Consider the following 57,671-nt stretch of genomic DNA (forward strand, 5'->3'; position numbering starts at 1 on the left):
GAGATCACCAGTCTGTTCTGAATATTCATTTTACGAATGAAACGGTTTAAGCCAATTCCCATATTCTCCCCCCTTGTGTAGACTAATAGGTAGATACCGCGGACCGCGAAGTCGGGCAACTTCGAAATCGCTGCGCAGCAATATCATCGCCTACCAAATTTGTAAACGCTTACAAATTACTGTGCAATCCGGCTTGTGCCGGACTACTTCACCTGATTTTACTTTGGTTGCTGCTGCTCCACATGAAATTTAAGTCATAGCAGCCTCAAGGTCATATACGCCTCCAACGAAAGTCTCAAAGACGACAACCCCATCCTTCTGCAAAATATCCAGTGTTGTTCCATTTGCCGTTACCGTTACAGGAATGCTGCTACGCACTTTGCATAGAGCAGTGCCTTTATCAGAAACTACACGAGCGGATTTCAGAACTCCTTCCGCCCACTCCATGTCGACTGTAAAGCCGCCTCTGGCGCGAAGACCAGCCACTTTCCCTGAGCGCCATGCTTCAGGTAGCGCAGGTAAAAGATGGATCTCCCCTGCATGGCTCTGAAGAAGTATTTCAGCAATCGCAGCCGCACCGCCAAAATTGCCATCAATCTGGAAAGGGGGATGATTGTCAAATAAGTTTGGCAGCGTCGAGTGGGTGAGAAGCGCATTCAGATTGTTCATCGCTTCCTCGCCTTTCCTGAGCCTAGCCCAGAAATTAATGATCCACGCTCGACTCCATCCGGTATGGCCTCCGCCATTCGCCAAACGACGCTCCAGCGTGCACAGTGCAGCTGCCGCTAGTTCGGGCGTTCCGTCAGGCGTGATCTGGCTCCCCGGATGCAAGGCAAATAAATGCGAGATGTGGCGATGACCGGGCTCCGCCTCTTCGTAATCTTCATACCATTCCTGAAGTTGGCCGTACCTTCCAATTTTCGGCTGAGGAAGCTTCATCAGTACTCGTTGTAGCTCAGGTCCTAGTGTCTCACTTTTCTGGGTGCCGAGTATCAGCTCTGTCTCTAGCACTGCTGTGAAAAGCTCACGAATGATCTGTGTGTCCATCGATGGTCCTGCACATAATACACCGGATTCCCCATTTGGAAGGATATATGTATTCTCTGGCGACACAGATGGGCAGGTAACCAGCTCACCGCCTGGCGTTTCCACGACGTAATCAATCAAAAATAACGCAGCTTCCCGCATGGTGTGGTATGCCCTACCGAGAAATTCCACATCCATTGTAAATTGATAATGCTCCCATAAATGCAGCGAGAGCCATGCGGCGCCCATCGGCCAGTAAGTAGAGGGCAGCCATGTATCCTGCGGAGCAGTATCCGCCCAAATGTCGGTATTATGGTGAGCAGTAAATCCCCTGCAGCCGTACATGACGGACGCCGTATGGCGGCCAGGCTCGCGCATCCGTTCCAGCAGCTCAAAGAGAGGTTCGTGGCATTCAGAAAGCGCGCACGATTCCGCCGGCCAATAATTCATCTGCGCATTGATGTTGATCGTATATTTACTGTCCCAGGGCGGAAGGAAGTGCTCGTTCCAGATGCCCTGCAAATTGGCGGGCAGCGAGCCAGGCCGGCTGGAGGAGATGAGCAAATATCGGCCGAACTGAAAATAGAGCGCAAAAAGGGACGGGTCGGACTCTCCACCGCTAAGCCTGTCCATGCGATCTGTTAGACTCATGCGTCCGATTTCCAAGTCTTCCGACAATGACAATGATACTCGTCCGAATAACGCCGTGTAGTCGTCTAGGTGTCTCCGATAGAGCGCTTGATAACCCAGATTGGCGACACTCTCCACTTTCTCCTTTGCTTCCGCCAAAGGATCAAGGAACCGGAATGTCGTTGCAGCCGACAGAACAAGTGTCACGCTATCTGCATTCTCCACGACCAGGTGCTCGCCAATCGCTTTCACCGTGCCGCCTTCAGCTGTTGCTCTCAGCACTGCACCGTATAGGCTGCCTCCCTCACCGCCACAATTACCGCTCATCCAGATCGTGTTGTTTCCTTCTCTTCCGGCATGGTCGGCGTAGCGCCAACGACCACGCTCCAGACGTGAAGTGAAACCGATTTCACCAGATCGGTTTGCTGTAAGCCTCAGGATGATTGCCTGATCTACGTAACTAGCAAAAATCTCGCGCTTAAATGAAACGCCGCCCTGACTGAAGGTGACGGTAACAGTGCCGCTTTCCAAATCTAGCGCACGCACGTAATGTTCTGGTTCGCCCTCTGGAAGAGAGAAGTCAAGTAAAAGATGTCCTAGAGGCATATAATGCCTCTGCGATTCCGGCAAACCGGACAATGCCATGACAGCGAGCTTCTCGGCTTCCTTCAACTTGCCTTCAAATATGAGACGGCGAATTTCCGGAAGATTTGCCTTTGCATCCGGATTATTACGGTCACGTGATCCCCCGTACCAGACGGAATCCTCGTTTAATTGCAATCGTTCCTGTTGCGTCTGTCCATACACCATCGCTCCCAGCCTGCCGTTACCGATCGGCAGTGCCTCATTCCATTTCGTTGCTGGACTCTTAAATAACAGCTTAAGATCTGTCAACTGCTTCCCCTCCTTCTCAGTTCCAACCCTCGTATCTATGAATCTACCATAAGTAACCAAAATCCGGTAGAGGCATAGTTGCCCCTACCGGTTACAGTTCCCCTTTACAAGTAGATCTCATTTGCTGGTCGTTAGCCATTGCTTCCTCTTCTGTTTAGTTGTATAAACTAAGTTCTAGCGGCCCTCTCAGCAGACGCGCCTTCCAACTGCTTGTGAAACTTTCGTGGTGTAGAACCCGTAATCTGCTTAAATTGTCGGCAAAAGTGCTCCACGTTGTTGTACCCACAGCGTAAAGAGACCTCCGCGATGGATAGCGAGCCGTGCAACAAATACTCCTTGGCTTGGCGGATGCGGCTTGTAATTACGTCATCCATACAAGAAATCCCGAAAGTCTTCTTGTAAATGGTCTGCAAATACCCAGGGCTGATTCGGATCGAGTCAGCCATTCTCGGAACCGCCCAATCCTGGCTGGGATTACTATAAATGGCGGTCCGAAGCGTCAACAAATTGTAGTATTGAGGTGTAATGACTTCTTGAAAGTAAGATTCCAGCAGCTTGTTAAACAGGGTTCTCAGTAAACAGTCAATGGATGATTCTTTATAATTTTTTTGAAAAGAGTGTTCACTGACGAGAAGTTGAAAAATTTTATGGATATATTCAGGGTCATTTAACGAAAAGGGCACTCCGAATGGAAGCGAAGTTTCCATTACGTATGATTCCTTGGATTCAAAACGAATCCAGTCGTTCTTATATTGTTCCGCACATGCCCGGTAATAAATTTTTTGATGCGGATGGTATAAAACCCCACTATGCGCTGGGTACTCTTTCAATTCTCCATTAACCCAAAACAGGGCAGGTGTATGGGTTACGACAAGCAGCCAGCAATGATGGCCCTCTGGGATATCGAACACAAAATTGCTTGCATGAGCGGCATCATACTCAACATAAAAAATGTTGGTCATCATGATCCTCCAGTATCCAAAAAATAACATTGCATCAATTATTTATTAGCATATATTACTCATTGAAAACAGTCAACGAAGCAAAGGTACAACGCTTAATCGGCGCTGTACTGGTCAATGTGTCAAGAAAGAACGCTCCTTGTATAAGTGTCATAAATGCGGTTTTTCTTCTCCCGCTCCTCTGTACTGAGCTTTTGGGCATCCGCAATTTCATAGCCTCCGAAGGTGTCATACAACCTCGATGAGGGATCAACTTCCACATAGGTACACCACGGCAGCCAGTGGTAGTGGCTTTGCAGGGTTTGCGTCGTAAAGTTGCCGCTTTCATGACCCAAGCCGGGCATGGCGTATCCGACGCTGCCATCCACGTCGCTCGACTGTCTGGTGTTCTTGTGGATGAACTCGGCGAAGTCAAGATAATGTTCATCTCCTGTAATGACATACAACCTGTAATAAGTGTATGAGCAAGCGGCCATATACACGTCGGCACCCCCTCCGATCGTGATGATGCTCTGACCGCTGATCGAATAGTGGTTGAACGGATGTTTCGGCCAGAGCGTGCGTACCGGGAATGACCAGGCATAGGTCCACGTCTCGGTATAATCCGCAGCGCCGATTGCTCCTTCCAGCCACTTATCCTCGCCGGTCAGATCATATAGGGCAAGGAATCCGAATAAGGCATAAATGCCAGCCTCTTTATCCTGAATGTCAGAGTTGTCGCAAGTACCACCCCGATACTCCATATTGCGGTAATTACAATCAAAGGACCAATTTCCGGCACGTATCGCTGCGGCCTTATATCTCTCGTCTCCGGACACAAGATAGAATTGGACCAGGAAACGAATCACGCTGGGCGTGTTGGCCTTCGTGTCCATACGGATGGAACTGTCGGTATGATAAGCCCGGTAATAGCTGCCATCTTCATTCTGAATATCCACGAGCCAATCGGCCGTTCTTTTGCAAAATTCCAGCCAAGATGGACGCAGGTCTCCTTTTCCGCGCATGTAGAGAAAGGCGTCCAGAATCGGCTCAATCCCATCGGCCAGCATCCTGATGTAGTGGGGATACGGCTCGAATCCGTTGATGTTTGGGTTATAGCACATTTGGGGCAGACCAGAATCCGTCATAGCCGTTCTCACCCAGAAATCAATTACATTTACGCCTTTTTCAAACGCTTCAGGCACGCCTTCTTTATCACCATAACGAAGCAGCTGATATCCGATCCCGGGCTGCTGCCCAACGAAGCCGAACTGGAAGGAGACACTAGAGATATCCATGTTGGGCAATTGGCAGGAAAAAGGCAAACCGTACGACTCCCCGTATTGACGTGTAAATTTAGTCAGAATATTCATACAATTATGGAAATTAAATTTGTTATCTACTTCAAATAACTTGTCGCGCAGCCGGGAATAGGTGTCCCGCCATATTTCTCTCATCATCGACTGGAAGCTGCCATAATGGCCGAATTGAATGCCGACGGCGTAATTTTGTTCAAATCCAACTTCTACGGGATGGTTAATGCGCTGAAACCTTTTCGTTTTCTGACTGTAATCCAGACCCTCATATTGATTTCTTCTAGGCATCTCGCCATCGCAGCCCGGATACACATAATCGATCGATAGGCCATCGATCTCTGTCTCTAATGCCTTACGTACACCAAAGCCGTAATACAAATAGTTCAGCGTCTTGCTCTCCGGCTTGCTCATTCCAATGGCTCCGATGGTACATTTCGGGTCCGTGTTATTCTCGGACCTTACAATGTCCGAAGACTGCATGGTTACGTCCGCAGCCCAGCGAGAGAGAGCCGCAGCTTCTCCTGAAGCGATGTGTTGCATCGCGAACAACGGCAAGGCGTAATTGGTTTCCATCCGCCAGAAATATTCGTTGTCCAGGTCTTTGCCCATTGCGTAATCAGGCGCGGATTCGTTCTGCTTATACCAGACACCAGGTGCGAAGCAGTGATAGTCATGAACGTCATCCGATTCCGCAATCGTCAAAGAGATCTTGGTAGAAAAGCCAAGGTCATCTCCCGCTTTCAACACCTTGACGTTCCTGCTTACTTTGAACCCTGTGTTGACCACTTCATATACGTCAGAGAAAAAGAATTCTGAACCTGTCGGGACACTTAACGTACCTTCAGCCACGATTTTATCACCGTAAGCGGTGATTTCGGCATATGCTTGGTCGTAAAACTCGTTGACGGCAAATGCGGTCTTTACCGTTACGAACATCGGCCGTTTGTTATCATAGAGCCGCTTGCCATTCTTCTGAACCTCAATCCCACCCTCTTTGGAGATCAGGATATAGTTGCCGAATTCCAGCTTCATGAAACTTCCTCCTTAGAATTAGAAAATGAATAAGGGATATATAAGATCATACATATCCCTCACTCATTAAAATTAGATTTTTTTACTTTTTCGCTAGTGCTTCAGCACGCATTTTAACAATCTTTTGCGCTTTTTCCGTATCTGAGGCATAGACATCATTCCAACCGAGGCCTATGACATCTTTCTTCATCGTTTCCCAAAGTTTGTCGAACTCTGCTTGATTCTTCGCAAATACCATTTTCCAAGATGTATTCTTTACATAGTCAGAAATCTGGCTGCGTTTGTTTTTAATTTCTGATGAATCGCTGCCCAGACTTGTATTGATATTGGGGACGATATCAATCATCTTATTTTTCAGATAGTAGTCTGTTGCGTTTTCTGCTTTATAGGTGTTTTGCCAATCTGTCGTTAGCGCTGTCTTATTCGCTTCAATTGTTGCAGCCCAGTAATTGCTATTATAAAACTCCCCTGTCAATGGATCTTTGGCAAAATCGCTGATGATCATTGTATTGAGCTTGCTTTGTCCGTCCTGATACCCGCCTCCTCCGTACTGATCCGGAACAGGTGTATTTTTCTGGAATGCGGTTTGGCCTACTTCGGTCAGTTTAAATTTGCCATCTGCCGTCTTTTCGTAGTTGAAGCCTTCAAATCCATTCACATAGTAGCGCAAACCTTCAGGAGAGGCCAGCCAATCCATGAATTCCATGATCCGATCGGGATCATTGGCTTTGGAACCGATAGCAAACGCTCTTCCATTGCCGTAATAGGCGTCACTTGACTGAATGATGTGCGTGTCAGCGATCGGAATAGCCACATTCCCGTCACCCTTTTTACCTCTTTCAATCGTATTGTAGAACCCTGTTTCCCATGAATACCACAAGAGAAATACCTGCTTATTGGTCAGCTTTTCCGATACTTTGTTCCAATCCTGGGTCGGCGAGTCAGGGTCAACCAACCCCATCTGATTTGCTTTAAAATAAAATTGCAGAATTTTCTTGTACATACTGTTGTCATCAATAAGGGGAACGACGTCGCCTTTTGCATTCAACTGCATGGTCGTGGTTCCTTCTGGCTGTTCATAACCGTACCAATTGCTCAACCAGCGTGCATTTTCCATCGTGCCCCTGCTGTCCCAATCCTTCCACAAGGTGATTGGAGCGATCGGTTTACCGTCGGGAGTCTTCGGATATTTCTCATGCATTTGTTTCAGTACATTCAAGAGGTCATCCAGATTGTTCAGCTTGGGAGCCCCGACGCCCTTATAATAATCCCAAGGCATGATTGGGCTTGAGTAAGGGATTTGCTCCGAGTAAGTCGTTGGTGAAGTATCGGCCTCAAAGGTCGGCAAAGCATAAATTTTGCCACTAGGATTTACTTTTTCGAATGCGGCATTGAAAGGTTTAAAATGATTGTCTACATATTTGGACAGGTTCGGCGTATTCTTGATCTTATCCGAAAGGTCCATAATCAGACCGGCTGGAATTAATTCTTCCAGCTGATTGTTGTTGACGATCAGGAGATCGCCTAAATTACCTGCTGCTGATCTTGTCTTGTATAGCTGATCGCCGGCAATCTGCGGAGCAAGAATGTTCAGAGTAATATTGAACTTATCCTTAATAAGCTTTCCATACCACCCTTTCTGCTCTCCTTGATAATTGGCTGCATTGTCAAAAACAGTGATGGTCAGCGGTTTACTGTGATCTAGTGCCTTTAATGCAGCTTGAGTACCGGAGTTCGGTGACTTACTTGGTTCCGTTGATGCAGTCTTATTGCTAGATTCATCTCCACAGCCGGTTAATGCGACCGATACCATGAAGAGGCTAGCAAACAATAACAACGCCGATTTTTTAATTGCTTTATCACGTTTACGCATACTCAACCTCCATAATTTTTCAATTTATTAATCCGGCGCAAATTATCCTTTCACTGCACCGATCATAATCCCCTTGACAAAAAACCTTTGGAAAATCGGATAAACCAACAAAATAGGCGCTACAACAATAACAGTCACCGTCATTCGAATGGAAGTCGTCGTTTGCTTCGTTGCCAGACTTGACATTGCTGTTGAGCCGGCATTCTGCAGATTTACCATGCTGGATAAGGAGCTTGCCTGATTCATATAGTTATATAGAATAAATTGTAAGCTATAAAGTTTGCTCTCCGTGACTAACAACAACGTATCCTGGAAGGAATTCCACTGATCCACTGCTGCGAATATCGCAACTGTAGCTAATATGGGTTTACAAATAGGCAGCATGATTTTGAAAAAAAGAGTCATGGTCCCGGCACCGTCGATACTTGCCGCATGCTGCAATTCCTTCGGCGTTGATTCCACGAAAGTTTTTACAAGAATAATGAAAAACGGAGCTACTATCGTCGGCAAAATGTAGGCCAAAAAATTGTTTGTCAGATGCAAAGACCTCATGGTCAAATACCAAGGAATAACGCCGGCATTAAAAAACATAGTTAAAACTGTATAGCGATACCAAAATTTCCGCTTCCACATATCCTCCTGGGTAAACATGAATCCCAGAAAGGCGGAAGCCCCTACCGTCAAAGTGGTTCCAATCACGGTCCTTGCTATAGAAATAATGGCTGCATCCCACAATCCCGGTATTTTAAACGCATCCACGTAGTTATGAAATTGGATATTTATCGGGTAGAAGATAACATCACCTTTGGCACTGATATCGTTAGCGCTTATGGTATTAATAATGATCGAGTAAAAGGGATATACACATATAAGCGCATACAGGGAAAACAACCCATATATTAAAACAGTCATCATCTTGTCTGTTGCGCTGACTTGGACTTTCATTTTTCTGGTGAGATGACTGCCGGGCGCTTTATCATTTGACGCCAACCCTGCTGCTGTATGACTCATACAATACTCTCTCCCCTTAGTCTTTTTGATAGTCCGTTCACAGAAAAGAGAAGCACAACACTGATCAAGCTTTTAAGTACACTGATCGCAACGGACACGGAGTAGCTTCCGCCACCCATTGCAAGGTTATAAACATATAAGTCTAGAACCTGTATGGAATCCTTGTTAAATGCATTTTGAAATACAAAATATTGCTCCAAGCCATTATTCAGAAAACTCGCAATTTGCAGCATCAACAAGACGAAATAGGTTGGCACCATGCTTGGCAAAACGACATGCCAGATCACCCTCATTCTTGTCGCGCCGTCTACATAGGCCGCTTCATATAGTGCATCATCTATACCCATAATTGCTGCTATATACAATATGGCTGACCAACCCAGTGTTTTCCAAGTTGTCCATATCCACATCATCATCCACACATGGTCGGAATTTTGAAGAAGTAAAATCGGGGAATCAATAAGTCCAATTTGTTTCAAAAGACCGTTGATTATACCGTCACTAGAGAACATTGAAAATGCCAGTGAATAGACCAATACCCAGCTGATAAAGTTCGGCAAGGTTGTTACCGTCTGTATGAACCTCCGGAACCGTACGGACTTGATTTCCGTCAGGAATATGGCAAAAATCATTGGAAGCCAGGAGAATAGCAGGTTCAAGCCACTCATCCCAAATGTGTTTTTGAGGATTTGAAGGGTTTGATCGATCTTTACTTGGTTTTCGACCAAGGTATGAAACCACTTCAAACCGACAAATGGCGATTGCGATAGCGGAATCGACGGTGCGTAGTCAAAGAATGCATAAACCCAACCATACAACGGGTAATAGGCAAAGATACCAAGCAAAATCATAAAAGGGAGTATAAAAAGAAATTTTCTTATTGAACTGCTTGTCAGGCTGTTTTTTTGTATTTGCACCATGTAACACTCCCTTTTCAATGGTATATTCAGCGTATTTATTGACACATTACGATATCTATAAATCTATATGGAATGCTGAAATGGCAATTTCCTCTACTGTCGTGCAACAGATCATAGCGCAACAGGTCAATTGATAGATTAAAGGATACGCCTTTGTGTTGATAGCGTTTTCATTCCATTTCGTTAAAGCAATTATAAAATATCAATTTTTTCAAAACAATGACCTATCCTCATCGATTATTGATCTATTCTCATATCGCTCGGATTAGGGCTCCTCAAACAAATAAGAAACACAAAACAAAGAAATGGCGGCTCAAGTTAATTTCAACTAGAGCCACCATTTCTTTTTTATATGTTATTAATTCAGAATTTTACGAGCCAGAATCGAGATATCAACGATGTCAATTGTGCCATCGCCACTCAAATCCAACGCTTTGTACTGATTCCAATCTGCATCTTCTTTCTTTTTACCATAAGCAGAAGCAATAATTGCAAGGTCACCAATACTTACTTTATTATCGTTATTGAAATCTCCATCGGTAGCTTTAATTATTGAATCATTAAAGCTTTGCAATGCCGCATTCAGGTTCAGGATCGCCGCTTCAATTTCAGCCTGGCTTACTCCTTGAGTCGACGCCACCACTTGAGCGGCATCAATTGCTGCCTGCAGGGTTGCTTTCGAACCTGATGGATATTGGCCAGGATATGTGCCTTCCGCTGCCGCATCATGCGCGCTTTGCGCTTCCGCAATCAGACGCAGTAAGCCCGATTTATCCAGTTTATTAATTTGGACTGTGTGAGTTGCACCAGCCCATTCTGTCTCTTGGCCCGCACCATTAGCAACCGTTAACTGATTGATGCGAATGGATGCGATCTGCGAATTATCCGTTGCAATAGCTTTAAACTTAAGCCTGATCAATCCACTCGCCATATCCGTATTTCCAATATTAGCCGCAATAATTCTTAACTTGCCATCCGATTTAACATCGCCGACCAGTTTGAAATTATTTTCTTGAAGCGAGTCCATGGATACAAACTCCAGCTTATCAGAATCATAATTAATCGTCGTATCTAGCGCGATGACTTCTTTGCCAGAACCCGCCAAGCTGAGATCAACATCAAAGGTTTTGCCGCCATCAACGGTTGTTGGTCCTGACAGCACCGCGCCTTCTTGACCGCTGATTGAGATCAGCGCGCTGCCTTTCAGACTGGAACCGATCGCTTGCGCCGTTACTTTCACAACGCCGTTCTTTTTGGCCGACAGCAATCCCGTCTCACTGATGATCGCCGCATTCGTCTCCGAACCGTCTTCTGCGGTTACCGACCATACGACGGGCACTCCCGCCAACATTTGCAGCGTGCCGTTTTTGGTTGTGATGGAGGTCGCTCCGTCCGCTCCGGTCACTGTCAGCTTCTGCTCGCCCAGAAGAGTAACCACACCCCATTGTGAACCGTTGGCATAGGACTGTCCGGTCACGTCGTTCCACATGATAATGTCCTGACGGCCGCCTGTTGCTTTCGCATCATTGATCTGTAAATCAAATCCAATGGCACGATTAGCTGCAGGAACACTTGCCTTAAACGGAATTTTAGTCTCAATGTAATAGCCGCCATCCACGACTTTGGCAAAAGACTCAAACCCCGCACTGATACTGCCTGGATTAAAGCTTTTCTCATTGAGATAGTTAACACGGTATTGTCCCATACCAGTGCCGTAAGTGGTTTGTTTACTGTTGGTCTCATCCACAAAGATTTCGACCGAGTCTTTCTCATACGCGTTGCTGCTGCTGCTGTTCAGATCAGGGTCTTTTACACGTACCAGTACATACAGGTTATTATTGTCCCATAGCACTTTACCTGAGCCGTCCGTCGTACCGTTCGCCATTGTCAGATGCTTAAGAATCGGCAGCGTGGCGGTCGTATTCCAGAGTGGATCGAGTTCGGAGCCGCCGATAACAGGCGTTCCGTATACAGCGGTACTAACTCCGCTTGGTATCAATTGAAGCTCTTTAATCGCGTTACGCAGCCCGTAATAGGCATTGTCCACTGCTGCCTGCCCGATCTCACCATTTGAGGCGGCAGTTTTGGCATCATTTAACGCGCTTGCAAAAGCATTCCATGAATTGCTTGTATAGATGCTAGAGTCCTTGTTATTGGCGGCCTCAATCAAGGCAGTCAGCAAGGTTTTGTCGACCGTTGAGACAATTGGATTCGCAGGTCCACCACGGCCCGCTTTGACATCGTTAAAATATGTTTCTACTTTCGTAATTTCGTCAGCTGTCAGCACCCTGTCGTAGATGAGAATCTGCGAGACTCCACCCAGGAAGCGGAAGGGGGTTGCAGCCGCCATCGTGTAACCTACGCCCAGATCCGAGCTGTTCCCTAAAAGCGCTTTAGCGTTGGTTCCAGTGCCGATGACATTGTTATTAACAAAAACGGCTCTATTGGTTCCGTTTAACTGCGCCCGAACGCTGGCCAAACCGTTAGTGGCTGTTGTTGTCATTTGTTGCCCGCCGCCCGATACGCTGCCATCCGTGTTACCAAAGCGGATGTTAACTCTGTTTGTTCCTACACCCAAATTAATACCGCTCCAACCGCTGTTAGCCGCCCAAGTTTGGTAAGCCTCGTTCATTCCGAAATAAACAAGACCATTTTGGTCACTGGAGTTGTTGGCTGTGGTTGTTGGTTTAACTAGCGCGTATATCGTCATCTGCGTACTGCCGTTATAATTTTTAAAACCTGCAGCTTTTAGCGGCCTTGACATCGCTGCGAAATCTACATAGTCGTATCCATCGTTCTTTAGCGTTGGGTTGCCGGTTGGTGCTCCAAGATTATCGCCACCGCTACCGGGGACGTTCGCTGGAACAAGCTTCGCCTGGACGCTTCCCATATTTGTCCATCCAGTCACGTTGCCACTGCTATCTTGTTCCACGCCCTCATCAGCCTTGAGCCATAAGTCAAGACCATTTCTAGGAATATCGACAGGCGTCATATCGCGCACCACTACACGAGCGTGCGACAGGCTGAGAACATCGCCTTCTTTCGACCGTACATAAATAATGTATGGACCGGGCAGCTTTGGCGCGGTTATTTCTATCATGTTGCCGGAGGCCATTGTTTCTTTGTCGCTTTCAATAAAATTTCCGTCGCTTGATGAGGAAATCCATATCTGATTTGTGGCGTCATCCAAATCGTACGCTAACCTGACTTTCCCGCCGGGGGCTACTGACACGTCAGCCGGGAGCAGCTTATTTGCCACCGATACTGTGGTAGTAAAATTGAGGGTTAGTGCAGGCGTTGAAGTGCTGCCTACCAAGGTCCAGCTTCCTTCGGTGCTTATTTCGTACCCATTCGCCACGGGCTTGCCGTTAAGCGTAAAGGTGTAATCATTACTCAAAGTCAGTTTTAGCGGACGTACCGCTGAAACTTCGTAGTTTTTCCCATTTTCCACATTGGTTGCTGAACCGCTCGCGTCGACGTATACCGTATACTTGGAAGTGGCCGTTTCTCTGCCGTCTCCATATTTGATATATAATTTGTATTCTCCTGCGACAGATGGAGCGTTGATTGACTTTACGTCGCCGGCAGCCTTTGTCATCGTATTGCCTTCATTAAAGACAGTTGTATTCGCTGGCGCGAGCCAAACTGTGTCTTGAGCTTTTAGCAGACCTCTGCGGTTCAGCTTTTCACCTTTACCCATGATGACGTTGGAAGCCAACTCAAACTCGGTATCGGCAATGAGGCTCCTTGGAATCATCTTCGTGTATTCGTTGGTAAGGCCTGAATTCAAAACGATTTCGTTGCCCTTAAGTGGCCAAATGCGGCTTGTGCTTTTGTAATTGTCATAAGTAGTCCTAGGGGCGCCATTCTGGTTGTTATCCCCGTCTACGTAACCTTGGACCATAATCATATCGCTTTTGCGCTTCCAGTTGTTAAACTCAATAAGACGGCTTTGCCCCACGGCATAGGAGAGCTTTGCCTGCACAACGTTGCCTATCATCTTGATGAACGTACTGCCTTCGTCGGGATGGAACCCGTTCATCCAGTTGTTGGAGTCCGTAGGTTTGTCAGTTGGATTCGGGTTAAGGAAGTTGTAGTTCATCTCCGTGAAATTCGTCCAGTTGTCAGAATTCCAGTTACTATTCTTGTTCGTGACGGGGTCGTTTGTTAACGGGTAGACGGTGTTGATGGTGTCCCATGTCCCTCCGCCCGGCAAATTACCCGGATCGCCCTGCCGGCCCAGAGAGTAAATCGCTCCGGAGTCGTTAACTACCGTGCAAATTTGCTCTATCCGGTTATAGTTTATTTTGTTATTTCTGGAGGTCGTAGATATGGCTGAAGACCTTGCGATGCTCGTTTCATTCGTACCATTGTAAGGGCCGCCTGTCTTGTTGGTACCTTGAGCAGTAAAGCCGAACCCATCATACTCATCCCAACCCCAACCGATGCTCATGGCGCCGTAAGTGGTGTCATAAATGTAGTTGTGCAGTACCTGCATATTCGTTGTGTAGAAAGAAGCCAGAGCGTTCGCGCCCGGGAATCCGTAGCAGGTCCTGTACAAAAAGTTATTTGTAATATAAATATTCTCCGGCACGGCTTCCGTACCCGCCGTAAATTTTTCCTTATCAACGCCAGCCCAATTCCTTATTGGCGTGCCAGAGACCGAAGCACTGGATTCATGCGTAATCGCCACATCATTTTCATAGATATGCTGCGGATGTCCGATTACAATGCCGGAAGCGAGCGTATCTACGATATAGTTGCCCGAGATTTCGATATCCTTGGCATCGTTTTCTACATGGATGCCATTAAATCCGGTAAGCCCGATCTCGCCGTTCAACACTTTGATGTTCCTCGCCGCGTTGATGATTACCGCTGCCGGCGGTATGTCATACCCTCTGTAGAAAGTCTCATGCCAGTTTATGCTGCTGGGGAAGTAAACTTTGTTCACGATTGAGCCCTGAACAGACGCATAACCACGTGAACTGGTTGTTACCGGACCGGATCCGTCGCTAAGTGTATATGTGCCCGTCAGTTCAGTTAGTTTGTAGTCGGTATGAGCAAACTTCAGGCCGCTAAAGGTTATGTTTTTGACACGTCCATCATCCGAGCCCGCAACAGGGTTCAACCGATCTCCTACAGGGATCCCTCTGATGTCGAGAACCGTCTCAAGCCTTGGAATGACCACGTCGGCGGTATTGATATCTTCGCCTTCAAGCGGGATGTAATAAAGCGTGCTTTCCGCCTGGTCGAAATAGAAATCTCCGCGTTTGTTGAAGAACTCGAAAGCGTTGCGGATCACTTGATTGTTACCTGGATTGTATTGCGTATTATTACTTAAAGACTGTGAAATCGCCGCATACGGCATCTGGAACCGGAGCATGACACCACCGGGCTTGTTGCTGGCTGCCGGCGCCTGTTCAATTGACGCGAAGGTGACAAAAGGCCTCGCCCATCTGGCGGTGGAACCGCCCATGCTTTCGGCTTCGATGTTTTGGGGATTCTTCGTTGCTGTTGTCAGACCTACGCTGGCATCGAATACGATACCCGCCCGGATGTTGCTGCCGTTCTGCCACGCCCAAGGGTTATTGGCAGTGGTAAAGCTGGCTGTGGGAGTGCCGGTGACGGTTCTGTTCGCCGAAACGACTTGCGAGCTCAGCGTCATGTTGGCTCTCTTATCGTTGACATAAATCGCCCGCAACTTATCGCTCCGGTTCAGGGTCGTTTTATACGCCTTCAAACCGCCAGTCTGGGTGAGGCCAACAGCTTCAGTCCACACGCCTTTTCCCAACATTTCACCCGCGCTGATTACCGGCTTCGCACCCGGCGCCGCCTCATAACGAATTGTGCTGCTTGCACTTCCGGAGTCATCCTTGTTGAATACCAAGGTCTCATCAAGCGAATAAAATCCATCCGCAATTTGAACGACGATATCCCCGCCTGTCTTAGGCAGAGTCCTTACTACGGATTTTGCCTTGGCAACCGTTTTGTACGGCTTTCCTTGCGTTCCGTCACCTGTGGTATCATTGCCATTTGTAGCAACATAGATAGTTGCACTTGGCGTACTGCTAGCCGCAGTTGCAATTGAAGCACTGTCAGCTGCGAATACCGATCCTGAAAATGGTAGCGTGAAAAATACCGTTACCAAAGTCAGAATCCAAATGAGTGATCTTTTTCTCACTTTCATAAAACCTCCTTGGATATAAGTAAACTACTATACACATTACCGCCTGGGCGGTATTAGTGCCGGCTTCTTCTCTCTGCAGATTCCGACTAAGCTGTTCTAACCCCAACGTTGGAAGCGCTATCAATTAATAACTTCATGATACCAGTCTGTACGAATATTCCCAGAGACTATTATTGGACCGTAAGGAAAATTCTCGGGTAAATTTGAAAAGATAGAGCGCTGCGTTAGCCTGCAGATACGGAGAAGGGACACCTTATCTGGCGTCCCTTCCTCTGCTTCACATTCCTCACTTCAAAATGGCACCTGCAGTCAATGCATTCTCGATCTTTTCGTTCCCTATTAAATAAACGATGATCATAGGCAAGCTGGATAACAGCATACTCGCGCCAATAAGTCCCCAATCCGCAACTCCCACATTGACAAAGAATCCAAGCAACCCCACCGTAAGCGGCCGTAATTGATCCTTGGAAGCAATAATAAAAGCAAGCGGAAATTCGTTCCAGATTCGAATGAATATAAGAACGCATTGCGTCATGAGCGCCGGCATTACGATTGGAAATATGATTTTCATATACGTTTGATAGACATTCGCTCCATCGATACATGCCGCTTCTTCCAGCTCATTAGGCAAAGACCGAAGAAAGGCATACAGCATCAGTACGCAGGAAGCGATAGCGAAGCCGGAATATGGCAAGATAAGACCCAAATAACTATTTTTGATATGCAGCCATTTAACCAGTTGGAATAAAGGGATAACGACGACTTCGATTGGGACAATTAAACCCATAGATACATATAGCAACATCGCGGAGTTGAATCTCCATTGCATACGGCTGAGGCAATAAGCAAGCATGCTGCCGGTTATCAACGTAATGACGATTGTGCCTGCGGTATAAATGACGCTGTTCTCGAAATACGTATAAAAATGATATTTGGACAGCGCTTCGCTAAAGTTCAACCAATCCCAGGAAGACGGTATCCCAAAAGGATTTCTGTAAGCTTCGCTTTTGGACTTCAACGACATTGTTACCATCCAATACAAAGGAAACAAAAACGTGCATCCCACAACTACCCAAAACACTCGACTTAATAATTTCAGAAAGCTCCCCTCCACTTAAAACTCCAGTTTTTCTCTGGCAACGAACCTTTGAATGAAAAAGGAGATCAAAAGGCATTCCAGAATAAAAATGACGGCGATCGCAGTGCCTTTGCCAAATTCGGAAGTATCAAATGCCGTGTAATACATCTGGTAGATGACCGTTCTGGACTGATCTCCCGGGCCACCTGCCGTCATGACTCGTACATGCGAATAAAATGCCATTGAGCCTAATGTAGACAGGATAAGCACGTATTTGATTACATTCTGCAGCAAAGGGATCGTAATTCGTAAGCTAACTTGAAAAAAATTAGCTCCATCAATCAATGCCGCCTCATAGTAACTCTTGGGTATGGTCTTGATTCCTGTATAAAACAGCATCGCGTTCAGTCCAATATATTGCCACAGGAATGTCAAACCGATGCTGGGCATGACCGTTTTCTTTTCCGTCAACCACGAATGTGTCCAAGAGCTCAACCCTAATGAGTTGAGAATCGCGTTAAATAAGCCCCAATTGGGTTCGTAGAACGCTAACCAAATCTGAGAAACAACAGTGACCGACAAAATCGCAGGGAACATCGCCACCGTCTTGAAGAATCGACGAAACTTCGGTGTCTGAGCATCCATAAAAAGCGAAAGCATCATGGATAGGGGGAGCCCCAGTAACAATGAAATGGCTACAATGAGATACGTATTTTTATGTGCGGTCCAAAAGGATGGAGATAATATCACTTCTTTGTAATTATTTAAACCAACAAAACCCAAATTTCTAAACCCGTCATGCTTATGCAAGCTCATCCAGATCTCCGGCAGCAAAGGGTATACGCAGAATAAGGTAAACAGCAGCAATGCCGGGAAAGCAAACACAAAGATAGACACTTTGGTGCTAAAGTACTTGTTCATCGCTCTCTCCACCATTTAATTTGTGTCTAAACCCCCTTGGATCTATCCCAAGGGGATTTAGCTATTCAATTATTTTTTATTTGGCAAACCACGTATTCTGGCTCCAGATCTTGTTCATCGCATCATTAAATTTATCCGCTGAGTACTCGCCCGTTAATAAATTCGCTCCTTGCGTAGATATTTCGGCAGACGTCTTCGCATCTAGCGAATTAAGAGCCCAGGATGGGATTTTATTAGGAATCGGATTGTACCAGTCAACGAACTTCTGCATAAGCGGGCTCCTATCCATTGCCTTGTTTCCTGTTTTCAAAGATATAGGAGCACCGGTAGATTCAAAGTATAACGCATCCGCCATGGCTAGAAATTCGGCAAGTTTGACGGCCTCTTCCGGATTCTTGGTTTTGCCGTTGACCGCATAACCGTTAACCGGAGAACCCCAGAACTGTACATTCTTTGTAGGGTTATACTTATCACTTGCGCTTGGAAATGGGAAGAAATCAACCGTTTCGTCTTTTGCGAGATTTGGCAACTCCCAAGTAAACTGCCATAACATAGCCGCCTTTTTGGATGTAAACATTTCCATCGCTGGACCGTAATCTATATTGGCTATTCCGTCTGGGAACACGCCTTCCTTGACCAGCTTTTCGATGCGAGCCGCTCCTTCCTTAACGGATGGATTGTTGAAGTCCGTTTTGTTGCTGACAAGGTCTGCCATCGCCTGCGGATCTCCGGTTTGAATCATTTGCTGCAGCATGAAGAGCTTCGGTCCCCACCCGTCCTTGCCAGGAGTTACAGCCGGTACCATGCCTTTGCTCTTGAGCGTCTTCGAGATTTGAATCAACTCATCAAACGTGGTTGGCACTTTAACCCCAGCTTTCTCGAACATATCTTTATGATAGAAGATGACAGGGGTGAAATAGGTGTCAGCTCCGGAAGACAAGCTGTAAATCCCGTTATCTACATGCTTTAACGCATCCGGCACCGCGTATTTGCCTAAGAAACCGTCTTTCGTAATATAAGGTGTCAAATCCAGAATGCTGCCTGTGCTCTTCAACGGCGTAAAGTAGCCCGCATCATTCCAGAATACGTCCGGCATATCCCCAGATGCATTTAACGTCTTCAACTTGTTGGCCATATCCTCGCCGCCGCCGCCGGGCTCAAACTCGACTTCAAGATTGGGAAGCGCTGTAGCAATATTCGGTTTAATGAATTTTTCCATAATTTTATTGCGATTTTCGTCCGTCGTAATCGTGATGACTTTCATCTTGATTTTTTTGCTGTCCGTCTTCGCCGTACTCTTGTTATCCTCCTTGCTTGTTGCCGAGGGCGACGGATTGTCGGACGGCTGGCTGGATTTTGTTGCATCCCCACTGCTGCATGCCGTTGTAACCAGAAGAGTACTTGCCATGAGGAACATAGCTGCTGCTTTTGACTTCGTTTTCATTGTTTACCTCCCCTATTTGTGAAAGCGGATATCAGATTGATTTCAGATTCTGAAAGCGGTATCAACCTTGAGTTAATTTTACGAATATTGCCAATTTTAGTACAGAGATTATTCTCGGACCAGTAGTAAAATTAACGGTAAAAAATAGACGTTATAGGCAAAGTTTTCACTTTCCCCCTAACGTCTGCATGGAAGCATATAGTCTAACTGATTTGATTCACATATTTGCTAGGTGTGATTCCCATTTGTTTTTTGAAGCATTTGCTGAAATAGTTGGCATCCGCATATCCCACTTGGTTCGCTACATTTTGGATAACCTTCTCTCCCTGATCAAAAAGTTCTTTTGCTTTAATTATCCGTATTTCGGTCAGGTAGTCATTGATCGTAAAGGTCGTTTCTTTTTTGAACACGAAGCAAAGATGATTGTAATTCATATGAACGCTCTTTGCGATATCTTCGATTCGCAGTTCTTCGTTGCCGTAATGCCTCGAAATATACGTTTTGACCTCCTCTATAACTTTTACGGCTCTATTGGTTTTGCGGCTATGCACATGATCCATGGCCTTTAGAATGAAAGCACGGATCCAGTCCTCCAACTCGTTGAAGGTTTTCATCCTCTGAACGTGTTGTATCAAATCGGGATGTGTCGTATTTCGGAAGACATCTTCCGAGCTTTGCGACGCTTCGGCCAAAAATTCCAGACATGTGGCTACGATTTCGATTCCAGCGAGAAGCAGCATTTCCATTGAAGCTTTTTGGAGGCGAGTATCATGAAAAAAACGCGAAAGCCATTCTTCCGTCTCGGAGCTGTTCCCGATTCGCATCGACATTAGCAAACCGCTTCTTTTTTCCACCGAAAACAATCCGACTTTCATCCCGGTTTCCGCAATCAAGGAATATGCGAACACCTTGTTGCCCCCCCATACAAACCGCTGCTTCAATGCGATTAACGCTTCCTTATACGATGCTGAAATCGACTCAAACGTTTCACAGCCATTCCCTAAACCAATCGTTACTGTACAGCCCAAGTCGTTCTCTACGTTCAATCGAATCCGTTCGCAAATTGATGCCAGCTTATTGAAGTTGCCGTCGGGTGATCCTATGATTAGAACCAGACGAGCCTCATGATCATGACAGTCGACACACTGAAAGGCGCTCTGCATATTATTTTGAGCGATTTCTTGTACCTTGGCTTTGCGTATCCGCATATCCTCCTCAAGATTCCTTTCATCACTTGAATCCACATCAACGACAATCGCCTTATAATGCAACCCTTCCAACTTTATTCCCAAATCGTTTAATCGATCCCGTTCGGAACCGGATCTAGAGATACCATTGCCCTGCAGCCAACCGTTCAGCACTTGCTCCTTCAGGACAGACAAGCCTTCACTTGCCTGCTTTCTTAAATCATCCAACTCAAGTTCGCCAAGACGCTCCGATCGTATCAGTTCTTTTATATCAAGTAAGGAGCTTTGGAGTTCTTCTTCGTTAATAGGTTTCAGCACGTAATTTATAACCCCTAATTGCACAGCCTGTCTGGCATACGAGAATTCGCTATGGCCTGACAACACCAGAAATTTTGATTTCCGGTCGCGCTCCTTGGCTTTGTGTATAAACTCCAATCCATCCATAATCGGCATATTCATATCCACCAACACGACATCAGGCTCTATCTCGGCCATCAGTTCCAGAGCTTCCGCCCCGTTTTTTGCTTCCCCCGCGATTTGAAAACCCAACTCACTCCACGGCAGCGAAATCTTCAAGGCTTGCCTGAAGTAATATTCATCATCGACAATAAGCACTCTATACATGGTCTTTCCCCCTATTCTATTCAATCCTTTATCTTGCGGATAATAGAAATGCCAGCCTCATGGATGCGAGCAGGAGCTAATGATGTCGAAGAGGCAATACGATTTTAATTTTAGTATAAACGCCGTATTCACTTTCAACTTGGAGTCCGTATCTTTCTCCATACAGCATTTGGATCCGATTGGATACGCTTCTAATTCCAAATCCCCCAGCTTCATCAAGAGCACTGGATCCCGCCATGATAGCCTTACTTTGATTATTGTGCATACCAGCCCCGTTATCGTAAATTTCAATTTCCACATTGTTGCCGCTTCGCTTTCCGGTAATGCGTATGATTCCTTTTTCCTTTTTGAGCTTCAATCCGTGATAGATGGCATTTTCCACAATTGGCTGCAAGGTCAACTTCGGAATCGAATACGTCAGAATTTCATTATCAATTTCCATCGTATACGACATATACTCCACATAACGCAGCTGCTGAATTTCCAAATAGCTTTCCGTTAAACGCATCTCTTCGCCAATCGATATGATATCGTTACCTTTGCTTAACGAAATCTTATAGAAATTCGCCATGTATTGGGCTGCCTGTATGGCTTGCTTCCCTAAGCCCAGCTTAATGAGCGAAATAATGGTTTCAACCGTGTTGTATAAAAAATGAGGCTTTACTTGCGATTGCAGCAATTTAAATTCGATCTCGGCCTTTGTCCTTTGTTTCTCGACGTTTTCGGCCATAAGCGCTTCAATACGATTCATTAAGTTATTGAAGCCCTCGCTTAAATATCCAATCTCATCTTTTGATTGGTAAGTACTTCTGACTTGCATCTTCCCCGTACGGATTTCTCGCATAGTCTTAGCAAGCTGGAAGATGGGTCGCGTAATTGATCCTGACAATAGAAAGGACACAATTAATGCTAATAGCAGGCATGCTGCGCCGATCCCGATCATTAATTGATTGATTTGTTTCCGATCTGAAGAAATATCATCCATAGGGATAACGCTTACAATTGTCCATTTCAACGGTTCGAAGCGCTGGGTGAATATCAACATTTCATTTCTTCCGCTGCCTTGGGTAAATGCTGTGTCTTTACCATTCTCGGGAATGGTTATGGAGACGGCTTCCTTGAAATCCCGGTATAACATAGCTTTATTCTGTGAGGAAATAATTCGGCCGGCAGAATCAACGATATAAAATTCCCCTCCCTTATTTTCCCCTTCGTAAATTGAAGCAATCGTCGCTTCTTTCACGTACAAAAAAACTCTGCCAACCATTTTACCGGTATCTTTATGAATGACCGCTTTGGAAACCGCAATTACGTTGTGCTCACCTTCATACAAGAATCCGAATTTGATCAAGCTTGTCCAAGTGGGTAAGTAGAAACGATCATCCGCTCCATAATCGTCACCGAATATACGGGAAGCATATGCGTTATCAGCAAACCCGACGTCCACCCAGTGACGATTCGAGGTGAGAATGCTTACCGCTTTAATTTTTGTGTTAGGCTCCACAATATTGCTGATCGTTTCTGAAAGGGTCTTTTTCATGGAAAGGTTATTTAATCCTTCAACCGGCTTACTTGCATTGAACTCACTATTTAATAATAAATCGTTATAAAGGACGTTCTGCAATCGATAATCGCTAGCCAAGATTTTGGAATAGTCTTCAATTGTAGCTACCAAAGTTTGAAGGTTGTTTTTGATGAGCACAAGCTCTCGGGATGAATTATTTATTTCTTTCTCGATAAGGGCTTTCTGTGAAATCGTGTTGGCAAAGTATGACTGAGTGGAAATAAATACGACAATAATTAATATATTCGCTATGAATATTTTGTTTTTAATGGAAATCCCGGCTATATACTTCGAGAAACCACTCATCACGCGATTACTTCCTTTCTTTTTAAGTGGATACATTTATTATGTAAAAATTTAGATCTGAAGTTCGTGGAGAGAGACATACATATAAGATATCTATGTGGGGGTTCTCTATTAAGAATAGCATAGGTTTAAAACGTGTCAATTTGAAATGTTTTGAGGCTATAATAACAAAACCAAAAACCGGAACCCTTTCAGGTCCCGGCCCTCATCCTATCCAACCTCACTCAACTTCCCATCCCGAAAATGCACTACCCGCTTCACCTGCTGAGCAATCGCCAGATCATGAGTAATCAAGATGATCGTCCTGCCTTGCTCATTCAATCTCTTAAATATATTTAAAATCTCTACACCCGTCTTCGAATCCAGCGCCCCCGTCGGTTCATCCGCCAAAATAATCGCCGGATCTCCCGAAAGTGTTCGCGCAATCGCAACGCGCTGCTGCTGACCGCCCGACAGCTCCGAAGGCAAATGCTTCCGGCGCTCCACCAAGTCCACCGCTTCCAATGCCTGCATGACAAGCGGCTCCCGCTCTTTCCTGCTCATGCCCCTGTAGATCAGCGGCAGCTCCACATTTTCATATACATTCAAACGTGGCAACAGATTAAAGTTCTGGAAGACGAAGCCGATCTTCCGATTCCTTATTTCAGCTAACTGCGCATCCTTGAGCCGATTAATGGCCTTCCCGTCCAGCACATAGTCCCCATCATCCGCAACATCCAAGCAGCCTAAAATGTTCATCAGCGTCGACTTCCCTGACCCCGACGGTCCCATGATCGCCACGAACTCGCCGTGATCGATATCTAACGAAACATCGTCCAACGCACGAATCGTTTCCCCGCCCATCACATAGCTCTTACTCACATGCTCAATCTGGATTAGGGTCATCCTCTTCGCTAATATGGCATTGATCTTGATTTCGTTAATGCTTACTTGTCCAAATAACAAATATTCATTTTCGACATAGTTGGGTTAATTGCAATACAGTTTACCGGATCTGTTTCAATAAATCCTCAATCTCCTCCTGAGACATTGTAGGCGCGCTAGCCATCTTTACTACAGCATTCAATAACAGCTGAGATCTGTGGGGATCGATTTCTTGGTCATAATAACCGAAAAAATCGACGGGATCTTTTTCAATAAAGGTTACAAAATCGTATACGAGTGGGTTCATATTATTTCTATCAAGAGGCATAACTTTTACTGTAGAGAGCAGCCCGCTCGCCTCAACAACCTTCTTCCTCTCTTCCATGCTAAACATCGAAGAAAGCACCTCAAAGGCCGCATCCAGATTGCTGTTTGCGGAAATGGCCCAGCCTGAGGAATAGCCTCCGTAATAGACTTGAGGATCTCCTTTGCCGTGAACCGTCGGAAAGCGGAAATAGCCGATGTCCGGATTACTGAGCATTTTTTCCGCAACCCAATCGCCTTGCAAATACATGGCCGCTTCACCTTTTAAAAGAATATCCTCGGCCTTCGGCCCGTCCAAGCCTAAAAAGCCAGGCACGAACATTTTTGCCGTAATCAGGCCACGGAATAACTGAGCCCCTTCTAAAAAGGCGGGATCGGTAAAGTCACCTGTTTTCTTAATTGCATGCTGAAAAGGAGTCGAGCCCCCCATACGGTTGGACAAATAAGCGAACCAATTAAGAAGTGGCCATCTCTCCTTGCCGGAGACGGTAAACGGCGGAATTCCGTTATTCAATAACTGCTGCGCAGCCGACATTAATTCATCCCATGTTTGCGGAGGCGTAATGCCATATTGAGCGAAGATTCGTTTGTTGTACCAGAACACGACATGACTGGTTGTGTGAGGCAGCCCATACAACCGGTCATAATAAGTAGCATATTGCAGCGCTTCCGGATAAAACTGCTTCATAAAAGCGGGCTTTTCCTGCATTTTCTCGGTTAAATCCGCTATAATCTGGGAATCAACCATATACTTAAACGACTCGCCTGTCCAATAATAAAACAAATCCGGCATTTTTCCAGAAATCATGGACAGTTTAAGCTTGGCTTTATAAGTTTCCACTTCATAAAAATAAGGCACGATCTGAACAGCCTTATGAGTCTGGTTAAAGGCTTGGATGCTTTGATTTAATAAAGCTTGTCGAAGGTCATTGGTCTCGACGTTCCAGAACGTAATTTTTACCGGGGCCGAAGAAACAGAAGGCGCTGCCGGTGGAGATTGGGAAACGTTAGGAGCATCCCTCCTACTGTATATAGTAAATAATAAAGTGACTAACAGCACGGCTGCAATCAACAGGTTTAGCTTATGCCTTCTATTCATGGCCGAACCCGCTCATATTCATCATTTTTTTATGTTCATTGCGGAACTCCTTGGGAGTCAAAAGCTCCGCCTCACGGAAAACCTTCACGAAATATTTAGAAGAGCTGAACCCCGTACGTTCGGCTACTTCGTATATTTTCATATCGGTTCCAAGCAGTAATTCCTTTGCTTTGTAGAGCCGCAACCGGGTCAAGTAATCACTAAACGTATAGCCGGTTTCCTCTTTAAACAACACCGAAACATAACTGGAGTTCAAATGAATATGCTCGGCAACATCCTTGATCCCAAGAGACGGATTCCACAACTCGGCGGAAATATAGACTAAAGACTTACGGATTGAATCGTTAAGCACCTGCGGTACAATGAAGGAAGAATCATGGTTGCCCCGTTTCCACAGCTTGTTCTCTTCAAAGGCTTCCTCGACGGCCGAAATTAAATTTTGGAATTCGACCGGCTTCAGAATATAGTTCACCGCGCCAAGAGTCAGCGCTTTTCTGGCATATTCAAACTCCGCATACCCCGTAAGCAGAATGGATTTTGTCTGCAAGCCTTCCTTCTTCAGTCTTTCGAGAAGCTGTATCCCGTTTAAACCGGGCATCCGGATATCCGTGATCAGTAAATCCACTGGATTTGTTTTTCGGTAGTGGAAGGCTTCCATCCCGTTTTCCGCCACTTGCAAATTGATTTTTCCTTCCGACCAAGTTTGTAGCGCTTTCATAATGCCGTTTCGGGTAGGCAGCTCGTCTTCGGCTATAAGAATACAAGGAAGTTCAGACATCGCGTTCAACTCCGTAAGGAAGATATAGATCCACAACAGTCCCTTGCTCCGGGCTGCTTTGAATGTAAACTCCATAATGATTGCGGTAATAAAGCTTAATACGCTGCTGTACGTTTAAGAGGCCAATGCCTGATTTGGAAGATGTATCCGGCCGGCCGGATGATTCCAATCGGTTTTTGAGTGCTTCAAGAGCATGCCGTTCCATTCCTACGCCATTATCTTTAACTTGTATACCTAGCAAGGTTTCCCCATCCTTTTCGACGGACCGTATCAAGACAAGAAGTGATGAATTTCCAATCTTCGGTTCAATCCCATGCTGTATCGCATTTTCTATTAACGGTTGAATCAACAGCTTGGGAACCTTTACTTCTTGGGTCAGCGGTTCGATATGAAACTGCCAGTTTAAGCGGTGGCCGAGGCGGTATTTCATAATTTCCATATAACGCTGGCAGTGCTCTATTTCGTCTGTTAAGCTCACCCAATCATCTTTGTCTGCAGCATGTATCGTATACCGGAACAGCTTGGATAAGGCAATAACCGTCTGGGCGCCTTCTTCCTCTTGTTTATCTATCAATGTCCAATATAACGATTCGAGCGTGTTGAACAAAAAATGCGGGTGAATTTGCGCCTGCAGCATTTTGATTTCCGCTTGGTTTTTGAGGCGTTCCTTTTCGTAAACCGTTTGCACCAGCTGATGCAATTCCCGGACAAGATTGTTATAAGAAATATTCAACTCATTCATTTCAAAATTAAAATAGACCTCTTCATTCAGATGCGGCAGCCCGAGGAACGGAATGCGCATTTTATTTCTGAGCCTGCGAATCGGCTTTGTAATAAAACTGGAAAGTATCCACAAAAGCAGAAGACAGAAAACAACGCCGACAATTAACGACCAAAGTAAAGCCTGCTTGAGTACAAGCAGCCCTTCTGTAATCGCTCTTACAGGGACAAGCATGAGAATGGACCAGTGGGTTTCCGTTGACTGCCGAATAATCTTAAGATAATCCGTCCCGTGTATATTAATGATGGAATGAGTTCCCTGCGGAGCCGGGCGAAGCAAGAAGGATGGATCTACCGATGTCAGCAGCGAGGGAGAGCTGGATGCGACAAGCTGTTGATGCTGGTCGTACAAATGCATCGTGCTTCCCTTGATTGAAGAGAACTCCGTGTTAAAAAAGTCAAGAAGTGAATCGCTGATTCGGAAGACAATGTATCCTCCTCCAGCCAAATAGTCATCCTCCAACCGGATTTGCCGCACAGCGAGAAGGTGACCATTCTCCTTTTGCTTTGTGTCCGCCCATACAAGCTGCCCTTCTTTCAAATTGGCGAAAATAGCAGCCTCCTGGCCGATGCGTTCCAATAAATTTTGGTTTTCCAACGGATAGAACGGCTCATCGCCCGCGTACAGCTCAATGCCTTGAATGAGATCGGAAAAGGTCATCAAATTGATCAAAATAGGCCGGACCGACAGCTTTTGGTCAACCGTTACGGCTTCTCCTTGTTTAACTTTGTACAATAACTGTTGGATCCGGGCATCCGTCATCAGCAGCAAGCTAAGCGTGTCAACTTGTGCAAGCACCGCATCCAAGCGGGCACTGGCCTGCTTGGTTGTTTCCCCTACGTAGGATTCGGCATTGCGGACCAACAACTCGGATATTGAACGGTAAACCAATCCGCCTGCAATGGACAGGACAACCATCATAACCAGCAGGAAGCCAAGTAAGATTTGCACTCTTGTCCGGTTCAATTGCAAGGCGCCTATAATCCTGTTCATGCTAAACACATCCTTTATTCCTAGCAAAAAGAACCATACCCCATAGTATACATCATAGGAATGGTTTGCAAACAACATATATTTACCTATCGGAAACTTATCCTTTTACAGCGCCGGCTGATAAACCTCTGACCACTTTTTCCTGGGAAAGAAAATAAGCGATTAGCAGCGGTAAGGTCCCCAGTGTCAATGTAGCCATGATTCCAGGAATGTTAACGGAAAACTCACCGTAAAACGCACGTAAACCGAGCGGCAGTGTCATTTTTTCAGGTGTTGTGATAAGCACCAAACCAAAAACAAATTCATTCCATATATGAATAAAATTATAGATCCCTATCGTTGCAAGCGCCGGAGCAAGCAGTGGCAGTATGATTTTCCAAAATAATGCCGGCTGCGAGGTTCCGTCCATAATAGCCGCTTCATCCAGCTCGCGCGGAATTTCCTGGATGAATTGTGTCAAAATAATGATGGAAACCGGAAGGCTAAATGAAATATACGGCCCCAATAGTGCCCACAACGAATCATACAATCCGATTTCCTTTGTAAGAAGATAAACCGGGATCAATGTGGTATGCACCGGAATCATCATGCCTGCAAGAAATACATAGTAGATAGGCCGGTTCAACTTGAATCTTATGCGGGACAAGGGAAAGCTGACCATAGCCGATAATAAAATAACGGCAAACACGCTAACGACCGAGATCAATATACTATTGATAAAATATTGATCGATTCCGAGCTTAAACACGAGCGCATAGTTTTCAAACACAAAGTTGCTCCAGAGAGAAGTTGGATTTTGAAAAAACAGCTCTTGTGTTTTCACAGAAGTTGCAATCATATATATAAATGGATAGCCTGTAAAAACCAGCAGAATGGCCGCGATCAAATAAAGCCCTGTATACTTTATTATGGAAGGCATAGTGATCACCCTTTCTTTATCTATGTCATATTCCTATTGGTTTGCCTTCGCGCGAGATCTATCCGCTGCCAAAATAATCAATGCAACCACAAATGCGATAACAAACATAGTAAATGAGATGGAGCTCGCGTATCCCATATTGAATTGGGAAAAGGCCTGCTTATACATATATGTGGCCATTAGCTCTGTACTGCTGGAGGGACCGCCCTCCGTCATGACGAAGATTAAATCAAAATATTTTAACGAGCCGATTACTGATAAAACCGAGGAAGTAATAATCGTTGGTTTAATTAACGGCAGTGTAATATGCCAAAACTTTTTAAAGCCGCTGCAGCCGTCAATGCCAGCCGACTCGTAGATGTCCGTCGGGATTCCGGAAATGGCCGCTCGGAACAAAATCATATAAAACGGAGTGTACTGCCAACAAATGGTAATAATAACTGCGATAAAAGCGGTTTTCGTATCTCCAAGCCAACCATTCTGCCACGAGCCGAGCCCTATAGCCTCCAACGTTTTATTAATAACGCCGAACATCGGATCGTAGATCAGCGACCACAAAATCCCTACTGCTACGGTTGACATCAGCAAAGGCAGGAAATACACAGTTCGGAACAACCGCATGCCCTTTAGCGGAGCAAACAAAATAAGCGCCATAACGAGTCCGAGCGGAATTTGTGTAACAACGGAAGCGATAACCAGCAGTAAATTATTAGAAACCGTCATCCAAAAAACGTTATCCGACAAAAGAGATACGTAATTTTGCAACGCTATGAACGTTTTTTCAGTCTGAATCCCGCTCCACTTAAACATGCTGTAGTAAAAAGTAGCAAAAATGGGATAAATCACATAAATCAAGTAAACGAGCAGCGCCGGACCGATAAACCATAATAAAAATAGGCTGTTTTGTATCTTATTTTGCCGGCGTATATTTCGTGGCGAGGCATTGCTATTCATGGGAAGCTCCTCTCCTTGGTGTAAGAGTAGAAGGGGAGGCATCCCTCCCCTTGAATGACTTTATTTCTTTAATACTTCTTTTGCTTTAGCTTCCATTTGTTTAGCTGCCTCGGCCGGCGTCATGGTCTGGCCAAAAATATTCTGCGTTGTATCTTTATGCAGCTCAGCTAATTCGGATGGCAACGTTTGATCATAGAACGTTTGCAAGGAAGTCGCGCTGCTCAACATGTCGTTTAATTGTTTGGCAAAGGCATCCGTGTAAGTAATACCTTTCTGTGCCGAGATTGTGCCAGCTTGGTCAGCTAATTTTTGTCCCAGCTCTTTGGATGTTAAAGCTTTAACCAGCTCAACGGATTCGTTAGGATATTTCGTTTTGGAAGATACGGAAAGTACAGGTGATACTCCTCCGACTACGTCTGTAATTTTCCCTTTGCCGCCGTTGATGGTCGGGAATGGGAACATGCCTAATTTTTTCTCAAAGTCAGGCGCTTCGGTACGGACATTGTTAATATACGAAGAGGTTTGTACTTCCATTGCAGCTTTACCCGTATACATCAACTGACGTGAATTTCCCGCATCGTATTGAATACCATTAAACCCTGGATTAAAGCCGCCGGCTTTGACCAACTCCTGGATCATACCTCCAGCTTTTACATAGGATTCATCATCAAATGTGCGTCCTTTTCTTTCAAAGGCTTCGTTGAAAATTTCCGAACCCCCAAGACGGTTTGCATAATACATGAATAACAAAGCAGCAGGCCATTTCGTTTTATTAGCAAGCGCAAAAGGAATGATATTCTCCTTTTTAAGCTTTTCTACAATCGTCATCAGCTCGTCGTAAGTTTGAGGCGGCTGCAAATTGTATTTAGCGAAAATTTCCTTGTTGTAATAAACAGGAACTAAGGACAAAGCTACCGGTGCACCGTATACTTTATTATCAAAGGTAGCGGAGCTGATCCCGGCAGGGATAAAGGTATCGGTGCTGATTTTACCGGTTAAATCCAATACTTGGTTAGCGCTTACAAATTGTTTCAGCCAACCGCCGCCCCAAGAATGGAAAATATCAGGAGGATTTCCGCCGCCCATAGCAACGGTTAACTTCGTTTTGTAAGGGTCATTAGGAATTTGAACCGCTTCCACTTCCACGTCGGGATGATCCTTCATAAACTGTTGAATCGTTGCCTCAATCAGTTCCTTCCGTTTCCCCGTTTCTATGTACCATAACGACAGTTTCTTTTTCTCTCCGGCCGCAGCAGGAGCAGGAGCAGGTTGGGTTGGTTTGGAGTCAGGTGCTGCCGGTGCCGCAGTTTTAGTGCCACTACAAGCTGAAATAACAAACAGCGCGCATACGCAAAGCATAGCAATCCATTTCTTCATTGGGGAACCCCTCTCGATATGTTTATATTGAATGTTTACGCTTTCATAATATCACCGGTCCCTGCGTATAAAAAAGGTACTTTGATAGGCAAAAATGCCAATTTGATTGGGTATGTAGGCTTTTAACAGAAATGAATAAAGGAGTGATTGCGGGAGAAAATGCCGGGGGAATGCTTCTGGAGAAGTCGTTTCATATAACGAAACAGCCGCCAAAATCACTGCTTCAGTGAGTCTGACGGCTTTTTTGTTATGACCATTCGATAAACCTAACAGGTATTCATTCATTTCAACAAATTAGAGTGGAGGGATAATTACCGGAATGTTACCATCAGCTTCCCATCCAATCTCGACATAGGACAAATACCAAGTTTCCCCGTTATCGTTGTTGCCTTGAAAAAACAAATAAGTGCGCTGATCTTCATCTTCAAATAGATATGGATGACCTGACTCACTAGAATTCCAGCTGCCCGGTTCTCCATTCGGCAAAAGAGGCTCTGAAAACAGCCTTTGAAAATGCACTCCGTCTTCGCTTACCGCACATCCTATTTGCTGCGGCCAATTATTATAGGCACCCGCATAAAACATAAATACTTTGCCATTCCGCTTACACGTCGCCGCCGCTTCGATACATTGCCCCTCCCAAGGAAGCTCGGGCTTAAGGATTGACTGGTCACAAGCTTGAGTCCATGCGCCTGCTCCAAAGTCAGAATCAAGTGGCGCTGTTGCCACACCCTGCATTTGAATTTCACCCTTGGGATCGCGCGTCGCAAAATAAAGGAACAGCTTATCCTGGTGAATAATAACATCGGCATCGATAGCTCTACCGTTATTCCACTCACCTGTTGGCGAAAACACGGGGTTCGACTTATTTCTCTCAAAATGCAGCCCGTCTTCCGAAACGGCGTGACAAATCGCATCTTTTGGGAAATTCCCGTAGGTTTGATAGAACAAATGAATGCTTCCGTTCAATACAATAGCCCCGGGAGCACATATTCCGTTGATTTCATAAGGATGCTGCGCTGTCATTTCACCAACGCGTTCCCATTGCTCCAGATCATCGCTTACAGCAATACCTATGCCCCAGCCGTCCGGTTGACGCCCGTCTTCATAGGAAGGAATGGAATAATACATCCAATACTTTCCTTTAAATTTTACAACAGCCGGATCTTTAGCGTATGGCTTTCCCCTGGAATGATCAGCATAGTACATCATTTTTCATTCTCCTTTTTCTGGATAAATTATACATTGGTACAGTATAGCATTTATCCGAAAATTCTATCAAATAGTTTTTCCCGCGTACCGCATCAAATAGAAGCCGCGTTGTAAAGCTGGCAAAAGCACTCCCGTGCACTGTGTCACGATATAGGACAAACCATTCCTGCTAACGTGTCCCTTTAGTTTTATAATTAGCCCTCTTATTGAACAAATGTTCTCCGTTGGGTAAATATCCAGCTCTTCCACTACGTTTTTAAACACAGTGCCTAATCCTTTAATTCAATCCTATTTCCTTCGGGGTCTATAATTACTCCAATCGTTCCCCAACTATGCTTCTTTACATCAACAGATACGCCACGCTGCATCAACTCTGATACGGCCTCTTCAAAGTTATTCACGTTAAAACGAATAACTGTAGGATTCTCTGCCCGTGTTTTTTCCTTTACCGAAGCTACCCCGTTATCCTCTAACATGAGATAACTACCTCCGAAGTCTAATACGGATAAGTGCTCTCCTTTTTTGCGAACATGTAAACCTAATTTTTCAGAATAAAATTTTAATGCCACATCATAATTTTCACAAAATATAATGATTCCGGTTTCATTGATATTCATCTAGATCCTCCATTTTTAACCAACTGTGATTCCAAAATAATAACATAATTGCCCAAATTCTTGTTGAGGGATTCTGCTCACGGTCAAAAGAAAAAAGAACAGCTGCCGGCCACGGCAAACTGCTCCCTTAACTTTCCACTATTGTTCCCTGTTAGTTTAACGCTCTACCCAATTCGGTATATGATGTGCAAAATATTCTCCAACCTTGGTTAGTTCTCTTAATATTGCCTTAGAGGGGAGAATCCCCAGGAATCATGATGATATCAGCGGGATCAATATTTGTTTAAAAAAACATAAATTCCGTAATACAATCAAATGGATATGACATTCAAAGTCATAATGAAAAAGCAGCCGATCAGTCTGGCGGACTGCACAAATGTTAGTATTCTGCTAACATTTATTCGTTAGCTTAATCGCATGCTGGACAAAAACATCATACTCTCGTCAACCGACCTGTTAATAAATAACCAAGGTAAAAGGGTTTATTCATATTATCCTTGTACGTATCATAAAAGCGAAAGTAGTTGATACGACTTTTTCCACTTGCATCAATATCCTTAAAATGTGTTACTCCTTTTGCCACACCCATGAGCCCATGTATATGATATGCCTTTATCCATATTCTGATATACATGGATATATTTCAATAGTCGTAAACTAACATGTCAATGACAATAAGATAATAAATTGTGGAGTATCTAGGTCCATCACAGTTGAGAAACTTTTGTTCCATTAAACTCCCGTTAGCATAATGGCAAATGCTTCAATCAAAAATAACTGGGACCATTAAAGAAAAAAATTAAATATTTCATTCCAAAGTATGCTGAAAATGAATTAATGTAAAAAGGGGTTCCAATCATTATCCATACACCAGAAAATATGATCCCTACCAGTATGGGTGTAAGAAATTTAGGTTTATCCACCAAATTACCCCCGTAATTCTTCGTTGTAATACTTTATACAATTCCATTACTTCGAAGTTGTCTTAAACTCCCGTTAGGTGAGCAAAAGGCTGCCGATCGTGCCGGCAGCCTCCCATTGCTGTGTATTGAACAAACGTTCACCGTTAGCGCAATGAACCTTCATTTTTTAAAAGGGAAATACAATCTGCTGTGTTTGAGAATACAGCATCAGGTTTTATATCAAATACTGTACTTTGATAAGTGGATAACCACTGAACTGCATAAGTCCGAACCCCTGCAGATTTCCCCGCAATAATATCTACATTACTATCACCTAGAAACACTGCTTTCTCTACTTAAAAAGGCGGTTAATGGAGTTATCGTCCTCGCTAGCTAAAGATGTTATCGCAACACTATTTGTTTTAGTTCAATTAAGCTATCTATAACGATATCAGCTTGAGACAACTCATTCTCTTGTGCAAAATCAAATTTACACCCTATTGCAATTAAATGATTGTCTTTAGCTGCATTTATATCCGAGAGACGGTCTCCAACTACCGCTCCGTTGGTAATCGCATACTTTTCAATAATAATCTTGACTAGATCAGATTTATTTAAAGATTCAATTTGTTGAATACTAAATGTTTCAGTCACCCAATTATCTAAATTATAAAAATTCACAATGGCAGTTAGATATGCGGTTAAGCCATTACTCGCTATGTAAATTGTACAATTATTCTCTTTTAAATAACTCATAATCTCCTTTACATAAGGATATAAATCACCTTTTCCGATATTAATATTTTCAATTAGCTTTTTCAGGAAATAAGCATCGGTTCTTTCTCTCACTTCAATTGAGTGATTCGGCATCAAAGCTTCCCATACTTTAGGCAAAGGTACACCCATAATTTCACGGTATTTATCTATAGGTGTCTCATTGTCCCATTCTTTTAGTGACCTTAAATGATTGAAGGTATCTTCGAGTGATATTTCTAAAATCTTATCGGTTTGAAAAAGAGTTCCATCCATATCAAAAATAATTGATTTAATCATTGAGTTCCCACTCCATTTCTTATCTGTAAGGCACAATTCATATTCTATATATTACTGATATGAACTGCAATAAGGCAGGATGTGAAACATTTTTCCTAGAAGTTCAAATCTCCTTCCTCGGTGAGAGTGTCTCCTTAGCACACTCCCTAGTTAGTGCCATTAATTTATTCGATTTATCCCCCAAGCTCCTTCAAGCGATATTAAAAATATCTCTTAGGAATAAATACATTAATAAATACACCTATTAACCAGCAAACTAGAATGGGGTTTCAGACTCCCCCAACTGCAGCCGAAGGGTATGGATATTATGCGCGTTTTCAGATCGACAATTTTGCTTTTGGGAACTTCCGAGACGACTTTGTCAATCTTCGTTGTAGAGCTAAGTCCAAGTTGTAGCCTGTCGGGAGCCTCGTGAATAAAGGCTTAGCTGGAATTACTCAACAGAAAAATAGCTGCAATAGCAAAGAGACCTAATAGCCCCCCCACTTCAGAATAATTTTCAATATGATCAATTACCTTTCTACTCGTGCGAGCCTCTTCCCCGTAGTGACACTATCTCCATCTGCTGTAATTTTCTCCGCCAATTGAAGGTTTCTACATTTAGAAGAGGCGGTGGTTGTCGCAACAAATTATATGCAAAATCATAAAAGAAGTCATTTACATAACGTTAACAATAGGACCTGTACGGCCCGTTTAATCGCCACCTCGGGTTAACTGACCTGCTGGTTCTATGCAAATAAATTGTTTCTCCATACAAGAAGAAATTAAATAGGCGTGTACTCAATGAGTGCACGCCACTTAGCTTCAAATGCTCCCCGTTAGAGTTGCCTGTAATTCCTTTGTTTGCACTTGCGATATACACCCGCCCATTTGGTAGATTTGCAACTAACTCTATTAGAGTCATTTATGTGTCATTAATATTTACACATAATCAATAAACCTTAAACTTTTCAGTGCCATTTTCGCTTGTTTTGTCATTAAATATTAAACTTTTTAAATATATGTTATTTTATGTAACATATTAAATTATATTACTTGACGTTATACTAACACGGTGATAGAGTTTCCACTATATTCTCTAAAGGGAGTTGAAAAATATTGTTTAAGATCAAGAACATTTTGAGGCTCAATAAAGGTCAGTCTGCTACAGACTTACCAGCCTCCCAAGCAGTAAAACGTACCTGGAGTAATAAAGCCACTTTTGCAGCAGCACTTGCTCTATCCATCTCCATCGCAGGATTGGTTCCGTTCAACAGTGCATATGCGTTAACTAAACTGACATCGAAAAGCGGCACGGAATGGGAATTCCATGATTCCTTTGCGCCTAACCTCGATACAGGCAGTATTCGCAGAGCGAGTGCTACACCTCTGCAGGGCTTCGGCGATATTTTCGTACAAGTGTCCACCACACCTGGACCTCGCATGAATGGCCAAATGATGCGAGGTTTTGGACTTACCTTTGACAACAATGACACTTTTGCCACTACCCAATCTGTTAATCTGGGCAATGTACTTATTACACGCGATATATACTTTGATAGCACAAACAATAGAACACGTTTCTTTGACACCTTTACCAATACGACCGCTTCGCCCGTCACGGTCAATGTATCTTTCGGTGGATCACTCGGCTACGGTACAGGCCCCTATTACGCCAATGTAAAAACGACCTCCAGCGGAGACGCTGCCATCGCTTCTAACGATTCATGGGTGTTGATAGCCAATGCGAGAGCAGCAGATCGTCCAATCGGTGTTGCTCTTGGTTCGCCTGCTCCATTTGGAGGCGCGTTGCAAGGCACCGGCAACCAGCAAAAGGATCCTTTCACTACTCCACTGGCCACTTCAGGCAATGATGCAAACTTCTATGGTTTTATCCATCGCCTGACGATTGAGCCTGGCCACACCAAGTCGCTTGCCAGATATGTACTAGCTGGAGATACAGGCGCAGCCGGACTCACACAAGCTGCCGATTCGCTGGATCAGTTGGCGAATAATCCTGATCTTACGCACTTGACTCCAGCACAGGTATGCACAATAAGCAACTGGGACTTGTCCAAACTGGCTGGTTATGATGCTGCTGCTTGCGCAGCTGTTACTCGCCTTGACATTCCGGCGGCTCCCGCCTTACCACCTACGGTGACAACCGCCACTTACGATGTGCTTAACAAAAACATTTCGCAAATGCAGGATGCTATGGAGAAAGGCATTACTACCTCCGAAGACATCACAAGAGCTTATCTTGATCGCATTACAGCGTATGATTTTGGACAGTTGGGCTTCCATTCCTTCCTTCACGTCTCTGAAACAGCTATCCAACAGGCCCAGGCAGCGGACCGAGCTCGCAAGGAGGGGAAGAGAGGCCAATTGCTTGGCATTCCGATTGCTATCAAGGATCTCTATGATACAAAGGATATGCCGACCACCGGCGGTACCAAAGCTCTTGAGGGTTGGCAGCCCCAAGCAGACGCATACCAGGTTCAGAAGCTTAGAGAAGCAGGGGCTGTCATTATCGGCAAAACTAATCTTTCAGAGTTTGCCAACAGTGGCAGCTTCAGCGAAAGCGGCTGGATGCAAACCTGGAATGCGCTCTATCCGTCCAAAACCTCGTTCGGTTCCAGCGGCGGCTCCGCAGTAGCCGTTGCGGCAAACTTTGCAGCAGCAGCCTTGGGTACACAAACTGGTGTTTCGCTGTACGCACCGTCTGTAGGCGCTAGTCTGACGGCTTTCCGCGGAACGGATGGCATGGCAAGCACGCGCGGTGTTATGCCGCTGACATGGGGACAGGATTATGCAGGACCCATTGCCCGCACCGTCACCGACCTGACTTATTTGCTTAATGCAACTACAGGAACCGATCCACTGGATTTGGTGTTGACAAAGGAGGCAGATGCAAAAAGGCCAAGCGACTGGACGGAAGCACTTGATCGCAATGCCCTGCAAGGCAAGCGAATCGGCTATATTCCATCCTCATTCGTTTCCTCGTACGCCGATGACGGCACAGGTGAAGCCGTTTTGCAACATTTATCCGATCTGGAGGCGGCAGGAGCTACTCTGGTCGAAATGAGCACGCCTCCTGGCGGTGGATCAAGCCCATCGGGAAATGCCGGCGCTGAGGGCTGGGCGCGCTACATCGAGCTACAGAAGGATTTCCCATTCGCTAGCGGCGACGAGCTGCTCGCCTCGCCTAAGGTGCTGCTGTACAATCAGCGCAACTTGCAAGTGCGTCCGCGAATGACAGAAAGCCAGGTACAGGCCTACCTTAATTACAGAAAGAACTACAAACAGATTATTGCAGGCTGGATGGATCAGTACGATGTAGACAGCGTCGTTTATGCAGGATTTATAAGCGATGTGTATAACAACGACAGTGCAGCTACTCAGCTGAGCTCGGACAGAGGTACCGGCGTACTGACATCTAATGTCGGACTGCCAACTGTTATCGTACCTGTAGGCACAAGTCCAAATGGTTATTCGATTTCTATGCAGCTTGTGGGCAAAGCGTGGGATGACGCCAACATTCTGGGCATGGGCTACGCATTGGAGCAGCAAACCAAGGCTTCACGTGTTACAAGCTTTGCTCCTGCGCTGACCTACCAGAATAACAACAACGAATCGACAGATTCAGGCAACGGACCGTCATCCACACCAACACCAACGCCAACGCCAACGCCAACAGTAACACCAACACCAACACCAACGCCAACACCAACGCCAACGCCAGACAATGTGAACGAACCGTCACCAGAAGTGATCTCGTTTACCGACACGAAAGGACACTGGGCCGAGGATAGCATTGACTTCCTCATTAAGAAGGGATTGCTGGCCGGTTACCCGGATAACAGTTTCCGTCCTAACCTCAGCATTACCCGCGCCGAGGCAGTGAAGGTGCTGTCGACTCAGCTTGGCCTAAAGCCGCAAACAAGCGACTTTACTGATGTACTTGCCGATCACTGGGCTGCTGGCTACATCGGAGCCGCAGAGAAGTCAGGCCTCATGAACGGATATGACGACGGCACATTCCGACCGGATGACACCCTTAACCGAGCTGAGATGGCCGCCTTGGTTGCAAGAGCATTCAAACTAAGCGGCAGTAGTGCTGTTTCATTCTCAGATGTCCAGTTGGACTCCTGGTCATACACATATATCAATACTTTGATAGCCAACAAAATCGTCACAGGATATGATGATGGTACATTCCGCCCTACTCAAGCGATAACCAGAGCCGAATTTGCCACAATGATAGCCAGAGTACTGCAACGCTAAATAAGAGAAACCGACGATCGGATGTAACCAGCAGCCGTTTTTATTTTACATCGTCAAGACCAACAAACTGGACATCAAAAGATTTTCACACTCAAGAAGGCTGAGAACTATTTATCAACCTATACAATATAATAATTGTTGGGTGACAATTAAGTTTTGAAGTGCAAGAAGCCAGCAAACATAAGGGTTTGCTGGCTTTTCATATATATAATCGATATGCAAATTAAGGAGTGAAAACCCTATTTACAAATAAGACTTGAAGTACTTCTAACAAATAATTGACTACCCTCTCATTCAACTAACGTTCTGCGTTAGCGTAACAAAGTCACGGTAAAAAAACTATATTAACTTCTTCTGTTATTGTTCCAATGGTCTGTTATTTTGGAAACTAAGGATTTATTTTCTTTATAAAGATCTCGAAGTGAGATAACGGAGTGACAATAATAACATTTGTTTATTCCAAGCTATATTCATCGTAGATTAGACTTATAATAAGATCGTGTCTAGTTCTATTAGAGAAGTTAATATTTTTCTAGAACAAAAAGATGCTTTCACTTATTTTTATCCGACATTCTCTTCTTCATCTTCTGCTGCTGGTTGCTTCCTATCATCCGACAATAACTCGCTGTGCGTATCACTAGCCCTAGCATTATTGCCATCGTATTTATCATTCAACGGAAGAGGAGGAGTACTCTCATCTTTATTTTCACGATTTACAATGACATGTGCCAAATCACGATTCACAGCCAAGCTGGCATGTATCATTCTACCATTTAAATCATCCGCCTTGCTTTTTAGTTCTGCTGACCGAGCAGGATCGCTTTCCCAATTTTTAGCTTCTCTATGAAGCGTTATTTGCGCCATTTTCATGCTTTTGGTTTGCTTCAACTCATTATTTGTAGAAACTACTGCTTTCATGCTATCCAATGATAGCGAAGAATCGTGTTTTTGGTCAGGTGCTACCACTTGCTTGCTTTCATTTTTTCGAAAGTCATTCTCTTCTTCTGAGTCGTGGTCTACACCTGTTGCTTTGCGGAGGTCCTTATGTTGAAGCTCACGAATCTGCTGATCCAACTCCTGAATTTGTTTATCCATCTGTTCTAAGTCAGCTTTCATTGCTTCCGGGCTAGCACCTCTTTCAAGCGCATTTGACATGTATTCATTACGTCGATCCATCATATTTTGTTTTTGTTCGATTAATCGTTCCATCATCGATTGCTTTCCGTTCTGCCGATTAAACAGGTTTTGCGCTTGCAGGCTAATCGTCATTTTGTCCTGCTTATCACTTTTTTGCTTATGATTTGTTGGATGATAATGTGCCGATCCAGCAGCAGCAGCAGTAGCCGTTAAAGTTCCTGATCCCCCTGCAATTCGATCGTATTTTGGATTCATGGAAATAATCACTATAAATTCTCCTCTGCATCTAAAAATGTTGTTTGTACACTTCGTTTAAACAATGTTCGTTGGAGACAGCTGAATAAAGGCGCACCCTCCTAAGAGATAACCATGTCAATATTGGCACGCCTCCTAATAAAACATCCAAGAGATTCTCCCCTTTACAATTTCCTCCTTTGCTTCTCTCGATATCCCATGAACATACACCACTAATGATAGTTTGCATAATATGGAATCTTGATAGGCGATATATGAAAACCAGATAGTTATCTCTGCGACCTTTGCGGATTGCACTGTTCGTATCTACGTCCCTTCTGGTTCGGCGATCAATTTTTGAGAGAAGTAGCCCACATTTAGTGAATTCTAGCTTTTGATTAAATTTACCTCTTATAAACTTTGGGAAAACCGTGATCAAGACTCCGAAAATCAAAAAATAATCCACCAGAGATCGTGTCATAACCTACCCTCTCTTTGGATCAACAGCTAATCTCGATTTCTTTTTTATTACTCACATTGCATTCTTAACTCTAAGAAACTACGCTATAGTTCTCCGTTTCTTCAATGAATCCAGAAGCATTGTTTCCTAATTTTTCTCTAATATAACAAGTGAATAAACTGTTGCACCCATCTCACCACCTGACATAGCACTCTGAGATACAACCTTCCATCCTTCTTGTAAAAGCTGATTTAATTCACTTAAGTTATTCTTTTTATCGTTATAATAATGAACTACAATTGCCTTTTGCATGAATACACCTCCAGAACACCATTGTATCATACATATTATTCCATTAAACTGCCCGTTATTTTAATCCCAAGGCCATATTAACAAAACCAAAAACCGGAACCCTTTCAGGTCCCGGCCCTCATCCTATCCAACCTCACTCAACTTCCCATCCCGAAAATGCACTACCCGCCTCGCCTGCTGGGCAATCGCCAGATCATGTGTAATCAAAACGATCGTCCTGCCCTTCTCCGGTGTTGTCGAATTTTTTGACATTGTGGACACGAAGCTATGTAAATATTATTCTGTATAACTCTACAACAAAAAAGCTACTATCTTATTCACTATTATCTAGGGTTAGCTTCCTTTGACCATTACCGATTACTGGGGAACAGGCACTGTCGCGGACAGAAGCGGAAGGTTAAATCGAAACAGGGCTAGCGCTGCAAACATAAAAAAGATCGCCAAGCATCCGGCATTTTTGTCCGGACTTAGCGACCCAATTATTATTGTTCAACTACATCGGATTTATTTTCAGAAAACGTATGCAAGGACTCTTGCCCATCTGTTGCTTAGTTAAAAATTAAATTCACTCGATCAAGCGCTGGGTACGTACTTCTCATCTCCAACCTCTTGCTGCAGCCGATCCAGCTCCCGGGTCAATAAAGCTACCACACGCTCATAATCCGGATCATGATACACATTGATCATCTCGCACGGATCTTTTTTCAGATCGAACAATTCCCATTCCGGCGTCTTCGGTTCATCCTCAGAACCAAGCGTATTGAGCGCATCGGCGTAGTAAAAAATCAGCTTGAATTGTTCGGTACGAATTCCGTAATGAGCGTAGACCTTATGCTCCGATAAGTGCATCCAATATCGATAATACATTGATGTTCGCCAGTTCACTGGCTTTTGACCCGAAGCAATGGAGCGGAAACTTTGCCCCTGCATCGATTCGGGAATAGTAATTCCCGCGTAATCCAGGAACAATGGGGCAAAGTCAACGTTAAGCACCATATCGTTGCTCACGCTGCCTGCGGGAATTTCTTTAGGGTAACGGATAACGAACGGCATACGAAGTGATTCCTCATACATAAACCGTTTATCATACCAACCATGATCACCCAGGAAAAAGCCCTGATCCGACGTATAGACGACAATTGTTTCCTGAGCTAGATCTTCTTGCTCCAAATAATCAAGCAACCGGCCGATATTGTCATCAACAGATGCAACACAACGCAAGTAATCCTTCATGTATCGCTGATATTTCCAGCTTTTTAGCGCCGCACCCTCCAAGTGTGCAGGAGGCTCCACTTTAAGATCTGTCAGAGTTAAATCGCGGTCGATCCGCATTTCCGCTGCCGACGCTGCACTTGCCCGATTCGAGTAATCATCGTTAAAGGTCTCCGGCTCAGGAATATCAATGTCTTCGTATAGATGCGCATGCTTCTCATCAGGAATCCACGGTCTGTGTGGCGCCTTATGATGGCACATTAGGAAGAATGGCTTGTCCTTATCTCGATTTCTGATCCAATCAATCGATTTATCAGTAATAACATCCGTGACATAACCTTCGGTTTTGACGGTTTGATTCATTTCAATAAAAGAAGGATCAAAATAACTGCCTTGCCCCGGGAGCACGCTCCAGTAATCGAAGCCGGTCGGGTCACTATATCCGCCATGACCAAGATGCCATTTTCCAACAATTGCTGTTTGATAGCCGTTCTGTTGCAACAGTTTTGATACCGTGATCTGACGTCCATCAATCCGATCGGACAGCGTCTTCACACCATTTACGTGATTATAGGTACCTGTCAATATCGTAGCTCTGCTTGGCGTGCAGATTGCGTTCGTGCAGAAGCAATGATCAAAGCGCATTCCTTCATTTGCTATGCGATCCATATTGGGGGTAACATTAACTTTGCTACCATAACAACTCATAGCATGGGCGGCATGATCATCGCTCATAATAAAAATAATATTGGGGCGTTTCACGTTAGCGTTCATTGTATGCTTCCTTTCATTTTTCATTTTATCAATAAACCTATTTCACTGACTGGAAGCGGTCATACGTCCGTTGATAAATTTGCAGGAATTCGTCGAGGCCAATCTTTTTCAACTGAGTCAAATAACTATCCCATTCGGCATCCACATTTCCATCAATAATCCACTGTGCCTGCTTTTTCTTCACTAGCTCATTAATATCGGTGGAGAGCACGTTCATGCGATCGGAATCCTCTATCGTAAAGAACATGCCGCTTGGGAGTGTAAACCTTTTCATAAATGGTTGATAGATCTTTAAATACGCCAAACGCCCCTTAATTTTGTCGGATAGCTCGATTTTTTTATAGATTTCTTCTGTAATCGCTCCGGTTCCTCCAAAGCAAGGTGCTTCGGTGCAGCGAAAATCGTCGTATGTCGTTCCGGCAGGCGTCGGCAAGTATTCATACTTATCGCCATTGGTTTCCTTAAAATTAACGCCTATTGGTCCGAATTCCCACTCTACCGAATGGCGTTCCTCAAAAACTGAATTGATCCAGCGCATTGTTTCTGCAACATGTTTGTTCGCAGATGTGATGGAAAATCCGGACTTCGTTACAGCAAGAGTATCACCCAAATTAACGAGCTGCTGACCGTTCGGCCCTTTCAGTGGAGCGATAGCCACATAGCTCTTTGCATTATCGGGACCAACAACATTCTCCGCATTATATCCGGTAAATGCCCCGTAGACTGGCTTGCCTTTACCCCGACCTTTTGAGAAGTAGATATTTCTATCCTGTGTGAATGCTTCCTGATCAATCAAGCCTTGTTTGTAGAGACCGTTAAAATATTGAGTAGCTGCCTTATACTCCGGCCTATTCGCAATATAGGAAACCTTGCCGTCCTGTACCATAACATGAGAGCCGTTGTCAGGTATACCAAAAGCTCCGTACACACCATAGATCCCGTTAAGCGGGTTGCCGTTCAAGAAGCTAAACGGGATTTCATCCTTTTGCCCATTTCCGTTCAGATCTCCGCCATTCTTAAACGCGTTCAGCACTTTCTCAAATTCCACAGTAGTTGTTGGCACCGACAGTCTCAGCTTATCCATCCAATCCTTATTTACAAAAAGGACTTCTCCAAGCTCATTAGCGCCTTCCGTGATTACTGTCGGGATCGAGTAGATATGCCCGTCCGGAGCCGTGAGCATTTTCTTCACATCCGGTTGATTGGTTAGCAACTGTTTAATATTAGGGGCATATTGATCAATTAGTTTTTCTAACGGGATCAACATGCCTTGCGTTCCATATTTCAGAATGTCAGCATCCGTTAAACTGCCTGAGCCAAAAAAACCGTCAGGCAAGTCGCCGCTAGCGAACATCAGATTTTTCTTCTCCTGATAGCCTTGATCGGACGCGTCCCATTTAATGTGAATATTCGTTAAAGCTTCCAGATCGTTCACGACTTTTAATTGATCGGTCGCTTTTTTCTGTTGTGTTGCTTTGGCCATTACGAAATTAAGTGTCAACTTGTCTTTGACGATTGGATAACCATTCATCGCAGCGTTACCGCCATCTTTGCCATTAGTAGCGTTGATACTGCTAACCGGCGTACTTTCCGCCTTGTCATCTGTTGAGGCATTATTGCTGCAGCCTGCCAAGAGTACTCCCGAAGTAAGAGTTAAAACGAAGGTAAGCTTGAGCTTTTGTTTTAACACCATATTTTGTAACCCCTTTCACTTTTCATTGGATGATCTAGTTTCATAACCTTACCCCTTTAATGAACCGATCATGACACCCTTAACAAAATATTTCTGTAAAAATGGATACAAGACCAACACTGGCAAACTGGATACAATAATGACGCCAAACTTCATAATATCAGCGATTCGCATCATACTACTGTCATCTCCAGCACCCGCTACAGCCGATTCCGTTGGCGCGGAGTTAACAATCAGAATTTCGCGCAGCACGAGTTGAAGAGGATACAGCTTATGATCGCGTAAATAGATAAGTCCCGTGAAATACGAATTCCAGTGGGAAACAGCGTTGAATAAAACCATCACAGCGACGATTGGCAGCGACAAAGGAAGCACGATACGGATAAAAAAACGAGTGATCGTACTGCCGTCCATCTCCGCCGCCTCCTGCATTTCCTTCGGAATCGTTGTCTGGAAGAAGGTACGGGTAATTATGAGATTATAGGCCGAGACGGCGCCAGGAATGATCTGAGACCAAATGGTGTTTGTCATTCCTAGGTGCTTAATCAACAAGTAGGATGGGACTAGTCCACCGCCGAAAAACATCGTAAACACAATAAGCAGCATAAAGAAGTTACGGCCAACTAGATCGGACCTTGAGAGTGCGTAAGCACCCGTTAAGGATAGTACAACATTTAACGATGTGCCGAGAACGGTATAGATTAGTGTGTTTTTATATCCCGTCCATATTTGCCCATCGGACAGGATAAGTCGATACCCTGCGAACGTGATATCTTGCGGTATCAGCCACACCCTCCCGGTATTAACCGCATCCGGGTCGCTGATGGATGAAATGACGACGATGTAAAGCGGATACAAAACAACCAATAACACGATTGACAGGATTGTATAGTTGAGGATGTCAAACCATCGATCAAATTTGCTATTTCGGCTGAGCAAGCTCATCACATATTGCCCTCCTATTACCAAAGACTGGTTTGTTTCAAACGTTTCGCTAACGTGTTAACACTGATGAGCAGAATAAAATTGATGCCTGCATTAAATAGGCCAACAGCAGCACTATAGCTGTATTGCGCACTAAGCAACCCCGATTTGTATACATAGGTTTGAATGACCTCGGAAGCATCCACATTCAACGCATTTTGCATTAAGTAAACCTTCTCGAAGCCGACGGTCATAAAGTTCCCCAGGTTTAAAATTAGCATGATCATCACCGTTGGCATGATCGAAGGTACATCGATATGCCACATACGTTGATATTTGTTAGCTCCATCCATAATGGCAGCTTCGTGCAAATCCGGACTGACGCTTGTTAGTGCGGCTAAGTAAATGATCATCGACCAACCCGCGTTTTGCCATAGACCGGAGAAGACATAAATTGTTTTGAACCATTCTGGCCGGGCTATGAAATAGATGGGTTCTCCCCCAAGAAACTGTATGAATTGATTGACGAGCCCGGTCCGGGGAGATAGGAAAATGAACAGCATACCGACGATAACGACGGCTGAAATGAAATGCGGCGCGTATGTGACGGTCTGCACCCATTTTTTAAAACGTACATTTTTAATCTGGTTGAGCAGTAGCGCCAAGAGAATTGGCAAGGGAAATGTGATGGAAAGCTCAAAGAGGTTCAACAACACCGTGTTTTTCAGTACAAGTATGAATTGAGAGGAATTAAAGAAACGTTGAAAATGATCGAGACCTACCCATGGACTGCCCCAGATTCCTTTAACGGCGATAAAATTTTTGAAGGCGATTTGTAAACCATACATAGGTCCATAATGAAAGATAAGAAAATAAGCAAGGGTCGGCAACAGGAACAAATATAACTCATAGGTGCGCCTCATTCGCTTCCAATCTGGCAACCGTATTCGCGATATTCCCTTTACCTTCTGCTTCGTCACTTGCTGAGCCAGCTTCAAGTTTCGCCACCTCCTTTCGAGTGTTAGGAATTAGATGTCCCACACCCTGACTATAGCTTTGCGCTCAGGAGAGTGTATATATGCGAAATTCACATATCATTTGCGAAATGAATTTTATAGCAAAATCCCTCAGCACGCAGCCTCCAGCCAATGAAACAAGGAAGTAAATATGCGAAACTCCCACTACATAAGTGAATCTTATTTGTTAGCACCGCTAGCTCGATTCCACCGAATCTACGCTAGCCGCATATAATTTACGAAACTCACCAGGCGTCATATGAAGTCTTAACTTAAATTTGCGTATAAAGCTTGATACGTCATAATAGCCGATCTGTTGCACAATATCCCTTAAGCCAAGATCACTGCCCGCAAGCAGCTCCTTTGCTTTCTCAAGCCGATAATGATCTAGTAAGTCTATGATCGTTTGGTCAGTCTGCTTTTTAAATGCAGTATTCAGATAAGATCGTGAAATTGAAAAATGGTCTGCCATTATCTGCACCGAGAAATTATGATCTTGGTAATGCTCGCGGATGTAGGCTATCCAGGCTTCTGCTCCTTCTAACTCCAAAGCTTTGCCCGATTCAATCTGCCGTTTTATCGACAAGCACATCTCCCGCACCAACTCAGTCAAATCTTGAATTGTACTGAATCGCGCAAGGCTGACGACATCTTGATGAGCCATCTTGTCAAATTGAGGCCCATGTAGCTTATATTGCGCCTTAATCATGCAGCCCATCAAGTCGTAACAAATACAACGGGCAATAGGAAGGGGAACAGGATGCTGCAGCAGTTGATCGTGTAATTGCTTCAACACCTGTTCTGCCTTCTCGGCTTCGCCATGCTGCATTTGTGCCATGAGAAGCTCCAATTCATCTTTCGGATACCATGAAGACGAGAAGTTATCGGCTTTTACTTCACTATAGGTAATCAACGTATTTGAACCTTTGATCAGCTTATAATCAAGAGCGGTCGCTGCCTCAATATAAGATCTGCCTACACGGCTACTATCTGAATATAGTTCGCCGACGCCAATCGTAATCTTTCCGTAAACCGCAGCTAGATCAAGGTGAAGTCCGGCCAACAATAAGTTCCAGTCCCCTTCTTCTTCTTGTGTTATCGCACAAATGACCGTGCTTCGAGATTCATCTGCCGTTTCTACGACATAGCTCTCAAAATGTGTCCTGCATACATCTTCAAATTGTTTGTTATCCTGCATTGCCGAATCGACACCACTCGCCTCAGCTGAATCAATCAGTACAACGAAATACAACGGCTTCTCAAAACTAGCACCGCAATCGCTGCCTTCTCTATTCCACGCCACAATGTCGGATACCCTCCCCCGAAGGAGGTCAAGCAGTAGCTGATTCCGAGCAGCGATCTTCGTGTGAATGAGTTTTGCCTTTAGTAACTGGATTGGCCTGTAGTTCCAGCGCATCAGCACATAAATCAGAACGCTGCCGATTAATAATGCGATCAGCACATACAGAAAAAACTGTGCTTTTACAGCCACAACCTTGGTCATAAAATCATTCTCAGGCAGCATTGTTACATAGGTCCAACCATCATGCCCTTCCTTCAGTGTGGAAATTGCATAAGAAACGTGATCAAATTCTGCGATTTGCATCCCATTCGATACATTTAAAACGACCTGAAGAAATGACGGATCTTCTATATAAGCTTCGTGTCTCAGGGCAGCAATAATTTGACCATCCCGATTTATGATGAGCGAATTTCCGTGCCGCTCTTCCAATGTGCCTTCAAGGAGTTTCCCTACAGAATCCTCGTTGATGAGGAAAATGAGGGCCCCATAGGGTTTAGGACTGTTGTAAGGGATTGGTATCAGATAAGTTAAGGCGCGATTACTTGTCTGCAGGTCACTCGTCGCAATCTTTGCAGCAGGTTTGAGTACGGGCTTTGTCAAGTTGCCCAGATCCTGAAGGATCCGGCCAGCTTCCCCAGTCTTAATTCCATATCCGCCCTCAGCGAACAAGGTAATGGGAATCGTCGTACTTGGCGTATACAAATATGGACTATCCTTCAGATAATACATGATCTGATGAACGAACGGGCTAGCCGTCGTATATTGAAGTGCCCCCATAGCATCGATAGCGTATGACATTGATTTCTTAAGACGATCTGGGGACAGCTCGGGCTTATTGGAAACTTCAATGGCGATTTTGTTCATTTCCGTGAGTTTGGCCTCGAACGTGCTTCGCGCCTGCTCGAGTACATGCCGGTGTCCTATTGTAATCTCTTCTTGTAATATGATTACGAAACGTTGATAGACTAATAATCCGATGATCAGAATTGGAATCAACAGTACAATGACGTAAGAGAGTAAATAACTGTGAAACAACGGAATTTTTCTATTTTCCATCATCAAGCCGCCCTTCAAAATAAATGTTCGACAACGTGCATGCAAAAGCAAATGTGGGTTATCGGCTTCAAGTAATTTACAAACATCGCTTATTCTTAATTATTGAAAGCGAATTCAACATGAAAGATGAACATTCTTCGTTTGACACCCGTGGTACGTCCACCATCCCTTTCTATAAATTCTCTGATCAATTCATATTTCCTTCCCAATACAGTTACCGCAGTTGTTGCTAAAGTGAACTGAGAGATCCTGCTGCCATTGTCTGTTAATTAATATATACCTGTAGAAAACAAATAGCCTTACGATTTCTCGTAAAGCTAAATCAGTTATTATATGTCATCACAATTTAATGAAGTAATTTCCCATCCCGAAACCGCACAACCCGCTTCGCCTGCTGCGCAATCGCCAGATCATGTGTAATCAAGATGATCGTCCTGCCTTGCTCATTCAATTTCTTAAATATATTTAAAATCTCTACACCCGTCTTCGAATCCAGCGCTCCCGTCGGTTCATCCGCCAGAATAATTGCCGGATCGCCCGCCAATGTTCGCGCAATCGCAACGCGCTGCTACTGACCGCCAGAAAACTCCGAAGGCACATGCTTCCTGCGATTCACCAAGTCCACTGCTTCCAATGCCTGCATGACAAGCGTCCAGATTCAAACTAGTTTCTGTTCGGAAATCCAACTTAAATGGAAATTCCTTCTCCATAAAATCACGATAGTAATAAATGAGGTGCGTGCTCATCATCGTTCCGGCCTCTCCGTCTTTAACGTAGGTAGTTTACGTTAAATAATACCACAAACAAACGGCTGCTACTTTGTATAAACACGATACAGCCTCAGCTCTAAATTATGACGCGTGAATCTTACGCAACGTTAGGATCACCGCATCATTTGCTGCAACATTCACCAACGTCCCCCCTTCACGGACAGTAGGTCCGTTTCCATACAAGCTCGCTTCAACCTGCCAGCCCTCTTGCAATATCAATGGAACCTCTCTACCCTCCGGCGAGTAGTTAATCAATACGGCTATCTGTGAATGAGCGTCTACGATATGCTCGGTGAGTCCAATCTGAGGATCCTTCACTTGGACAACACGCGCACTTCGCGCCTCTTCAGAAATGAATTCATACATTTTCCAATAAGGAAATTGTTCCGGCTTGTAGCTAACACCAGCCTGCTGCGACATCGCCAGCTCTACGGGCAGAGCACAGAAATACACAGTACCTTTACCGAAGGATGCCTTAGTCAACACCGGATTGCCATCTGCTTCTGCGGCCAATACTTCTGCCCGATCGTTACGGAAATCCAGTTTAAATGCACTTGGCAGCGTCAACGGTATTTCTCCTGCTTCCGTTTGTAAGAACACGATAGCATCGCTTGCCCGTCGGCTGCGATTCTGCACCGTCAACCCTGTAAGCTCGGCAAAATTCAGCATATAGCCGTCATTCGAAGACAAATACAGCGTTGCTCCCTCGCGTACTTTATCCAATAGCTGCTCCCAGCGCTGCTTCGCGACGCCATATACGCCAGTCACACACGGAAGCATATAGAAATTCGCATCAGGCAGCGGCTGATCTTCAAAGCGAAATTCGAGATCAAAACCGGACTGCTTCCCGAGCAAGAAAGCTCCGATCGCCGTTGCCCAGTGATCCTGTGAGCTGTTCAGGATGCATACGGCTTCAACCTTACGAGCAGGCAGTTTCCCAAACGGCAGCTCTTGGATTACCTTCTTGAGTCGTCCCATCTCTTGGAGTGCCGGCTTCACTCGCCCTTCCTCCGTCATGAGACCCAACTCACCTTCGCATGCCACCCAATCGTAAGGGGCATGATTCAGCTTCGTTTGGTCATTGGCACACCACCACAATAAGCCGGGAAGACCATGCGACCATTGCGTAAGCATGCTTGTACGCGCGAAAGCTCCAGCGACTTCCTCGCTGCATACCATCGGCCCCATTGTGCCCATCTCTTCTGCGAAACAAGGTTTTTCACCAATTTGTGCGTATAACAAGCTTTCCATTGTCGCGTGAATTGTCGGACGAATCGATGTTAACGGATCGAAATCCATATATTTCGTCCAAAATGGATACGGATGCGTTGTGAGAATATCCGTTAGCTCACCTTGATCCTGCATGGTCCAATTGCCTGTCGGAAACAGACTATGCATGCCCGAAATCAAAGGACGTGTCGTATCCTTCGCCTTTATCGCATTTGCGATCGAAGCTGTCCATACGTAAGCTTCTTGTTGAGACGCCACTTTCCCCATGACATTGCATTCGTTCCCGAGATCCCAAGCAATAATCGCATCGTTATGTTTCATCTGTTTCACAAAATATTGTACAAATCGAACTTGCCATCGAATGGCATCCGGATCAGTCAGAATCGCTTTCCCTCTTAAGGCTGGCGGTACAAACAACCGTCCGCTCATCCAGCCTGTGATTAGTCCAACGATGAGTTTTATGTTATATGTAGCCGCGATTTCTGTGAACGCTTGGAATCGAGCCATCATTTCTACCGACATCCCTGCTTTACCAGCTTCTGTGGTAGGCAATCTTTCTTCTCCGAAGCGGTAGCCAAAATGCTCACCTTCGCTTGAATACATATTTTCAATCGGCTGAAAATCAGGCCATAACGGGAATACGCGAATGACTTCGATTCCTGCCTCTGACAATCTTTTCAAATCGAGATCAACCTGTTCGGGTTGCCAATTGGACCACATCGCTGTTCCAGCGTGAGATGCCCAGTAATTACAGCCTACGAAAAATGTGCTAGGCAGATTTAACAAGTTATTCATCTAGTATGCCTCCTGAAATGGAATATAACGTATCTCAAGCGTACAAAAAAAGATGCACATACACTATAATAAAACTATCGAAAAATATAACGATTCTACTTTCCCGTGCCAAGGAGACAATGACATGAGCCAGATCCTCCCTCCCTATTTTGAGCAAAATAAAAACCAAAGCGGCCAATCGGATATTGATCGCCTCTTCTATGTTGGTGTGCAAACGACCGTAGATGAGGGCTACCAGATTGGATCCCATTGGCATTTTCATATGGAAATTATTTATATCGCTTCTGGGAATGCCACAATTACGGTAGGAAGCGATCGGTTTGAAGCCGCAGAAGGCACTTTCATTTTAATTCATCCTTGTGAAGTTCATAATGTTTCTATCGCGCCAAACCAAGCTTCCAGGCATTATGTCATTGGCTTCGATCCAGAATTACTGAGGCCGATGCCTCAGCTTGCTTTCGAATTGCAATATTATTTGCCCTATATCACTCCGCTCGCAGGTCTAAACAAGTGGATTGTGCCAGAAGTCCAAGACAAGCCTGCCCTTCATGACCTTGTCGAAGACATGTATCGTGAGTACAAAATGAAAGAATTTGGCTTCGAGTTGGCTGTCTCCGCATCTATTTTCAAGCTCATTCTCTGGCTGCTTCGCGATCAACGGGCGCTTCTGTCGCCTGATCAGCTTAAAGTGGCAGGTGAGGAGACGCTGAACATGTCCGCATTCCGTCAGCTTCTAGCATCCATTAATGACAATGTGCACCAAACGATATCTGCGGAAGAAGCGGCTATGCAATGTATGATGAGCTATAGTCAATTCGCGCGTTTTTTCAAAAGTGTCATGCACACGTCCTTCACGCAATATGTCATGTTTATTAAAATAAGAAGAGCCGAGCAATTGCTGCTCGACCCTCTAAAAAGTATCACGCAAATTACGCTTGAAACGGGCTTTAACCATTCCAGCTATTTCATTAAACAATTCAAACGCCTCAAGGGCATTTCACCTAAGCGGTATCGAAAAGAGCAGCTCCTTATGCAGGGCAAAGCATGAGCATCACGGCTTAATTTTCAGGAACAAATCCCGAAAAATCGGGTCTCGTTCTACATGGGTTACATAACGGATGAAGTGACGGTAGTTGTCTACGCTCCACCTCGCATCGTCTGAGAGAACCGGGCTTGATATAAGCACGCTGGGGGTATGCTGGTCATTGACGAGATAGGCAATCGTAGATATGTCCCAAATAATGCGTGAGTAGGCAAAATGGTCAGGATGACAATTACGATAAGTTTCATATAAATACTTACCAACAACGCCGGAATCCTTCACATAGGCTTCAATTTCTGCCAGTGTTGTCTTCAGGTTGGAGGCGGCTCCATGACAGGGAATCAGCACCAAAGGAACGCCGCTGTCTAAAATGACGCGGGCCGCATGAATATCCTGCTCCAAATTGAATTCACGCGTATCCTGCCAATGGAGGGCATGCCCGCCAAGCCAGACAACGACGATGTTGTTTATAATGCTTGGATTCATGAGAATGGCCGAGGCCACATTGGTGATGGCGCCAATTGCAACGACATACAAAGGATCTTCCGGCGAGGAAGCTAATGCCCGCTCTACCAGATTGCGGGCTGCCTCACTCTCAACCGGCGTTTTAGGACCCGGTAAATAGCGCTCGGAGCCTGGATAGACTGGAATTTCCGTACGATTCATCAAATCTAATATTTTGTGCAGCTCGCGGTAACTCTTCTCCATGCCATCCTTCGGACTTGTAGACAAATTATTAAAAAAAGGAGCCGCATAAAAGGCTTCCACTTGCAATCGCTCCGGCGATTGTAAGGCATAAACAACAGCAAACTGATCATCAATTTCATTAAACGTGTCCGTATCCATCACGATTCGCAATGTTCCCGATTTGGGCTGCAATCGCTGAATACGGTGTTCTTCTAATATCTTAGGATAATTCATAGGACAACTCCTTGGTCGTAAAGAATAGTATGATCTGGCTTCTATTTCTACATATCCATTCCGGATATACACCTAGTCTACTGCCCTTCATGATATACTTTTATCATGCTTCGGCTCACTTTTTATAGGATTCGGCTAATGTGATAGCAAAGGAGCTCCACCGATGAATGGACAATTAGAATTTCTTTTTCATACGAAACGAGATCAGCATATTCATATTGCGCCTCATCAACACCAATGCTATGAATTGGTATACTACTTGAGCGGCAGCGGAACGACACGCATTGGGGATGTCATCTATCCCTATCAAGCAAACACGTTTACACTGATTCAACCGCACACCCTCCATGACGAGAGGCATGAGACGGATACCGACGTTTTTTTCATTGGATTTCAAAAGGATACCTCACCCTATACGCTGCAAGAAGGCCTGTATGCCGACTATGAAAATAACCCCATCTTAGCTTACTTACAGGCAATGGGGTTCGAAATGAAGCATAAACGCTCCTTTTATATGTCGAAACTGAATCATCTTGTAAGTGAATTAATCATTGAATTGCTTCGATTGGATGATTTGGTAACCTCGGAGCCTAACGCGGATAAGATCATTTATGCCAAAAACTACATCGACGAGAATTATAGTCAACAAATTCGTGTAGATACGTTAGCTCAGCTGGTGGGTTACAGCTATGATCGATTCCGTCACTTGTATAAAGAAAAGTATGGACTATCACCTATCCATTACCTAATGTCAAAGCGGATATCGGCTGCCAAACGGCTCTTGCTCCAAACCAAACTGCCCATCACCGATGTGGCCGATGCGTGTGGTTTCTCAACAGATGCGCAGTTTTGTTCACTTTTTAAGCAGGCGACAGGCCTTACACCGCGTCAGTTTCGTGTGCAAGAATAAGGCGCTACTGATTACCGTCCTGCACAGTAACCTTCCTGGCCATCTTCTGAAGGATGATACAACCTGAACAGAATACAACTTATCTGTCGCTCACTTCATTCACAGGGATGTTCATAAGGTCTACTATTAAAGACGTAGACGACGATAACCTGACGGAAGGAAGCGAAACACATGAGTAACTCGACCACTAAAAAAGTAAGAATCGCCCTAGTTGGGCTTCGATTTGGAGGGGCTTTCGCACCGATCTATCATGCCCACCCGGATGTAGAGCATGTAGCCATTTGCGATACGGATGAAGAGCTTTTGAAGCAATATGGAGATAAATACGGGTTTGAGAGACGTTATACGAATCTAGATGACATTCTGAAATCTGATGAATATGATGCCGTTCATCTTGTCTCTCCGATTCCTTTACATGGGAAACAATCCGTAGAAGTCCTTCGCTCAGGTAAGCACTGTGCCTGCACAGTGCCGATGGCGACGAGCTTGGAGGATTTGCGGGCAATTGTTGCAGCGGAGAAAGAAAGCAATCGCAATTACATGATGATGGAGACAGCCGTGTATACGTATCAATTCTTGTATGCGCAAGAGATGTACCGCAAAGGTGAATTCGGACGCGTACAATTCCTTCGCGGCGCCCATTACCAGGACATGGTGAACTGGCCTCCGTACTGGAAGGGCTTGCCCCCGATGCATTATGCAACCCATGCGATTTCCCCATTACTTGCTTTATCAGGAACTCGCGCAACGAAAGTCAACTGTATCGGGTCAGGCCTTATGGCGGACGAGCTCGTACAGCAATATGGCAATCCGTACCCGATTGAAACGGCAATTTTCCAATTAGAGCAAGAGCATTTGAGCGCCGAGGTGACGCGTACACTTTTTCAAACAACCCGCCCTTACATGGAGAGCTTTAATATTTATGGTGAAGAAGCTTCCGTTGAATGGCATATGGAAGATGGCCCCCTGACTGTCTTTAAAACCGCAGCCCAACAAGGAGAGCGCGGCCGTAAATCCGATGTTACCTTGGTGAAAGCACCTTCCCGTCCAGACCTGCTTCCGGAAGAGCTAGCTTATCATATTACGAACCAAGCTATTCTGGATCCGAACAATCCACACCAATCCGTACTGCAAGGCAATGGTCATCATGGCTCGCATCCGCACCTAGTTCATGAATTCTTACGCAGCATCGTCGAAGAACGGAAACCAGCTATCGATGCCGTGACAGCTGCCAATTGGACAGCAGCTGGCATCTGTGCGCATGAATCTGCGATGCAAGGCGGTAAGGAAGTCATTATTCCTAGCTTTGAGTAGCTTACAAACGTACGGTCATGTGCGATAAATATTGCGAATGTATTCCGTTGGCGACTCCCCCATCACTTTGCGAAACACACGGGAGAAATAATACGGATTCGTAAAATGAAGGCGATCGCTCACTTCTGAAACGTTGAACGTCGTTGTTCTTAGAAGCTCAGCTGATTTATGAATGCGAAGCCGTTCATGATAGTTGAATAAACTAATTCCCATTTTAGATGTAAACAATGTGCTCATGTAGCGGTAATTAAGCTGGAATTCCGAGACAATCTGTTCCGGGTCCAGTTTATTTTCCCAATGCTCTTCCAGATAATCTGCAAGCTTCTGCACAACAGCATCCGACTTGCTAGACAATTTGGGACGTTCCAATGATAGCCGATAAATATCGAGGAAAATGTCCATCGTCTTCATACTTAAAGTTAAATGACTAAATAAGGGCGCAGAGCTGTACAACTCGTATAGCTCTTTTAATTTGCTGATCAGTGCAGAAGGCTGACCTAAATGAAAAAGCTTCGGCAATACCAGCTCGTATTGATAATCACTTGGTGTGAATAATTGATACGCTTGTGTGGCACGGAAGGAGGGTAAACTTCGTTCTTCCACAACTTTGGTGGGGAGCGACTCCCCGACTCGATCATAGAAGTGAACCCAAATCGTTGAGGTATCTGCCAATGTGCCTGGACCTCCCCAATGATGTAGTCCACTTTTGAGAAAAAAGCCAGTCCCCTCTGTAAGCAAATATTCCTTCCCTTCCTCCACGACCTGCATCTGACCTTTGATGACGAAAATAAACACATTAAAATCAGCGTTTCTGTCTGGATGAATCCAACCCTCATTGGTCAGTGTCTTCCCCATATCGCGAATGAATGGAAAGCAGCCTGTATGTAAGCGAATTCGGTTCATAGGGTTGTTCCTTTCAGTAAAGTATCTATAAGCGAGCTCCGCTTGGCGTTTGACCGAACTTCCGTTTAATATAAGGTGGAAAATACGTATCATTCTTTATCGTTCGCAGGACAATGGCTACTACGCCACAGATGGATTTTGCACACATGAAAAGATACAACTTGCTGATGGGCTTGACATGGGCAATCTGATCGAGTGCCCAAAGCATAATGGCATATTCGACTATATGACCGGCGAAACGAAAAAAAGGCCGGCATGTGTGCAATTGAAGACATATCCCGTACAAGTGCTAACAGGTAAAGTTTACATGAAAATCAACTGAGGACGCTATATGACTGTGAAGGAGTTGCGATAGATGGACGGTGACGGTTGTCCGAGTATAAAGGAATGACCCGTATCGTCGGGGAAAACAACTCGGACAGGTCGCTACGTTACATTCAAAATTAACACAGCCAAGAGTGCTTGGTGGACGATTATTGAAGTTAACCTTTTTACCCAATAAGCCTAAAAGAAAGGACTTGAAGCGTGAACTACCACTCAAGTCCTTTTACATTACTGAAGGGATCATTGGGACG

39 protein-coding genes (1 of these 39 running past the window's edge) are annotated in these 57,671 nt (G+C 44.8%); 5 read left to right on the forward strand and 34 right to left on the reverse strand.

The genetic code is table 11. The features are described 5' to 3' along the window. From ACKTT9_RS30375 to ACKTT9_RS30485, 23 genes are all read right to left on the reverse strand, one after another. Positions 1-62 carry the start of a histidine kinase gene (locus tag ACKTT9_RS30375; protein WP_407868920.1) on the reverse strand. It extends 1,798 nt beyond the left edge of the window, so the window shows 62 of its 1,860 coding nt (coding positions 1-62); it begins with the start codon at positions 60-62; the stop codon falls past the left edge of the window. Positions 63-249: 187 nt separating this feature from the next. After that, a complete protein-coding gene (locus tag ACKTT9_RS30380) occupies positions 250-2,550 on the reverse strand; it encodes a glycosyl hydrolase family 95 catalytic domain-containing protein (protein WP_407868921.1) in 2,301 nt (766 codons plus the stop codon). Between the two features lie 167 nt (positions 2,551-2,717). Further along, a complete protein-coding gene (locus ACKTT9_RS30385; protein ID WP_407868922.1) occupies positions 2,718-3,515 on the reverse strand; it encodes a helix-turn-helix transcriptional regulator in 798 nt (265 codons plus the stop codon). 119 nt (positions 3,516-3,634) lie between these two features. Next, on the reverse strand, positions 3,635-5,839 hold the full coding sequence (locus tag ACKTT9_RS30390) for a hypothetical protein (RefSeq protein ID WP_407868923.1): 2,205 nt from the start codon (positions 5,837-5,839) through the stop codon (positions 3,635-3,637). Positions 5,840-5,921: 82 nt separating this feature from the next. Continuing rightward, complete coding sequence (locus tag ACKTT9_RS30395; RefSeq protein ID WP_407868924.1) at positions 5,922-7,712, reverse strand: hypothetical protein; 1,791 nt, start codon at positions 7,710-7,712, stop codon at positions 5,922-5,924. Between the two features lie 42 nt (positions 7,713-7,754). Then, positions 7,755-8,723 carry a carbohydrate ABC transporter permease gene (locus tag ACKTT9_RS30400; RefSeq protein WP_407868925.1) on the reverse strand — a complete coding sequence of 323 codons (969 nt, stop codon included), beginning with the start codon at positions 8,721-8,723 and terminating at the stop codon, positions 7,755-7,757. Then, a complete protein-coding gene (locus ACKTT9_RS30405; RefSeq protein WP_407868926.1) occupies positions 8,720-9,643 on the reverse strand; it encodes an ABC transporter permease subunit in 924 nt (307 codons plus the stop codon). Before ACKTT9_RS30405 ends, ACKTT9_RS30400 begins: the two co-directional genes overlap by 4 nt. 358 nt (positions 9,644-10,001) lie before the next feature. Beyond that, positions 10,002-15,830 (reverse strand): sugar-binding protein, encoded by a 5,829-nt coding sequence (locus tag ACKTT9_RS30410; protein WP_407868927.1) that lies wholly within the window; start codon positions 15,828-15,830, stop codon positions 10,002-10,004. A 286-nt stretch (positions 15,831-16,116) separates the two neighbouring features. Then, positions 16,117-16,854 (reverse strand): carbohydrate ABC transporter permease, encoded by a 738-nt coding sequence (locus tag ACKTT9_RS30415; protein WP_407868928.1) that lies wholly within the window; start codon positions 16,852-16,854, stop codon positions 16,117-16,119. Between the two features lie 90 nt (positions 16,855-16,944). Further along, entirely contained in the window at positions 16,945-17,829 is an 885-nt protein-coding gene (locus ACKTT9_RS30420) for a carbohydrate ABC transporter permease (protein ID WP_127452675.1), read from the reverse strand. 76 nt (positions 17,830-17,905) lie between these two features. After that, positions 17,906-19,273: an ABC transporter substrate-binding protein gene (locus ACKTT9_RS30425; protein ID WP_407868929.1), complete on the reverse strand. Its 1,368-nt coding sequence runs from the start codon at positions 19,271-19,273 to the stop codon at positions 17,906-17,908. A 203-nt stretch (positions 19,274-19,476) separates the two neighbouring features. Then, positions 19,477-21,084, reverse strand: coding sequence for a response regulator (locus ACKTT9_RS30430; protein WP_407868930.1), 1,608 nt, complete (start codon positions 21,082-21,084; stop codon positions 19,477-19,479). Positions 21,085-21,160: 76 nt separating this feature from the next. Beyond that, the gene (locus ACKTT9_RS30435) at positions 21,161-22,954 is read right to left on the reverse strand and encodes a sensor histidine kinase (RefSeq protein WP_407868931.1); all 1,794 of its coding nucleotides are present in this window, start codon (positions 22,952-22,954) and stop codon (positions 21,161-21,163) included. Positions 22,955-23,164: 210 nt separating this feature from the next. Further along, entirely contained in the window at positions 23,165-23,839 is a 675-nt protein-coding gene (locus ACKTT9_RS30440) for an ABC transporter ATP-binding protein (RefSeq protein ID WP_407868932.1), read from the reverse strand. Positions 23,840-23,939: 100 nt separating this feature from the next. After that, complete coding sequence (locus ACKTT9_RS30445) at positions 23,940-25,241, reverse strand: ABC transporter substrate-binding protein (protein ID WP_407868933.1); 1,302 nt, start codon at positions 25,239-25,241, stop codon at positions 23,940-23,942. Next, positions 25,234-26,019 carry a response regulator gene (locus ACKTT9_RS30450; RefSeq protein ID WP_407868934.1) on the reverse strand — a complete coding sequence of 262 codons (786 nt, stop codon included), beginning with the start codon at positions 26,017-26,019 and terminating at the stop codon, positions 25,234-25,236. The genes ACKTT9_RS30445 and ACKTT9_RS30450 overlap by 8 nt, the downstream gene beginning before the upstream one ends. Continuing rightward, complete coding sequence (locus ACKTT9_RS30455) at positions 26,012-27,793, reverse strand: sensor histidine kinase (RefSeq protein ID WP_407868935.1); 1,782 nt, start codon at positions 27,791-27,793, stop codon at positions 26,012-26,014. The genes ACKTT9_RS30450 and ACKTT9_RS30455 overlap by 8 nt, the downstream gene beginning before the upstream one ends. Before the next feature lie 97 nt (positions 27,794-27,890). Beyond that, complete coding sequence (locus ACKTT9_RS30460) at positions 27,891-28,712, reverse strand: carbohydrate ABC transporter permease (protein WP_407868936.1); 822 nt, start codon at positions 28,710-28,712, stop codon at positions 27,891-27,893. Between the two features lie 33 nt (positions 28,713-28,745). Then, on the reverse strand, positions 28,746-29,666 hold the full coding sequence (locus ACKTT9_RS30465) for a carbohydrate ABC transporter permease (protein WP_407868937.1): 921 nt from the start codon (positions 29,664-29,666) through the stop codon (positions 28,746-28,748). A gap of 60 nt (positions 29,667-29,726) precedes the next feature. Then, a complete protein-coding gene (locus tag ACKTT9_RS30470) occupies positions 29,727-31,043 on the reverse strand; it encodes an extracellular solute-binding protein (RefSeq protein WP_407868938.1) in 1,317 nt (438 codons plus the stop codon). A 294-nt stretch (positions 31,044-31,337) separates the two neighbouring features. Continuing rightward, positions 31,338-32,255, reverse strand: coding sequence for a family 43 glycosylhydrolase (locus tag ACKTT9_RS30475; RefSeq protein WP_315952097.1), 918 nt, complete (start codon positions 32,253-32,255; stop codon positions 31,338-31,340). Positions 32,256-32,524: 269 nt separating this feature from the next. Next, positions 32,525-32,872, reverse strand: coding sequence for a VOC family protein (locus tag ACKTT9_RS30480; RefSeq protein WP_407868939.1), 348 nt, complete (start codon positions 32,870-32,872; stop codon positions 32,525-32,527). Between the two features lie 1,304 nt (positions 32,873-34,176). Continuing rightward, complete coding sequence (locus ACKTT9_RS30485) at positions 34,177-34,827, reverse strand: HAD family hydrolase (RefSeq protein ID WP_407868940.1); 651 nt, start codon at positions 34,825-34,827, stop codon at positions 34,177-34,179. A 1,098-nt stretch (positions 34,828-35,925) separates the two neighbouring features. Between ACKTT9_RS30485 and ACKTT9_RS30490 the strand changes: the two genes are divergently transcribed. Further along, a complete protein-coding gene (locus ACKTT9_RS30490) occupies positions 35,926-39,090 on the forward strand; it encodes an amidase family protein (protein ID WP_407868941.1) in 3,165 nt (1,054 codons plus the stop codon). Positions 39,091-39,651: 561 nt separating this feature from the next. Here ACKTT9_RS30490 and ACKTT9_RS30495 read toward each other — a convergent pair. From ACKTT9_RS30495 to ACKTT9_RS30535, 9 genes are all read right to left on the reverse strand, one after another. Beyond that, positions 39,652-40,494 (reverse strand): hypothetical protein, encoded by an 843-nt coding sequence (locus ACKTT9_RS30495; RefSeq protein WP_407868942.1) that lies wholly within the window; start codon positions 40,492-40,494, stop codon positions 39,652-39,654. Positions 40,495-41,068: 574 nt separating this feature from the next. Next, positions 41,069-41,233, reverse strand: a complete 165-nt coding sequence (locus tag ACKTT9_RS30500; RefSeq protein ID WP_407868943.1) for a hypothetical protein — start codon at positions 41,231-41,233, stop codon at positions 41,069-41,071. A gap of 573 nt (positions 41,234-41,806) precedes the next feature. Continuing rightward, complete coding sequence (locus ACKTT9_RS30505) at positions 41,807-43,219, reverse strand: sulfatase (RefSeq protein ID WP_407868944.1); 1,413 nt, start codon at positions 43,217-43,219, stop codon at positions 41,807-41,809. Positions 43,220-43,256: 37 nt separating this feature from the next. Further along, the gene (locus tag ACKTT9_RS30510; RefSeq protein WP_407868945.1) at positions 43,257-44,912 is read right to left on the reverse strand and encodes an ABC transporter substrate-binding protein; all 1,656 of its coding nucleotides are present in this window, start codon (positions 44,910-44,912) and stop codon (positions 43,257-43,259) included. Positions 44,913-44,960: 48 nt separating this feature from the next. Continuing rightward, complete coding sequence (locus ACKTT9_RS30515; protein ID WP_407873149.1) at positions 44,961-45,857, reverse strand: carbohydrate ABC transporter permease; 897 nt, start codon at positions 45,855-45,857, stop codon at positions 44,961-44,963. Between the two features lie 17 nt (positions 45,858-45,874). Next, positions 45,875-46,828: an ABC transporter permease gene (locus tag ACKTT9_RS30520; RefSeq protein ID WP_407873150.1), complete on the reverse strand. Its 954-nt coding sequence runs from the start codon at positions 46,826-46,828 to the stop codon at positions 45,875-45,877. A gap of 220 nt (positions 46,829-47,048) precedes the next feature. Beyond that, complete coding sequence (locus ACKTT9_RS30525) at positions 47,049-49,214, reverse strand: helix-turn-helix domain-containing protein (protein ID WP_407868946.1); 2,166 nt, start codon at positions 49,212-49,214, stop codon at positions 47,049-47,051. 343 nt (positions 49,215-49,557) lie between these two features. Next, positions 49,558-49,755, reverse strand: coding sequence for a hypothetical protein (locus ACKTT9_RS30530; protein ID WP_407868947.1), 198 nt, complete (start codon positions 49,753-49,755; stop codon positions 49,558-49,560). 307 nt (positions 49,756-50,062) lie between these two features. Then, positions 50,063-52,006, reverse strand: coding sequence for a beta-mannanase (locus ACKTT9_RS30535; protein WP_407868948.1), 1,944 nt, complete (start codon positions 52,004-52,006; stop codon positions 50,063-50,065). A 124-nt stretch (positions 52,007-52,130) separates the two neighbouring features. On the opposite strand from ACKTT9_RS30535, the gene ACKTT9_RS30540 reads away from it, so the two are divergent. After that, complete coding sequence (locus ACKTT9_RS30540; RefSeq protein ID WP_407868949.1) at positions 52,131-53,054, forward strand: helix-turn-helix domain-containing protein; 924 nt, start codon at positions 52,131-52,133, stop codon at positions 53,052-53,054. Positions 53,055-53,057: 3 nt separating this feature from the next. Here ACKTT9_RS30540 and ACKTT9_RS30545 read toward each other — a convergent pair whose 3' ends face one another. After that, positions 53,058-53,969, reverse strand: coding sequence for a nucleoside hydrolase (locus tag ACKTT9_RS30545; protein ID WP_407868950.1), 912 nt, complete (start codon positions 53,967-53,969; stop codon positions 53,058-53,060). 163 nt (positions 53,970-54,132) lie between these two features. On the opposite strand from ACKTT9_RS30545, the gene ACKTT9_RS30550 reads away from it, so the two are divergent. Both ACKTT9_RS30550 and ACKTT9_RS30555 read left to right on the forward strand, forming a co-directional pair. Further along, complete coding sequence (locus ACKTT9_RS30550; protein WP_407868951.1) at positions 54,133-54,879, forward strand: helix-turn-helix domain-containing protein; 747 nt, start codon at positions 54,133-54,135, stop codon at positions 54,877-54,879. A 171-nt stretch (positions 54,880-55,050) separates the two neighbouring features. Next, positions 55,051-56,193, forward strand: coding sequence for a Gfo/Idh/MocA family protein (locus ACKTT9_RS30555; RefSeq protein WP_407868952.1), 1,143 nt, complete (start codon positions 55,051-55,053; stop codon positions 56,191-56,193). Between the two features lie 15 nt (positions 56,194-56,208). On the opposite strand, the gene ACKTT9_RS30560 is transcribed toward ACKTT9_RS30555, so the two are convergent. Continuing rightward, positions 56,209-57,096, reverse strand: coding sequence for a helix-turn-helix domain-containing protein (locus ACKTT9_RS30560; protein WP_407868953.1), 888 nt, complete (start codon positions 57,094-57,096; stop codon positions 56,209-56,211). 49 nt (positions 57,097-57,145) lie between these two features. Here ACKTT9_RS30560 and ACKTT9_RS30565 point away from each other — a divergent pair, with 49 nt between their 5' ends. Beyond that, entirely contained in the window at positions 57,146-57,418 is a 273-nt protein-coding gene (locus ACKTT9_RS30565) for a Rieske 2Fe-2S domain-containing protein (protein WP_407868954.1), read from the forward strand. Positions 57,419-57,671: the final 253 nt, after the last annotated feature.

It is taken from the genome of Paenibacillus sp. P36 (assembly GCF_045866505.1).
GTDB classification, from domain to species: domain Bacteria; phylum Bacillota; class Bacilli; order Paenibacillales; family NBRC-103111; genus Paenibacillus_E; species Paenibacillus_E chondroitinus.

Coding starts and splice junctions, on each gene's coding strand:
- ACKTT9_RS30385 (WP_407868922.1), bottom strand. CDS start 3,515: ATGATGACCAACATTTTTTATGTTGAGTATGATGCCGCTCATGCAAGC.
- ACKTT9_RS30390 (WP_407868923.1), bottom strand. CDS start 5,839: ATGAAGCTGGAATTCGGCAACTATATCCTGATCTCCAAAGAGGGTGGG.
- ACKTT9_RS30395 (WP_407868924.1), bottom strand. CDS start 7,712: ATGCGTAAACGTGATAAAGCAATTAAAAAATCGGCGTTGTTATTGTTT.
- ACKTT9_RS30400 (WP_407868925.1), bottom strand. CDS start 8,723: ATGAGTCATACAGCAGCAGGGTTGGCGTCAAATGATAAAGCGCCCGGC.
- ACKTT9_RS30405 (WP_407868926.1), bottom strand. CDS start 9,643: ATGGTGCAAATACAAAAAAACAGCCTGACAAGCAGTTCAATAAGAAAA.
- ACKTT9_RS30410 (WP_407868927.1), bottom strand. CDS start 15,830: ATGAAAGTGAGAAAAAGATCACTCATTTGGATTCTGACTTTGGTAACG.
- ACKTT9_RS30415 (WP_407868928.1), bottom strand. CDS start 16,854: ATGTCGTTGAAGTCCAAAAGCGAAGCTTACAGAAATCCTTTTGGGATA.
- ACKTT9_RS30420 (WP_127452675.1), bottom strand. CDS start 17,829: ATGAACAAGTACTTTAGCACCAAAGTGTCTATCTTTGTGTTTGCTTTC.
- ACKTT9_RS30425 (WP_407868929.1), bottom strand. CDS start 19,273: ATGAAAACGAAGTCAAAAGCAGCAGCTATGTTCCTCATGGCAAGTACT.
- ACKTT9_RS30430 (WP_407868930.1), bottom strand. CDS start 21,084: ATGTATAGAGTGCTTATTGTCGATGATGAATATTACTTCAGGCAAGCC.
- ACKTT9_RS30435 (WP_407868931.1), bottom strand. CDS start 22,954: ATGAGTGGTTTCTCGAAGTATATAGCCGGGATTTCCATTAAAAACAAA.
- ACKTT9_RS30440 (WP_407868932.1), bottom strand. CDS start 23,839: ATGACCCTAATCCAGATTGAGCATGTGAGTAAGAGCTATGTGATGGGC.
- ACKTT9_RS30445 (WP_407868933.1), bottom strand. CDS start 25,241: ATGAATAGAAGGCATAAGCTAAACCTGTTGATTGCAGCCGTGCTGTTA.
- ACKTT9_RS30450 (WP_407868934.1), bottom strand. CDS start 26,019: ATGTCTGAACTTCCTTGTATTCTTATAGCCGAAGACGAGCTGCCTACC.
- ACKTT9_RS30455 (WP_407868935.1), bottom strand. CDS start 27,793: ATGAACAGGATTATAGGCGCCTTGCAATTGAACCGGACAAGAGTGCAA.
- ACKTT9_RS30460 (WP_407868936.1), bottom strand. CDS start 28,712: ATGCCTTCCATAATAAAGTATACAGGGCTTTATTTGATCGCGGCCATT.
- ACKTT9_RS30465 (WP_407868937.1), bottom strand. CDS start 29,666: ATGAATAGCAATGCCTCGCCACGAAATATACGCCGGCAAAATAAGATA.
- ACKTT9_RS30470 (WP_407868938.1), bottom strand. CDS start 31,043: ATGAAGAAATGGATTGCTATGCTTTGCGTATGCGCGCTGTTTGTTATT.
- ACKTT9_RS30475 (WP_315952097.1), bottom strand. CDS start 32,255: ATGATGTACTATGCTGATCATTCCAGGGGAAAGCCATACGCTAAAGAT.
- ACKTT9_RS30480 (WP_407868939.1), bottom strand. CDS start 32,872: ATGAATATCAATGAAACCGGAATCATTATATTTTGTGAAAATTATGAT.
- ACKTT9_RS30485 (WP_407868940.1), bottom strand. CDS start 34,827: ATGATTAAATCAATTATTTTTGATATGGATGGAACTCTTTTTCAAACC.
- ACKTT9_RS30500 (WP_407868943.1), bottom strand. CDS start 41,233: ATGCAAAAGGCAATTGTAGTTCATTATTATAACGATAAAAAGAATAAC.
- ACKTT9_RS30505 (WP_407868944.1), bottom strand. CDS start 43,219: ATGAACGCTAACGTGAAACGCCCCAATATTATTTTTATTATGAGCGAT.
- ACKTT9_RS30510 (WP_407868945.1), bottom strand. CDS start 44,912: ATGGTGTTAAAACAAAAGCTCAAGCTTACCTTCGTTTTAACTCTTACT.
- ACKTT9_RS30515 (WP_407873149.1), bottom strand. CDS start 45,857: ATGAGCTTGCTCAGCCGAAATAGCAAATTTGATCGATGGTTTGACATC.
- ACKTT9_RS30525 (WP_407868946.1), bottom strand. CDS start 49,214: ATGATGGAAAATAGAAAAATTCCGTTGTTTCACAGTTATTTACTCTCT.
- ACKTT9_RS30535 (WP_407868948.1), bottom strand. CDS start 52,006: ATGAATAACTTGTTAAATCTGCCTAGCACATTTTTCGTAGGCTGTAAT.
- ACKTT9_RS30540 (WP_407868949.1), top strand. CDS start 52,131: ATGAGCCAGATCCTCCCTCCCTATTTTGAGCAAAATAAAAACCAAAGC.
- ACKTT9_RS30545 (WP_407868950.1), bottom strand. CDS start 53,969: ATGAATTATCCTAAGATATTAGAAGAACACCGTATTCAGCGATTGCAG.
- ACKTT9_RS30550 (WP_407868951.1), top strand. CDS start 54,133: ATGAATGGACAATTAGAATTTCTTTTTCATACGAAACGAGATCAGCAT.
- ACKTT9_RS30555 (WP_407868952.1), top strand. CDS start 55,051: ATGAGTAACTCGACCACTAAAAAAGTAAGAATCGCCCTAGTTGGGCTT.
- ACKTT9_RS30560 (WP_407868953.1), bottom strand. CDS start 57,096: ATGAACCGAATTCGCTTACATACAGGCTGCTTTCCATTCATTCGCGAT.